At 51.5% G+C, this 57,671-nt stretch carries 52 protein-coding genes and 1 other annotated feature (2 of these 53 only partly in view); of the genes, 32 read left to right on the forward strand and 20 right to left on the reverse strand.

All coding sequences use genetic code 11. The features are described 5' to 3' along the window. Together upp and DW817_RS00600 are read left to right on the forward strand one after the other, a co-directional pair. Positions 1 to 346: the 3' portion of a uracil phosphoribosyltransferase gene (gene upp, locus DW817_RS00595; protein ID WP_009015482.1), read on the forward strand. Its footprint begins 281 nt before the window's first position; only the last 346 of its 627 coding nucleotides appear in the window; the start codon falls outside the window, past its left edge; it ends in the stop codon at positions 344 to 346. Between the two features lie 3 nt (positions 347 to 349). Continuing rightward, positions 350 to 811: a cytidine/deoxycytidylate deaminase family protein gene (locus tag DW817_RS00600; RefSeq protein ID WP_009015481.1), complete on the forward strand. Its 462-nt coding sequence runs from the start codon at positions 350 to 352 to the stop codon at positions 809 to 811. 669 nt (positions 812 to 1,480) lie between these two features. On the opposite strand, the gene fliB is transcribed toward DW817_RS00600, so the two are convergent. After that, positions 1,481 to 2,344 carry a flagellin lysine-N-methylase gene (fliB, locus tag DW817_RS00605; RefSeq protein WP_016459703.1) on the reverse strand — a complete coding sequence of 288 codons (864 nt, stop codon included), beginning with the start codon at positions 2,342 to 2,344 and terminating at the stop codon, positions 1,481 to 1,483. A gap of 255 nt (positions 2,345 to 2,599) precedes the next feature. Here fliB and DW817_RS00610 point away from each other — a divergent pair, with 255 nt between their 5' ends. From DW817_RS00610 to DW817_RS00625, 4 genes are all read left to right on the forward strand, one after another. Then, complete coding sequence (locus DW817_RS00610; protein WP_016459702.1) at positions 2,600 to 3,586, forward strand: 4Fe-4S cluster-binding domain-containing protein; 987 nt, start codon at positions 2,600 to 2,602, stop codon at positions 3,584 to 3,586. 20 nt (positions 3,587 to 3,606) lie between these two features. Then, entirely contained in the window at positions 3,607 to 4,683 is a 1,077-nt protein-coding gene (locus DW817_RS00615) for a tartrate dehydrogenase (RefSeq protein WP_035224485.1), read from the forward strand. Between the two features lie 96 nt (positions 4,684 to 4,779). Next, positions 4,780 to 5,367 (forward strand): chorismate mutase, encoded by a 588-nt coding sequence (locus DW817_RS00620; protein ID WP_016459701.1) that lies wholly within the window; start codon positions 4,780 to 4,782, stop codon positions 5,365 to 5,367. Then, on the forward strand, positions 5,364 to 6,821 hold the full coding sequence (locus DW817_RS00625) for a membrane protein (RefSeq protein WP_021737023.1): 1,458 nt from the start codon (positions 5,364 to 5,366) through the stop codon (positions 6,819 to 6,821). The genes DW817_RS00620 and DW817_RS00625 overlap by 4 nt, the downstream gene beginning before the upstream one ends. 63 nt (positions 6,822 to 6,884) lie before the next feature. Here the strand turns inward: DW817_RS00625 and DW817_RS00630 are convergent, their stop codons facing one another. Next, positions 6,885 to 7,268, reverse strand: a complete 384-nt coding sequence (locus DW817_RS00630; protein ID WP_021737033.1) for a hypothetical protein — start codon at positions 7,266 to 7,268, stop codon at positions 6,885 to 6,887. 329 nt (positions 7,269 to 7,597) lie between these two features. Here DW817_RS00630 and DW817_RS00635 point away from each other — a divergent pair, with 329 nt between their 5' ends. The 7 genes from DW817_RS00635 to DW817_RS00665 all read left to right on the forward strand — a co-directional run bounded on the left by DW817_RS00635 (position 7,598) and on the right by DW817_RS00665 (position 15,097). Continuing rightward, a complete protein-coding gene (locus tag DW817_RS00635) occupies positions 7,598 to 8,035 on the forward strand; it encodes a universal stress protein (protein ID WP_014128211.1) in 438 nt (145 codons plus the stop codon). A gap of 37 nt (positions 8,036 to 8,072) precedes the next feature. Further along, complete coding sequence (locus DW817_RS00640; protein ID WP_120110356.1) at positions 8,073 to 8,501, forward strand: universal stress protein; 429 nt, start codon at positions 8,073 to 8,075, stop codon at positions 8,499 to 8,501. Between the two features lie 61 nt (positions 8,502 to 8,562). Next, positions 8,563 to 9,000, forward strand: coding sequence for a universal stress protein (locus tag DW817_RS00645; protein ID WP_021737028.1), 438 nt, complete (start codon positions 8,563 to 8,565; stop codon positions 8,998 to 9,000). Positions 9,001 to 9,040: 40 nt separating this feature from the next. Next, complete coding sequence (locus tag DW817_RS00650) at positions 9,041 to 9,472, forward strand: universal stress protein (RefSeq protein ID WP_014128212.1); 432 nt, start codon at positions 9,041 to 9,043, stop codon at positions 9,470 to 9,472. A gap of 97 nt (positions 9,473 to 9,569) precedes the next feature. Then, positions 9,570 to 9,774: a binding site (T-box leader), on the forward strand. 48 nt (positions 9,775 to 9,822) lie between these two features. After that, on the forward strand, positions 9,823 to 12,480 hold the full coding sequence (locus DW817_RS00655) for a valine--tRNA ligase (RefSeq protein WP_120110360.1): 2,658 nt from the start codon (positions 9,823 to 9,825) through the stop codon (positions 12,478 to 12,480). Positions 12,481 to 12,560: 80 nt separating this feature from the next. Continuing rightward, positions 12,561 to 13,850 carry a folylpolyglutamate synthase/dihydrofolate synthase family protein gene (locus DW817_RS00660; RefSeq protein WP_009015472.1) on the forward strand — a complete coding sequence of 430 codons (1,290 nt, stop codon included), beginning with the start codon at positions 12,561 to 12,563 and terminating at the stop codon, positions 13,848 to 13,850. Then, positions 13,847 to 15,097 (forward strand): O-antigen ligase, encoded by a 1,251-nt coding sequence (locus DW817_RS00665; RefSeq protein ID WP_009015471.1) that lies wholly within the window; start codon positions 13,847 to 13,849, stop codon positions 15,095 to 15,097. The genes DW817_RS00660 and DW817_RS00665 overlap by 4 nt, the downstream gene beginning before the upstream one ends. Positions 15,098 to 15,304: 207 nt before the next feature. Here DW817_RS00665 and citF read toward each other — a convergent pair whose 3' ends face one another. From citF to citD, 3 genes are read right to left on the reverse strand one after another with little or no spacing between them, the layout of a single operon-like run. Beyond that, entirely contained in the window at positions 15,305 to 16,870 is a 1,566-nt protein-coding gene (gene citF, locus DW817_RS00670; RefSeq protein ID WP_009015470.1) for a citrate lyase subunit alpha, read from the reverse strand. 1 nt (position 16,871) lies between these two features. Next, entirely contained in the window at positions 16,872 to 17,786 is a 915-nt protein-coding gene (locus DW817_RS00675) for an aldolase/citrate lyase family protein (RefSeq protein WP_120110364.1), read from the reverse strand. 1 nt (position 17,787) lies between these two features. Continuing rightward, positions 17,788 to 18,087: a citrate lyase acyl carrier protein gene (gene citD, locus DW817_RS00680; RefSeq protein ID WP_009015468.1), complete on the reverse strand. Its 300-nt coding sequence runs from the start codon at positions 18,085 to 18,087 to the stop codon at positions 17,788 to 17,790. 333 nt (positions 18,088 to 18,420) lie between these two features. Between citD and DW817_RS00685 the strand changes: the two genes are divergently transcribed. From DW817_RS00685 to DW817_RS00695, 4 genes are all read left to right on the forward strand, one after another. Then, entirely contained in the window at positions 18,421 to 19,356 is a 936-nt protein-coding gene (locus DW817_RS00685; RefSeq protein ID WP_009015467.1) for a LysR family transcriptional regulator, read from the forward strand. Further along, positions 19,346 to 20,737, forward strand: a complete 1,392-nt coding sequence (citG, locus tag DW817_RS00690) for a triphosphoribosyl-dephospho-CoA synthase CitG (protein WP_120110368.1) — start codon at positions 19,346 to 19,348, stop codon at positions 20,735 to 20,737. The genes DW817_RS00685 and citG overlap by 11 nt, the downstream gene beginning before the upstream one ends. A gap of 109 nt (positions 20,738 to 20,846) precedes the next feature. Further along, positions 20,847 to 20,999, forward strand: a complete 153-nt coding sequence (locus DW817_RS10570; protein ID WP_021737052.1) for a hypothetical protein — start codon at positions 20,847 to 20,849, stop codon at positions 20,997 to 20,999. Between the two features lie 279 nt (positions 21,000 to 21,278). Beyond that, positions 21,279 to 22,610: a CitMHS family transporter gene (locus DW817_RS00695; protein ID WP_009015465.1), complete on the forward strand. Its 1,332-nt coding sequence runs from the start codon at positions 21,279 to 21,281 to the stop codon at positions 22,608 to 22,610. Between the two features lie 627 nt (positions 22,611 to 23,237). Here DW817_RS00695 and cytX read toward each other — a convergent pair. From cytX to DW817_RS00725, 6 genes are all read right to left on the reverse strand, one after another. After that, positions 23,238 to 24,422 (reverse strand): putative hydroxymethylpyrimidine transporter CytX, encoded by a 1,185-nt coding sequence (gene cytX / locus DW817_RS00700; RefSeq protein WP_120110372.1) that lies wholly within the window; start codon positions 24,420 to 24,422, stop codon positions 23,238 to 23,240. 127 nt (positions 24,423 to 24,549) lie between these two features. Then, positions 24,550 to 24,786: a hypothetical protein gene (locus tag DW817_RS00705; RefSeq protein WP_016459697.1), complete on the reverse strand. Its 237-nt coding sequence runs from the start codon at positions 24,784 to 24,786 to the stop codon at positions 24,550 to 24,552. Positions 24,787 to 24,961: 175 nt separating this feature from the next. Beyond that, a complete protein-coding gene (locus DW817_RS00710; protein WP_009016248.1) occupies positions 24,962 to 26,023 on the reverse strand; it encodes a spermidine/putrescine ABC transporter substrate-binding protein in 1,062 nt (353 codons plus the stop codon). 3 nt (positions 26,024 to 26,026) lie between these two features. Further along, on the reverse strand, positions 26,027 to 26,824 hold the full coding sequence (locus DW817_RS00715) for an ABC transporter permease (protein WP_014128219.1): 798 nt from the start codon (positions 26,822 to 26,824) through the stop codon (positions 26,027 to 26,029). Continuing rightward, the gene (locus tag DW817_RS00720; RefSeq protein ID WP_120110376.1) at positions 26,805 to 27,665 is read right to left on the reverse strand and encodes an ABC transporter permease; all 861 of its coding nucleotides are present in this window, start codon (positions 27,663 to 27,665) and stop codon (positions 26,805 to 26,807) included. Before DW817_RS00720 ends, DW817_RS00715 begins: the two co-directional genes overlap by 20 nt. Further along, positions 27,662 to 28,669 (reverse strand): ABC transporter ATP-binding protein, encoded by a 1,008-nt coding sequence (locus DW817_RS00725; protein WP_014128220.1) that lies wholly within the window; start codon positions 28,667 to 28,669, stop codon positions 27,662 to 27,664. Before DW817_RS00725 ends, DW817_RS00720 begins: the two co-directional genes overlap by 4 nt. 317 nt (positions 28,670 to 28,986) lie before the next feature. Between DW817_RS00725 and DW817_RS00735 the strand changes: the two genes are divergently transcribed. Next, positions 28,987 to 30,210: an HD domain-containing protein gene (locus DW817_RS00735; RefSeq protein ID WP_016459695.1), complete on the forward strand. Its 1,224-nt coding sequence runs from the start codon at positions 28,987 to 28,989 to the stop codon at positions 30,208 to 30,210. Positions 30,211 to 30,343: 133 nt separating this feature from the next. After that, positions 30,344 to 31,582 carry a Glu/Leu/Phe/Val dehydrogenase gene (locus tag DW817_RS00740; RefSeq protein WP_009016244.1) on the forward strand — a complete coding sequence of 413 codons (1,239 nt, stop codon included), beginning with the start codon at positions 30,344 to 30,346 and terminating at the stop codon, positions 31,580 to 31,582. Positions 31,583 to 31,781: 199 nt separating this feature from the next. Here the strand turns inward: DW817_RS00740 and DW817_RS00745 are convergent, their stop codons facing one another. Together DW817_RS00745 and pepD are read right to left on the reverse strand one after the other, a co-directional pair. Then, positions 31,782 to 32,117, reverse strand: coding sequence for a helix-turn-helix domain-containing protein (locus DW817_RS00745; RefSeq protein WP_009016243.1), 336 nt, complete (start codon positions 32,115 to 32,117; stop codon positions 31,782 to 31,784). A gap of 1,621 nt (positions 32,118 to 33,738) precedes the next feature. Further along, positions 33,739 to 35,220, reverse strand: coding sequence for a beta-Ala-His dipeptidase (pepD, locus tag DW817_RS00755; protein WP_021736874.1), 1,482 nt, complete (start codon positions 35,218 to 35,220; stop codon positions 33,739 to 33,741). Between the two features lie 338 nt (positions 35,221 to 35,558). On the opposite strand from pepD, the gene DW817_RS00760 reads away from it, so the two are divergent. Next, a complete protein-coding gene (locus tag DW817_RS00760; protein ID WP_227077601.1) occupies positions 35,559 to 36,266 on the forward strand; it encodes a TetR/AcrR family transcriptional regulator in 708 nt (235 codons plus the stop codon). Between the two features lie 1,152 nt (positions 36,267 to 37,418). Here the strand turns inward: DW817_RS00760 and DW817_RS00765 are convergent. Beyond that, entirely contained in the window at positions 37,419 to 38,351 is a 933-nt protein-coding gene (locus DW817_RS00765; protein ID WP_243634025.1) for a LysR family transcriptional regulator, read from the reverse strand. A 129-nt stretch (positions 38,352 to 38,480) separates the two neighbouring features. Here DW817_RS00765 and DW817_RS00770 point away from each other — a divergent pair, with 129 nt between their 5' ends. From DW817_RS00770 to DW817_RS00780, 3 genes are read left to right on the forward strand one after another with little or no spacing between them, the layout of a single operon-like run. Further along, on the forward strand, positions 38,481 to 40,427 hold the full coding sequence (locus DW817_RS00770; protein WP_120110653.1) for an aconitate hydratase: 1,947 nt from the start codon (positions 38,481 to 38,483) through the stop codon (positions 40,425 to 40,427). Between the two features lie 16 nt (positions 40,428 to 40,443). After that, the gene (locus tag DW817_RS00775) at positions 40,444 to 41,484 is read left to right on the forward strand and encodes a lactonase family protein (RefSeq protein WP_014128228.1); all 1,041 of its coding nucleotides are present in this window, start codon (positions 40,444 to 40,446) and stop codon (positions 41,482 to 41,484) included. Positions 41,485 to 41,495: 11 nt separating this feature from the next. Further along, positions 41,496 to 42,755 (forward strand): SLC13 family permease, encoded by a 1,260-nt coding sequence (locus DW817_RS00780; protein WP_009016432.1) that lies wholly within the window; start codon positions 41,496 to 41,498, stop codon positions 42,753 to 42,755. A 398-nt stretch (positions 42,756 to 43,153) separates the two neighbouring features. On the opposite strand, the gene DW817_RS00785 is transcribed toward DW817_RS00780, so the two are convergent. The 3 genes from DW817_RS00785 to DW817_RS00795 form a co-directional block, all read right to left on the reverse strand. Further along, on the reverse strand, positions 43,154 to 44,128 hold the full coding sequence (locus tag DW817_RS00785; protein ID WP_009016236.1) for a LysR family transcriptional regulator: 975 nt from the start codon (positions 44,126 to 44,128) through the stop codon (positions 43,154 to 43,156). A gap of 250 nt (positions 44,129 to 44,378) precedes the next feature. After that, positions 44,379 to 45,404 carry a low specificity L-threonine aldolase gene (locus DW817_RS00790; protein ID WP_120110380.1) on the reverse strand — a complete coding sequence of 342 codons (1,026 nt, stop codon included), beginning with the start codon at positions 45,402 to 45,404 and terminating at the stop codon, positions 44,379 to 44,381. Continuing rightward, positions 45,404 to 45,940 (reverse strand): nitroreductase, encoded by a 537-nt coding sequence (locus DW817_RS00795; RefSeq protein WP_120110384.1) that lies wholly within the window; start codon positions 45,938 to 45,940, stop codon positions 45,404 to 45,406. Before DW817_RS00795 ends, DW817_RS00790 begins: the two co-directional genes overlap by 1 nt. A gap of 249 nt (positions 45,941 to 46,189) precedes the next feature. Between DW817_RS00795 and DW817_RS00800 the strand changes: the two genes are divergently transcribed. Then, the gene (locus DW817_RS00800) at positions 46,190 to 47,200 is read left to right on the forward strand and encodes a hypothetical protein (protein WP_120110388.1); all 1,011 of its coding nucleotides are present in this window, start codon (positions 46,190 to 46,192) and stop codon (positions 47,198 to 47,200) included. Positions 47,201 to 47,380: 180 nt separating this feature from the next. Here DW817_RS00800 and DW817_RS00805 read toward each other — a convergent pair whose 3' ends face one another. Next, positions 47,381 to 48,196 (reverse strand): 4Fe-4S binding protein, encoded by an 816-nt coding sequence (locus DW817_RS00805; protein WP_120110391.1) that lies wholly within the window; start codon positions 48,194 to 48,196, stop codon positions 47,381 to 47,383. Positions 48,197 to 48,472: 276 nt separating this feature from the next. On the opposite strand from DW817_RS00805, the gene DW817_RS00810 reads away from it, so the two are divergent. The 3 genes from DW817_RS00810 (at position 48,473) to crcB (ending at position 50,360) form a co-directional block, all read left to right on the forward strand. Next, positions 48,473 to 49,363, forward strand: coding sequence for a LysR family transcriptional regulator (locus tag DW817_RS00810; protein WP_243634027.1), 891 nt, complete (start codon positions 48,473 to 48,475; stop codon positions 49,361 to 49,363). 21 nt (positions 49,364 to 49,384) lie between these two features. Further along, positions 49,385 to 49,930: an NADPH-dependent FMN reductase gene (locus DW817_RS00815; RefSeq protein WP_021737347.1), complete on the forward strand. Its 546-nt coding sequence runs from the start codon at positions 49,385 to 49,387 to the stop codon at positions 49,928 to 49,930. 64 nt (positions 49,931 to 49,994) lie between these two features. Next, on the forward strand, positions 49,995 to 50,360 hold the full coding sequence (crcB, locus tag DW817_RS00820; protein WP_009016229.1) for a fluoride efflux transporter CrcB: 366 nt from the start codon (positions 49,995 to 49,997) through the stop codon (positions 50,358 to 50,360). A 77-nt stretch (positions 50,361 to 50,437) separates the two neighbouring features. Here crcB and DW817_RS00825 read toward each other — a convergent pair whose 3' ends face one another. Then, positions 50,438 to 50,893 carry a MarR family winged helix-turn-helix transcriptional regulator gene (locus DW817_RS00825; RefSeq protein WP_120110398.1) on the reverse strand — a complete coding sequence of 152 codons (456 nt, stop codon included), beginning with the start codon at positions 50,891 to 50,893 and terminating at the stop codon, positions 50,438 to 50,440. A 169-nt stretch (positions 50,894 to 51,062) separates the two neighbouring features. Here DW817_RS00825 and DW817_RS00830 point away from each other — a divergent pair, with 169 nt between their 5' ends. Continuing rightward, positions 51,063 to 51,608, forward strand: coding sequence for a rubredoxin-like domain-containing protein (locus DW817_RS00830; RefSeq protein WP_009016227.1), 546 nt, complete (start codon positions 51,063 to 51,065; stop codon positions 51,606 to 51,608). Between the two features lie 202 nt (positions 51,609 to 51,810). Here DW817_RS00830 and murI read toward each other — a convergent pair whose 3' ends face one another. Further along, positions 51,811 to 52,635 (reverse strand): glutamate racemase, encoded by an 825-nt coding sequence (gene murI, locus DW817_RS00835; protein WP_009016226.1) that lies wholly within the window; start codon positions 52,633 to 52,635, stop codon positions 51,811 to 51,813. A gap of 278 nt (positions 52,636 to 52,913) precedes the next feature. Between murI and DW817_RS00840 the strand changes: the two genes are divergently transcribed. From DW817_RS00840 to DW817_RS00855, 4 genes are all read left to right on the forward strand, one after another. Then, positions 52,914 to 53,243 (forward strand): DUF3870 domain-containing protein, encoded by a 330-nt coding sequence (locus DW817_RS00840; RefSeq protein ID WP_009016225.1) that lies wholly within the window; start codon positions 52,914 to 52,916, stop codon positions 53,241 to 53,243. Between the two features lie 187 nt (positions 53,244 to 53,430). Then, on the forward strand, positions 53,431 to 54,987 hold the full coding sequence (locus DW817_RS00845; RefSeq protein ID WP_009016224.1) for an AbgT family transporter: 1,557 nt from the start codon (positions 53,431 to 53,433) through the stop codon (positions 54,985 to 54,987). Between the two features lie 98 nt (positions 54,988 to 55,085). Beyond that, positions 55,086 to 56,345: a peptidase T gene (gene pepT, locus DW817_RS00850; protein ID WP_120110401.1), complete on the forward strand. Its 1,260-nt coding sequence runs from the start codon at positions 55,086 to 55,088 to the stop codon at positions 56,343 to 56,345. 264 nt (positions 56,346 to 56,609) lie between these two features. Further along, a protein-coding gene (locus DW817_RS00855) for a lactate oxidase (protein ID WP_021736451.1) crosses the window boundary here: on the forward strand, positions 56,610 to 57,671 show its 5' portion. Its footprint extends 45 nt past the window's final position; 1,062 of the gene's 1,107 nt are visible here — the first part of the coding sequence; its start codon is at positions 56,610 to 56,612; its stop codon lies off the right edge, out of view.

Here is a 57,671-nt window from a genome sequence, read left to right on the forward strand (position 1 = left end):
CAAAGTGGGCCATATTGGCCTTACCCGCGACGAGGAAACGCTGCAGCCCATCAAATATTACTGCAAGATGCCTAAAGACAAGGATGCGGAAATCATCCTCATCGACCCCATGCTCGCTACGGGCGGCAGTGCCGAAGCTGCCATTACCATGCTCAAGCAGGATGGCTACAAACATTTTCGCTTTATGTGCCTTGTGGCCGCGCCGGAAGGGGTTGCCCTTGTCAACCGCAGCCATCCGGAAGTGCCCATTTATACGGCAGCCCTTGATGACCATCTGAATGAAAATGGCTATATCGTTCCCGGTCTTGGTGATGCCGGCGACCGCGTCTTTGGTACGCTGGAGTAACCTATGAAAAGACCGGACTGGGACAGTTATTTTATGGAAATCGCTGAGGTGGTTGCCAAGCGCTCCACCTGTCTGCGCCGACAAGTAGGTGCCGTTTTGGTCAAGGACCGGCAGATCCTTGCCACGGGCTACAATGGAACGCCAAAGGGCATCGCCCATTGTGAGGAAGTGGGATGCCTTCGGGAGCAGCTCCATGTCCCCAGCGGTCAGAACCACGAACTTTGCCGCGGTATCCACGCCGAACAAAATGCCGTCATCCAGGCGGCTGTAAACGGCGTGTCCACCAAAGGCGCGACGCTGTACTGCACGCATCAGCCCTGTGTTGTCTGCTCCAAGATCCTCATCAATGCCGGGATTGAGCGCATCGTCTATGCCCATCCGTATCCTGACCGGTTGGCACAGGAGATGCTGGCAAGCGATAAGCAACTGACCTTGGAAGAATTCAAACCGAAAAAAGACGAGTAAAAGCAAAAAGCCTCCACCAAAAGGTGGAGGCTTTTTCTTTGTCAGAGGGCATCAAAAAATTTCCTCCCAAGGGCTGTCTCATTGATCCTGATTTCAAAAAGAGCAGAGGCTCACTAGATCCAACTAATCCCTAAGAACCCTAACCTGAACCAGCGCTTACGTTCGGTTTAGGGGTTAGTTTATCATCTTTTGCCTTCCGTTCTTTCTTCCATTTGCCTTTTATCAATTCGGGTCAGATGGCTCCTTTTGTGAGGAACCCCGCTTCCAACGACGGCAGCGGACCTGAGCGCCAGCAATCCCACTGGTATAGCGCCGTGGGAGTTGATGCGCGAAGGTTCTTTGAAGCGGCGCTCCCAAAAGTAAATGAGCGACGCGTGAGTTTCCTTACGGCCAGAGGCCGGTACGTTGAGGAGATTGAGGCCCGTGGGAGACAAAGTAGATGGGCCCTATGGAATGAAGATCGCAAAAAGCTTCCGCTTTGATAAGCTGGGCGCTGGAGGGGATGACACAAGGTTGGGAAAGGAAGCGCCCAGGCGTATGCTATCCCCAAACGTGGGAAGGTTCATCGTACAATAGGCTATGAGGAGGCCATTGTTTCCATAAAATCTTTTTTAAGCAATGGACTCGCGTACTTCATCAAATGAGCCCGATTTTTGGACTGAGTAAAAATTAAAGCCGTTCCAATAGCCAATCCACATTATCTGTATCATATTCAATCTGTTCGGACCAGCGGCGCAGGGCTTCTTCAAGGTTGCCGTGAAGGGCTGTTTCCATGAAGATGAAGTCCGTGCTGCGCCGGGCATAGGCGCGGACCGCATCAAGGCCGTAGGCTTCGACTTTATCAAGCTGACGGTAAAAAATAAATTGATAGATCCGGTCAAAGGAAATGGGGTCATAGGTCTTTTCATAGGAAGCCACTTTTTCCAGTAAGGCGGGGATCATGCCCTGCAGGCTGCGGATCTCTTCCGTCCATGCTTCATCAATGGGTTCGGTAATCATGAGGTCAGCCAAGATGCTTTGACAGGATTTGCTGCTGAAAAGCGGGGCATAGTGGGTCAGGCTTTCCGGCAGGGAAAAGCCCATGAAGTCCAAAAGTTCCTTGAAGGTATAGATAAAAGCTGTGTCTTCTTCCGTAAAGGTAAGCGGTTCGTGAGGGGCCAAAAGAAGCTCGCATGAGGCTTCGCAGCAAAGGCCCGTGCCGCAGAGAATAAATTCATCGACATAGGTGAAAAAGCGGGGATGGACTGTGCAGATGTCACAGAGCTTATCTTCCCCCAGCGCTGTAATTACTTCACAAAGTCCGTCCGTCCGCAGAAGGGCGCAGAAGCCCTTATCGGTTAATTTGAAATGCCAGCCGTCAGGACCTTTTTCCATATGGTCTTGGATTTTTTTGCCCAGGGGCGTCTTAAGGCCGCGGTAGTAGTCTGCTGTATCGTCATCAATATCGATTTCCCATTTTTGGCAGCATGTATGGCGGCAGGCACCAGCCTTGCAATGGAAATCATTGAAACCTTGGGGCAGGATGGAAATCATGGAATTCGCCTCGAATGCGTAGGATCCTTCTATTATACATCGCTGCCTCCCTTTGGCGGAGAAAAAACTCTTTTTTCCTGTAAAAATGGGCGCAGCTGCCAGAGAAAGAAACAAAAAATTGAAATCTACCAATTTTTTATGGTAGAATAAACAATAGTGAGATTTTGGGGGGAAAGTGCGCCATCCTGTGTTTTCCCCTTGTCCACAGGGCGCCGCTTTTGGCGCCTGAAGCTAAAAAAGGTTGAGGGGATTTTGATGATAACAAGAACACTTGATGCCAAACTGGCCGCAGCGGCAAAGTCCTTCCCGTATAAGACGAGAGAAGGCGGTGCGACGGTCACGGTCTTTGTACCTTATGACTGCAAGAACAACTGCCCGTTCTGCGTCAATAAGGAAGAATATGCAGACTGCACGGGCTTTTCCCTGGAAGCCATCAAAAAAAGCATGGAAACGATGGACCGTCTGACGCCGTATTGTGATTTTGTCTTTACAGGCGGTGAACCGTTGGCCAATCTCGAAAGTCTGCAGCAGATGCTCGATAAGGTCTCATTGACGCACAAGGTCTATATCAATACGACCCTGCCCGTGTCCCAGACCCAGACCGAGGAAGAAATCCTGGCTTTTTTGGAGCGGAACAAGCAGAAGATTACCTGTCTTAACATTTCGCGCCATATGCAGCATTTCGTCCAGGAATCCAATGATTCCCTTCTGGAAAAGCTGCCTGTCCGTTTCCGGATCAACTGCGTCCTTTATAAGAACTATCCGAAGGAGCAGCTTGTACCCTTTATGGAACGCTTCCGTAAGGTCCATGCGCCGAGCATCCAGTTCCGTTTCGACTATACGGAAACAACGCCGGAAAACCTCTATGACAGGCAGGGGGACAAGATTCTCCAGGATCTTAGGAAAGTGGCTCGGTATACTGGCCTTGACGGCTGCCGCATGCGCTGCGGGTTCCACTTTACGTACAAGGACCTGGAACTTGTCTACCATAAGACGCTGCCCTACAGCACGATCTTTGAAAAAGACAGCGATGGTCGGGACTGCGCCATTTTGTACGACATCCTCATCAAACAGACGGGACGGATCGATTCGGACTGGGATGGAACCGTCCTTGACGTGGAAAAATACAGCCGCGTGACATTTGAACCTTATGACCTCAAATGGCTGGAAAAGGTCGCTGAACCAGGAGCCAAGGCGGCTGCGGCCCTGAATTTTTCTCCTGTGACGTGTTCCCTTTCGTAAGGGATAAAGGAGGTGGAATGATGTCAACAAAAACCGTGTATCGTGTGGCTGTCATCGGCGGCGATGGGATTGGACCGGAGGTCCTGCGGGAAGGGCAAAAGGCCCTTGCTGCCGTGGCTCAAAAAGACGGTCGTTTTTCCTTCGAATTTACGGAATTTCCCTGGGGCTGTGAATACTACCTAAAGACGGGAAAGATGATGCCTGAGGACGGCATCGAGACGCTGAGCCATTTTGATGCCATCTATTTGGGCGCGGTGGGCTATCCCGGTGTTCCGGACCATATTTCCCTCCGTGACCTGCTTCTGCGCATCCGTCACGATTTTGATCAGTATGTCAACCTGCGCCCTGTCAAGCTTCTTAAAGGTGCACCCTGCCCGCTAGTGGGGATTACGGAAAACGATATCGACATGGTCTTTATCCGGGAAAACAGCGAAGGAGAGTACGCTGGTTCCGGAGCTTGGCTCTATCCGGGCACGCCGCGGGAAACAGTCATCCAGAACGGGGTCTTCTCCCGCTTTGGGACAGAGCGCATCATGCGCTATGCCTATGAACTGGCTAAAAAGGAACACCGCAGCCTCACCAGCATCAGTAAGGGCAATGCCCTCAATTATTCCATGGTTTTCTGGGACCAGATCTTTGCGGAACTGGGAAAGGAATATCCCGAAGTGGAAACCCATTCCTATCTGGTCGATGCAGCGAGCATGTTCATGGTCAAAGATCCCAAACGGTACCAAGTGGTGGTCTGCTCCAATCTGTTTGGGGACATCCTGACTGACCTTGGCGCCGCCATTTCAGGCGGCATGGGCCTTGCTGCCGGGGCAAACCTCAATCCTGAAAGAACCTATCCATCCATGTTTGAGCCCATCCACGGAAGCGCACCGGATATTGCCGGTACGGGAAAGGCCAATCCCTTGGCTTCCATTTGGTCTGCCAGCCAGATGCTTGATTTCTTCGGCCACCCTGAATGGGGTCGCCGGCTTCTTGCAATCATCGAAGCCATGCTCGTAGAAAAAACAATTCTCACGCCTGACATGGGCGGTACGGCCACGACAAGTGAAGTGGGTGACGAGGTCGTCAAAAGAATTGAAGAAGCGTAATTGACTCCTTCAGCAAAAGTGTTCCTGGAATCCCTTTTCAGGCACTTTTGCTTTTTTGTAGGAATCCAGCAGGAAAGTAGAAAGGAAGGCAAGAATATGAAATTAGAAGATGTGAGAAAAGAAATCGATGCCCTTGATCCCCAGATCAAGACACTCATCCTGCGCCGTATGGACTGCTCTTTGGAAGTGGCCAAGGCAAAGCAGGCGGCAGGGGAGACCACAATCTATCGGAGGGACCGGGAAAAGGCCATCTTGGACCGTTTGGGGGCGGATGTTCCAGCTGACCGTCTGCCGGAATACCTTGCCGTGGTGCGGAAAATCATGGAAACAAGCCGCATGTTTCAATATGGCCTGCTCTTTGATTGGAATCCGGATCTTTTCAAGGAACTTTCTGCCGGCATTGACACGACTCCCGGCGGCTGGCGCGTCAAGATTCGTCTGACCCGTCCGGACGAGCCCAACGCCATGAGCAGCATCCTCAGCATGGTAGGTGATTATGGCTTCAACATGCAGTATATGGAACTCATGTCCTTCAACGAAGGGACCCACTCCGTGACCTTTGACCTCACCATCTTGGGAGACTTGTCCGATACGGCCATGCAGAAGCTCCTTTTCCAGCTTTCCAAGGAAAGTGAAGGGTTTGTCATTCTCCAGAATGACCGGAAGGACGGTGCCGCCAAATGACGAAACAGACGAAGGACCTCGTTTGGATGATCGTGTCGCTGGCCGCTGGCTTTGCGGTCTCGCGCCTTACCCCGACGCCGCCCCTTACGCAGGAAGGACTCGCTGTTTTGGGCGTCTTTTTGTCATCGCTCATGATGTGGATCACCATTTCCATTGATTGGCCGAGCCTCATTACCCTGTTTCTTTTGGGCCTGTTGCCTCATTTTGGATTTCCCGCTGTTTTTCGGGGCGCCTTTGGAAATGTGACGGTTGCGTTCCTGCTCTTTACTTTTGTTCTCGTTTATCCGCTGTCAAAGACGTTTTTTGTCCGGCGCTGCGCTGTGGCTTTTGTCACGAACCGCTTTGCCCGGAAAGGCCCTTGGTGCTTTGTCTCTTTCCTCTTATTTTCCGTGACCTTCATGGGACTTTTCATCAGCCCATCTGTCCTTTTTGTGGCCTTTATGCCATTTTTGGAGGATATCTATGAAGTGCTTCAAATAAAGAAAAAGAGCCAGACTGGCAATATGCTCATGCTGGGGACGGCTTTCTGCATCAGCCTTTCGTCGGGCATGACTGCCATTGGACATGTCTGGCCAACCCTTGCCATTGGCTATTACAAAGCGGCTGCGGGGATTGAGGTGAACCAGTTTCAGTATATGGCTGTCGGCATCCCGACGGGGCTGGTCCTTGTCCTTTCCCTCATTGCCGTTTTCCGCTATATCTATCGCCCCAGTGATCTTGCGCAGATGGACCTAAGAAAAGCGATGGAACTGAAAACCCTCGTTCCCAAGACAAGCCGCAGGGAAGTCATGATCCTTGCCGTCATGGCGCTGACCGTCATCCTGTGGGTGGGACCGAGCCTATTGCGTGGCGTGAGCCCTTGGCTTTATAAGAGCCTCAGCCGCTATACGACGGCCATGCCGCCCCTTTTGGGCTGCATCCTCCTTTTTATCCTCCGGGAAAACGGGGAGCCGCTCCTAAGCTTCAAGGAAGCTGTTTCCAACGGGATCCTTTGGGCGGCTATCCTCATGACCGGGGCTGCCACTATGCTGGGGTCGGCCCTGACCAACCAGGAGATGGGCATCAAGGAATGGCTGAGCACTATGTTGGGCCCTGTAGCCGCTTCACTTCCTGCAGAAGGCATCATTCTCTTCTTCTTTGCTTGGTGCATCCTTGAAACGAATTTTTCATCGAATATCGTTACGACGACTGTGGTCAGTGCCGTGGCCCTTTCGGTCCTGCAGGCCCTGCCGCAGGGAACGGTGGCCGTTGGTGCCGTCGTCTGCCTCATTGGGTTTGGAGCTGGGATCTGCAACATGACGCCTGCCGGTCAGTCGACCATCAATACCGTGGCCATCAGCTCGGGCTGGACAACGGCTCGGGATATGTTTATTTGGGGCGGTATCTTTTCCCTTCTGGCCCTTCTGGCGATGGCCTTTGTTGGTTATCCCTTGGGCGTCCTCATCATTGGCTAGTAAAAAAGCTGTGAAACAAGCGTGTTCTTGCTTCACAGCTTTTCCTTTTTACAGGGCTGCCCCTTATTTGTTCTTTTCCCGCCGCGCCCGCTTTGCTTCTTCCCGTTTGCGGATTTTTTCCTTGTGCTTCAAGGACTTGGCACTGGTCCGTTTCTCAATGAACTCGTGCGGTTCCGGTGCGTCGTCTTGGCCATGCTTTACTTTGTAGTAGATGACAAAGGCTGCAAGGGCGACCATGGGGAGGGCGCCCAAGATGGCGCGGGAAATGTCATTGCGCGTAATGACGAGGAGGTTCCATAAGATGACCACAAGGGGCGTCAGCGTCCATTGGGCAATCTTTGACTTAGTCCCTGAAGCCCCGAAAAAACGGAGGCAGAATCCGTAGACCAAAAAGGCGACGGAAAAGGACATAAGGGAAAGGAGAAGAATAAAAATAAAAAGTTCCACAGTGACACCTCAATCAATCAGTTTTCAGCCATCATTATACACGATGGTCGGAGAAAAGAAAATTTTTCCTTTTTTAGAAAAAAAGCTTGGAATTTTGATGATAATCAAATAAGAAGATCATGAGATGGGAAAGAAGGGACTAATGAGAAACAAATTGAGCATAATATAAGGTTAATAGAGACAGTTTACCTCTATTGTGTAACTTTTGTCATATATTTTCTTATAGGAAAAATTTTTCTCACAATACGGTAAAAATAAAAGGGTTCCCAAAACGAAGGGCGAATAAGGACAATAAGGATAAGAATAGCAGATCACTTGGAGGTGGTTATATGTTTGAGAAGATCCTGGTCCCTGTTGATGGGTCTGAAACGAGTTGGAAAGCCATGGAAGAAGCAAAGAAACTGGCCGAAGCATTCCGTGGGGAAATGGTTGTTGTCAATGTCATTCAACCCTATAACAATGCTGCACTCTTGGTTGTGCCCTTAGATCAGGCCACCATCAGCCAAGGTAATGAAGAACTGACAAAGATCGGCAACAGCGTCCTTGAAACGGCCAAGGAAAAAATGCAGGACTTCAAGGGCAAAAAAGAATTCCTTCTTGAAGTCGGTCATCCGTCCGAGAGGATCATTGCTGTCAGCAAGGAAAAGGCCTGCACGTCCATTGTCATCGGCAGCCGCGGCCTGTCCGGCATTGCCGAATTCTTCCTGGGCAGCGTCAGTTCCAAGGTTTCCCAGTATGCTTCGGTGCCGGTCCTCATCGTAAAATAAGGACTGCGGCCCGCGTATTTATGGAGGTGAGTTTCCTATGATGAAAAAGATCCTGGTTCCCATTGATGGGTCCGATATTTCCCTGCGTGCCATGAATTTTGCCATTGAGTTGGGGAAACATTTTGCAAGTGAGATTGTTGTCCTCAATGTGGATATTCCCTACGACCTGAGCCGTATCAAACCGGCTGTGAAGGATAAGGACGGCAACGAGATTGAATCGGCCCGCCTGACCCCGCTTGAACTGGCACAGCGGGAGGCAGGAAAATCAGGCTATGACAGGATCACCTTCAAGAAATATGTCGATATCGATCCGGCGGAAAAAATCTGCGAAGTGGCAGAGACCCTTGACACGGACCTCATCGTCATGGGCAATCGCGGAATGGGCGTCCTTGCCGGATTCTTCCTGGGCAGTGTCAGCACAAAGGTTTCCCAAAGTGCCCATTGTCCGGTGACCATCGTCAAATAGCAGGTATGGTACCTGACGCTAGGAATAGGGAGGTTCCCCTAAGGTAAGGAGGTAGAGGTGTATGTTCAAGAAGATCTTAGTTCCTGTTGATGGTTCCTCGACGAGCTGGAGAGCCCTTGAAACGGCAAAGGATCTGGCTGCGAAGTATGACGGTGAGCTCATTGTAGCTCATATCGTCCAGACTTACAGCAGTGCCGATCTTTATATCAACAGCTTGGACCAGACGGCTGTTGCTGCAGAAAATGACCAGTTGACCCGTATTGGCAGCAGTGTTCTTGACACGGCAAGAACCAAGATGGAAGGCTTTACGGGCAAGGTCGACTATCTCATGGATGTGGGCCATGCCTCGGACCGGATTATTGAACTCAGCAAGGACAAACATGCAGATGCCATCGTCATCGGAAGCCGTGGCCTGTCCGGCATCGCTGAATTTTTCTTGGGCAGCGTCAGCTCCCGCGTGGCGCAGTACGCCGCTGTCCCTGTCCTTATCGTGAAATAGGCAGAGGAAAGAAAAGACGCCGTAACTAGGGGGTGGTCTTATGTTCAAGAAATTCCTCGTTCCGATTGATGGTTCCCAAACCAGTTTCCGTGCTCTTGAAACGGCGGCGGATATGGCAAAGGCTGTGGGCGGTGAACTCATTGTCATCCATGTGGTGCCGAGCAATAAAGTCAACCAGCTCATTGTCGTTGGCAATAAGCCCGTCAAGGATACGAGCGTGAAACCAACCCAGATTGGTAAGATGGTCCTTGATACGGCAAAGGACAAACTGAAGGATTTTGCTGGTGCAGCCGAGTTCGACATGGAATTTGGCGACGCCGCTGAAATGGCCGTTACCGTGGCTAGGGAAAAAGGTGCCGATGCCATTGTCATCGGTAAACGCGGTCTGTCAGGCGTGGAGGAATTCCTCCTGGGCAGCGTGAGCAGCAAGGTGGCCCAGCTGTCGCCCGTACCGGTGATCATCGTCAAATAGCACAAGGGAACCTGTGGCAGCAGCTGCAGGTTCCTTTTTTGGAACCTGCGGGAAGATTGACATTCCCCGCGCTCCTTGGTAAAATAAACTATATATGTAAAAAGCGTTGAACGGGAGGAGTAGGGGGCCCTTTCCTTTTAAGAGAAGATGCGGCCGGTGCAAGCATCTAGGAAAATCCCTTGAAGTCGCCCGGGAGCTGGCGTGCTGAACCAAAGTAAGCCCGCCCGTTTGGCTCGTTACGTCCTCAAGTTGCCCAAGCAATTGGGAAAATAGGTGGTACCGCGACCGAACTCGTCCTATCTGATGGGACGGGTTTATTTTTTTTACAGGCTAAGGAGGCTTTTGGAAGTATGGCAGAAGAAAACAACATCCCCAAGGTCTATGACCCGGCGGCAGTGGAAAAGAAATGGTATACATATTGGGTGGAACATGGCTTTTTCCATCAACCCGTCGATAAGAGCCGGAAACCCTTCAGTGTGGTCATTCCGCCGCCCAACATCACCGGTAAGCTCCACATGGGGCATGCCCTTGATAATACCCTGCAGGACATCCTCGTGCGCTGGCATCGTATGATGGGGGACAATACCTGCTGGCTTCCCGGGTATGACCACGCGGGACTTGCCACGCAGATCAAAGTGGAAGAGGAACTGAAAAAGAAGGAAAACCTCACTCGCTATGACCTGGGCCGTGAAAAATTCCTGGAACGGGTCTGGCAGTGGAAGGAAGAATATGGCGACCGCATCGTGACTCAGCTCAAGAGCCTGGGCATTTCCTGCGACTGGGACCGTCAGCGCTTTACCATGGATGAAGGACTTTCCCGTGCTGTCCGTGAGGCCTTTGTCAGCCTCTATGAAAAAGGCCTCATCTATAAGGGAACGCGCATCATCAATTGGTGCGTCAACTGCCGTACGGCCCTGTCTGACGTTGAAGTGGAACACCAGGATGACGAGGGCCATCTGTGGTATGTGAATTATCCCATCGAAGGGGAAGCCGGGCGCTATCTCCAAATTGCCACGAGCCGTCCGGAAACCATTCCCGGCGATACGGCCGTTGCCGTAAACCCCAAGGATGAACGCTATAAGGACCTTGTGGGAAAACAGGTTCGCCTTCCCATCATGGACCGCCTTATCCCCATTGTGGCCGACGAATACGTTGACCTTGAATTTGGTACGGGCGCCGTAAAGATTACGCCGGCCCATGACCCCAACGACTATGAAGTGGGGCAGCGCCAGAAGCTGCCCAGTCTGACGGTCATCGGTCTTGACGGCAAGATGACGGCGGACGCCGGCAAATACGAAGGGGAAGACCGTTACGAATGCCGCAAGCATATCGTCCAGGACCTGAAGGACTTGGGTCTTCTCGTCAAGATCGAAGACGCGCCCCATGCTGTCGGTCACTGCCAGCGCTGCCACCACGTCGTGGAACCCCTCATTTCCACGCAGTGGTTTGTCAAAATGAAACCCCTCGTGAAGGCCGCCGTGGAATGCGTTGAAGACGGGCGCATCCAGTTTGTGCCGAACCGTTTCACGAAGACCTATACGAACTGGATGGACAACATCCATGACTGGTGCATTTCCCGCCAGATCTGGTGGGGTCACCGTATCCCTGTGTGGTACTGTGACGACTGCGGAAAGCAGATGGCGTCCCGGACGGATTTGACGGAATGCCCGCACTGCCACAGCCACAACATCCATCAGGATGAAGATGCCCTTGATACCTGGTTCAGTTCCGGTCTATGGCCTTTTTCCACCTTTGGCTGGCCGGACAAGACGGACGAACTGCAGCAGTTTTATCCGACGAGCGTCCTGGTGACGGGCTATGACATCATTTTCTTCTGGGTTGCCCGCATGATCACCATGGGCATGGAATTTATGAAGGAAATTCCCTTTAAGCATGTCTTCATCCATGGTCTTGTCCGCGATGAACAGGGCCGGAAGATGAGTAAATCCCTGGGTAACGGCATTGACCCCTTGGAAGTTGTTGACAAATATGGAGCCGATACGCTGCGCTTCATGCTCATTACAGGCAATACGCCGGGCAACGATATGCGTTTTTATTGGAACCGCATCGAAGCAACGCGAAACTTTGCCAATAAGATCTGGAACGCGTCGCGCTTTGCCCTCATGAACCTCGATGGGTATGATGCTTCGGCTAAACGGGCGCCTCTGACCCTTGCTGACCGCTGGATCCTGTCCCGCCTGCAGCACACCATCAAGGACGTTTCAAGCTTCCTCGAAAAATTTGAACTCGGAGAAGCCGGCCGCCTCATCTACGATTTCATTTGGGGTGAAGTCTGTGACTGGTACATCGAACTTATCAAACCCCGCCTTTATGATAAGGAGCATCCGGAAGAACGGTCAACGGCCCAATTCGTCCTCTGCCGCGTCCTGGGCGATGCCATGAAGCTGCTGCATCCTTATATGCCGTTCATTACGGAAGAAATCTGGCAGCATCTGCCCCATGAAGGGGAGAGCATCATGATTGCGCCGTGGCCTGTGGCGGATGAATCCCTCATGGATGAAAGCGTGGAAAGCGGAATGACGGTCATGATGGATGCCATCAAAGCCATCCGCAACATGCGGGCCGAAGTAAACGCTGCCCCTGGGAAGAAAGCGCCGGCCACGATCTTGGTGGAACCTGCTTTCCGCAGCGTCTTTGAAGGCCATCCGGAATACGTCGAACGCTTGGGCACGGTGGACACGCTGACATTGGGCGATATCAATGACGAAGCGCCGGAAAACGCCATGACAGCCGTTGTGACAGGCGCCAAGGTCTATCTGCCCCTTAAGGGTCTCATTGACGTGGAAAAGGAAATGAAGCGGCTGACGAAGGAACTTGACGGGGCCAAAAAGGAACTGTCCCGCATTGAGGGCAAGCTTTCCAATGAAGGGTTTCTCGCCAAAGCTCCGGAAGCGGTCGTGGAAAAGGAAAAAGCGAAGAAAGAAGACGTCAAGGCGCGTCTTACCGCCCTTGAAGACCAACTGAAGGAACTTCAGAAACTCCAGTAACCTCAATCTGGGTCCGGGCAGGAAAAGCCTGCTCTGGCCTTCTGGCGCGGTCCTTGCCTTAATGGGACCGGAGGAGAATCATGAACTACAACGAAGCGATGCAGTATATCGAAAGTCTTGGTAAATTTGGCATCCATCTCGGTATGGAACGCATCACGGGCCTTGTGGAACTCTTGGATCACCCGGAACGCAAGATCCGGACCATCCATATAACGGGAACCAACGGGAAGGGGAGCGTGGCTTCCTACCTGTCCCATATCCTCACGGCTTCGGGGAAAAAGACGGCGTGCTATACGTCGCCCCACTTTGTTAAATATAATGAGCGTATGTCCATCGACGGCGTTGATATTTCCGATGAGGATTTTGCTGCCGTGACGGAAGAAACCAAGGCTGCTGTCGATACATTCCTCAAAAATGGTGGCGAACAGCCGACCCAGTTTGAAGTCATTACCGCCATGGCCTTCCTTTATTTTGCCAAGGAAAAGGTGGATTATGCCGTCATCGAAGTCGGCATGGGCGGCCTTTGGGATTCGACGAACGTCATTGTGCCAGAGCTTTCCGTCATTACGAACGTTACCTTGGAGCATACGGACCGGCTGGGAAAGACCATTGAAGCCATTGCGGAACAAAAGGCCGGCATCATCAAGGATCACGTTCCTGTTGTGACCGCCGCTGACGGCAGTGCCCTTGAAGTCATTCGGGTCACAAGTGAAGAAAAATCGGCACCTCTTTATGTCTATGGTGAGGATTTTTCCGCAACCCTGCTTGCTGGATCCATGCAGGAACAGCTCTTCCTCTATCCGTTTCATTCCGGTGAGCGGGAAGTTACCATCCATCTTGCCGGCGCCCATCAGATCGTGAATGCTGCCGTGGCCCTTAAAGCCGCGGAAGTGCTGGCAAAAAAGGACCCTGCCATTACAGAAAAGAAGATTCTCAAGGGCATGGATCTCACGACCTGGCCAGGCCGCATGGAACTTATCCATGAACGGCCCGACGTGATCCTGGACGGGGCCCATAATCCTTCCGGCGTGACGGTTCTGCGGCGGGCCCTTGATACCTATTATCCCCATGGCCATCGTTATTTCATCTTTGGCATGATGGGGGATAAGGATGTAAGCGAAGTGGCCCAGATCCTCTTCCGGGATACGGATACGATCTATACCGTTCTTGCTGATAACGGCACGCGGGCCGAAAAGCCCGATGTCCTTGCCCGTCGCCTACATAAAAAGGCCATTCCTATGGATGATCTCAAGACTGCTTTCGAAACGGCGGTCCATGAGGCCGGACCGGATGATGTGGTCCTTGTCTGCGGCTCCCTTTATCTTGTGGGCACCTTCAAGGCAAAGGGCCTCTCAGAGGATTTCCTATGACACATAAACAAATCTTTCCCGAATCTTGGAACCTGAACCAGATCCTTTACGGACTCCTTGTGGCGTATGTTTTCCTTCTGCCGATCCATCTGAATCTTGCCATTGGCCTGTTTCTCGTCATGGTGGTGCTCAATTTTGCGAATATCCTAAAGACGGGACAGTTCTGGCCCAAGGTGACGGTTCCCAAAAAGATCAGCCGCCCCTTATGGGCGCTCTTTCTCCTATCTGCTGTGAGTGTTTGTTGGTCCCAGGAGCCTTTTTTAAGCGCCTATAACTGGATTGTTGTGGTAGGACTCAAGGCCGGTTCATTCTATTTTGTCCTGCGTTACGGCAGTACGGGCCGGCGGTCCCTGTTTCTTGTCAAGGTCTTTATGGTCTCGGCCGGTCTGGTGGCGCTTTACGGCATCTATCAGTACTTTTTTGGTGTCATTGCCATCCAGGATGCGGAATGGATCGATCACGCCGCGTTCCCGCTCATGACCAAACGGGCTGTCTCAACGTTGGAAAACCCCAATATCCTCGCCAGTTTCCTTGTCATGACCGCGGCCTACAGTGAAGGCCTCTTTGCTCCCTTGAAAGGCGGCAAGAGAAGGGCCTCCCTTGCAGTGATCTTTCTTCTTGCCATTACTTGTCTGATCCTCACGTTCTCCCGCGGCAATTGGATTGCCCTATTCTTTGTCCTCTTTGTCTTTGCCGGCGCTTTTTACCACAAAGCGTTCCTGCCTTTCATCGGTGGGGGACTAGGGGTCCTGTGGATTGGCTGGGACCGTTTGTCGGCCCGCATCATGTCCATCTTTTCCATCAAGGATACATCGGCAGAGCTGCGTCTGATGTACATGGACAGTGCGACCTCCATGATTGAGGAGCATCCTTTTGGCGTGGGCTGGTACGGCTATCAATTTGCCTTCCCTGACTATAATTTCGGTTATGTGGATCCCAGCGTCATCATGTACCATAGCCACAATCTTTTGACCAACATTGCGGCCGAGCTGGGCATTCCGGGCCTTGCCCTTTTCCTGTACATCATGTATCAGTTGGCGGTCCTTGCCCGCAGCATCCGGCATCGTGAGGCAGAGCCCTGGATCCGCGGCCTTGCCTGCGGTTATATTGCGTCCCTTGTAGGCATCTTTGTCGCAGGGATGACGGATTATACCTTGTTTAATCTGCAGCTGGGCATATATTTCTGGATCTTCAATGCGATGATCATTGCCCTTGGATTTTTGACCAAGGATGAAGCCAAAGTGTAACAAATAAAAAGAAGAACCTGTAAGAACGCTGACATTTCGTTTTTACAGGTTCTTTTTATGTTCAGGGAAATGAATAATCGAAAAGGCTGAAACGAGGGGATAAGGCAAGGGACCCTTTTATACTGAAAAGAAAAGAGGCTGCAAACTTAGGTCCTAATGTCTTATAAAAAAAGCCGCCCCTAAGGGAGCGGCTTTTCAGCATACAGATTATTTAAATTCGTAAGGTTTTACTTTGCGGACAACATCCATGATGGAGCCGTCACGGGCTTCGATGATACCGACAACGCGGTCATCAAACTGGACGGGGTCGGGTTCGCCAACCATGGCGTAAGCTTTGTCGCGAAGCTCTTCAATGGTGCAGATCGGCAGATCGCAGTCTTTGGCAGCTTCAATGATGTCCGTACGTTTCGGGTTGATGGCAATGCCGTAATCGGTGACAACAACGTCAACGGTCTCACCCGGCGTCGTGATGGTCGTGCATTCCGTGCAGATTGCAGGGCTGCGGCCTTGAAGCAGAGGCGCAATGACGATGGTGCATTTAGCACCGGCAGCCGTATCCGGATGACCGCCCTGTGCCCCGGTGATGACACCGTCGGAGCCGACAACAACGTTGACATTGAATTTCGTATCAACTTCAAGGGCACCGAGGATGACAAAGTCCAGTTTATTGACGTAAGCGCCCTTGTTGAAGGGGTCAGCATACTGGCTCGTCGTGATTTCATAATGGTTCGGGTTCGTCTTGATGTCTTCAATGGCAGCCGTATCAAAATCCTGCGTATCAGCAATCTTGTCGATGAGGCCTTCATGCTGCAGTTCGCAGATCGGCTGAGCGATACCGCCCATGGCTACGCCAATCTTGATGCCATCTTTTCTCAGATGGTCAGCCAGGTATTTGGTGGAAGCAATGGAAGCCCCGCCAACACCGGTCTGGTAGATGAAACCATCTTTGTACCAAGGCATATAGGTCATAAAATCAGCCGCGTATTTGGCCATGAGGAGCTTTCTTTGGTCCGTTGTCGGTTTGGCAGCCCCCGTAGCAATCTTGCTGGGATCGCCAATGGCGTCAACTTTGACAACGTAGTCAACGTTCGTCATGTCAATGGAAGCAGGAACGTTGGGGAAGGGAACGAGCGTATCGGTGACAACGACAACTTTGTCAGCATACTGGGCATCTACGGCTGCATAGCCGAGAACACCGCAGTCACTGCCGTTAGCGCTGCCGAAAGCCCGGCAGTTGCCCATATCATCGGCACAAGGAGCACCAATGAAGGCAATGTCAACATGGACTTCACCAGATTCGATGGCACGGACACGGCCGCCGTGACCGCGCATGATGGCAAGGCCTTTCAGTTTGCCGTTGGAAATGGCTTCACCAATCTTGCCGCGCACGCCGGAAGCCTGGATGTTCGTGATGGTGCCATCTTCGATCATCGGGACAATCGGGGTCTGGGCCTTACCCAGGGAAGTCGCGCAAATGGTCAGGTCTTTGATGCCCATCTTGTGGACGGCTTCCATGACCATGTTGACAACATAGTCCCCTTCACGGAAATGATGATGGAAGGAGAGGGTCATGCCATCTTTGATGCCGCATTTTTTCAGGACATCTTCAATGGAATCGACAACTTTGCTGTAACTCGGGTCAATTACAGGTGCAACCGTATGGGTGGCAGCCTGATAAGCAACGAGGTGTTTGGAGAAGCTTCCCTGGAACGGTTCCTTACCGGTTGCTTTCAGGATTTCCTCTGGAATTTCTCTACCTACTGCATTCTTCATATTATAAATCCCCCTTATAAACACCGGCAGCTTTTGCCAGGGCGATCGTTCTTTTTGCGCCATCATAGAAAGCTACGTCAAGCATCTTGCCGTTCAGGGTGAATACGCCAATCCCCATCGCCTTCTTGGTGTCGATTTCGCGGACAACGGCTTCAGCCCAACGAATCTGTTTTTCGTTCGGCGTGAAGACTTCGTGGCAGACCGGAATCTGACGCGGGTTGATGATGGATTTGCCGTCAAAGCCCATGGTCTTGATCATTTCGACATCCTTGCGGAAGCCTTCCATGTCATCCAGGTCGGTATAGACCGTATCAAAGCACATACGGCCCGTAGCGCGTGCAGCAATGACCATCTGCTGACGGGCGCCCATGAGTTCGACACCGGTCTTGGAAATGGAGGTCTGCAGGTCACGGGTGTAGTCGCCGCCGGAAAGGGCTACACCAAAAAGACGGTCAGAAGCCTGGCAGATATCGTAGACGTTGAGGATCCCCTTCGTCGATTCGATAGCGGCCATGATGAGGGTAGAACCCACTTTCTTATGGAATTCCTTTTCAGCAGCCGTGATGGCTTCTTCTACGAGTTTAACATCTTGAGCGGATTCCGTTTTGGAAATACGAATTGTATCGGCCCCGCCAGCTACGCAGACGCGGATATCTTCCTTCCAGTGCGGAGTTTCCAGGCCGTTGATACGGACAACGCGTTCGCAGCCATGATAATCGATTTCCTTCAGGGCATGGAACAGGGAATAGCGGGCGGCATCCTTTTGGTTTTCAGCCACGGCGTCTTCCAGGTCAAGCATGATGGAATCGGGTTTATATACATACGGGTCTTTGATGAGGCTCGGTTTTTGAGCGTTCAAGAACATCATGGATCTTCTGAGACGCTTGAAGTTGGGGTTCGTATTGATCACTGCCATATTATAAGACCTCCCAAGGATTCGGCGTATCCGGATCATCATTGATGGAGCGGAAAACGGCGCCTTCTACACGTGCTTTCAGCGTGCAGTCGAGTGCACCTTTGTCAACTACGGAAACCTTAGCGTTTTTAACATCGAGTTTCTTCAGGGTTTCCAAGACAACAGCCTTGATCTGTCTGCCATACTGTTGGATGACACTGCTTTCAATATTGAGTTCGATGCCATTCGTACCGGGTTCAACGGTGATTTGGGCATCGGAGGACTCAACGGTGCCAGCCATGGCTGCCTTCTTTAATTCCATGAAAATTCCTCCTTCATTTCTAGAAAAGAACTGTTTACAGTCTTACACCTTGATAGTAGCACAGGAAAAATTGGAAAACTAATATAAATAATGGTATAATGACCATAAGTCGAATCTTATTATATTGTCAAACCCCGCATCCCTTGTGGGTTGGCCCGATTGACATTGTTTTCTTAATTGACGTGAAATTAAGAAACATTCTGAATACGGGACCAAATGATGTTAAATGAGATGCATTTCTCCTGCCGGAACCAAGCAAAAGCAAAGCCCTAAGAGGGCTTTTTTAGAGCACGGAGAAATGATCCATCCTAACCTGTACAGGAGAAGCAAAGAATGGGACTTAACTTGAAGCACGCGCAGTATATCATGGAAATCATCAAGGAAGGCAGCATCACCAATGCCTCCAAGACCATGCATGTTTCACAGCCGGCCCTGAGCCAGACCATCAAGGCTGTGGAAAAATATCTTGGTGCACCGATCTTTCTTCGCAATACTAAACCCATCGTGCTTACAGAAGCGGGGAAAAAGTATATTGCGGCCGTAAAAAAGATCATTACCATCAGTACGAACCTGCTTCATGAAGTCTCGGACATCCAATATGAAGGGTACGGCACCCTGCGTCTGGGAATCCCTATTCAGCGGGCAATGCAGATGCTGCCCCGGGTCATGCCCGTATTCCGCCAGCGCTATCCCCACATCAAACTGGAAATCAAGGAAGCAGGGAGCAACATTACGGAAAAATCCGTCCTCAACGGCGATGTCGATATTGCCATCATGACGACGTCACCGGGAAACGACGAACTCATTTACGAACTTGTCGAGACCGAAGACGTCGTACTGGTCGCCAACAAGCTGACCATGCTGGCCCAGCGCATCGATCCCGGTGTGCCCATCCATATTACGGAAGCAAAGAATGAAGACTTTATTTCCATCACAGAAGGGCATAACGTCCGTAAGGTCCAGGATACCCTTTTTGACGTATACGACATCAAACCTCATTTGGTCCTTGAAACCAGCAGCATCGAAGTGGGGAAGCGGCTTGTCAGCACCATGGATGCTGTCTTTATCTGTCCGGATGTCTATTTGGACCATTATTTTATGGAGCAGGGTGACTGTGTCCTTTATCCGCTCCTGGGCGTTGCCAATAAGCGCTACTGCTATGTCTGCACGAGAAAAGACGCGTACCTGAGCCCCTATGCCCGGGCCTTTATCGAACTCATCAGGACCCTTGGGAAAAAAGAAAGGATCAATCCGACGAATGAAAAATAAACTCACTGTACCTCCGGAACTTCGCGTGGAAGTCCCCGATATGCTGCGGGCTCGGGACGGTCGGGCCTTGGCTCAGCGGAAGCTCCTCGAGCGGTTCCACAAACCGCTGCTGTTTTTTACGATGAACATCCCTGGACCGCAGAAGGTGTCGCCCCTTATCCGTATAGGGTTTGAAGAAGGCGTACGCCGTCTGGAAAAGGCCCTTGTAGGAGCAGGGATTCCCATCCTTTTTCATAAAGTCATCGATTATAAGACCGGCTATGAAAAATACTATGTCCTCGACGGGGCCGCTGGGACCGTGAAAGACATTGCGGCACGCCTTGAAAATGAGGACCGTTTGGGCCGTCTTTTTGATATGGATGTCCTTGATACCAACGGACGGAAGCTGTCGCGGGAGGAACTTGGCCTTCCTGAGCGGCGCTGCTTTGTCTGCAGTGAGCCCGCCAAAGGCTGTGCCCGGAGCCGCAAACACAGCCTGCCCGTCCTGATCCGTAATGTGGAGCGGATCCTAACCGATTTCGTCCTTTCCCATACCCGGGATTCCATGAAAGAAGCCCTTTTGGGAGAAGTGGCAGCAACCCCCAAACCGGGTCTGGTGGACCTTGACAATCCTGGTGCTCATGATGATATGGACCAGGAAACCTTCAAAAAAAGCACGGAAGCAATCCTGCCCCATCTCCTCAGCATGGCCGAAACGGGATGGAACTTTGCGGGAAGTGGTGAGGCGCTCTTTCGTACCCTGCGCCCCATGGGGGCTGCCGCGGAAAAGGCCATGTTCCGGGCTACGGGAAACGTCAATACCCATAAAGGCATCATCTTTTCTTTAGGAACGGTCTCTGCCTTTACGCTGCGGGCCCTGAAGCGGGACCATAGGGTCAAAGGCGAAACCATCCTTAAGGAAGTAGGGGAGACCGTGACGCCCATCCTTGAAGAAGACTTCCGCAAGATCGATCCCTATCATCCCCACACCCATGGGGAAGTCCTTTACATAAAGGAAGGCTGCCGCGGGATCCGCGGGGAAGCGATGGATGGGTTCCCCGCTGTTTCATCCATTGGCCTGCCGGCTTTACGGGAACTCTTTACTGAAAAAAAGGGGACCAATGAGATTTATATTGAAACCCTCCTGCGCCTCATGGCTGGCGTGGAAGACACGAATATCCTCAGTCGGAGCGACCGGCAAACCCTATACTATGCTCAACAGGCAGCCCAGGACATTCTACAAAAGGGCGGGGCCTTTACGGAAGAAGGACTTGCTGCCGTATGGAAGCTCAACGATGATTTTGTGGCCCGTCACATCAGTCCTGGCGGCTGTGCGGACCTGCTCATCCTATCCATCTTCCTTTACCGTATGGAGTCTCTTTTTCAAGGGCTGTCGACCTAACCGGCAAACTTCAACCATATGAGCTGATCCCCAAAGAAGGGGGTCAGCTTTTTTTGGAAGAACGCTTAGATAGGGCGCTTATCCATGCCGCTTTTGACAGCGGCGTGTTATGGAAAAACAGCTAAAACATGAGGACCCCCTTGACGCTCTTATTCTTGATTTCTTGGATGCCAAAAAAGGGGACGGGAAAATGAAGAAAAAAAAGAAAATGACTGAAAATAAAAGGTTAGATATCCCTAATTTTAAAATTTTCTTAAAATAACTTAAATTCGATAAATAAGAGCGAAACCCGAAACACCTGATTCTTCCTAGGGAAATAGACATAACATAAGGATAAGCTTATAGAAAATATTTCAAATCTTATATTAGTTTTCAAGTTTGTCATATGCTATTCTCTTCTCAGAGGAAAGATGAAGGGCGTACTGTTTCAAACGATACTTTCCGATCGCTTGACAGTAAGAAATTATCCTACAATTCATAAAACGGCCCCCGAGACATCGCCCGGTTTCTAGGACCTAAAGAATCTTAAGGAGGTTGTATCATGTTTTTGGGTGTTGTTGGCTTTGCGATGATTGTCATCATCGTCGCGGCACTGATTCGTTCCAAATCGAACCCTGTGCCTCTGTTTGTTATTGTACCGGTCATTGCCGCATTGATCTGCGGGTTCACGCCGGCACAGATCTTTGAATTCGTCAAGGCTGGTGTTGGTAAGACCTGGTCCACGGCAGTTCTGTTCATTTTCTCCATCGTTTACTTCTCCATGATGGGGGATATGGGTCTTTTCGATCCGATGGTTAACTGGCTCGTCAAGAAAGCGGGCTCCAACATCGTCATGGTTACGGTTGCAACGAGCCTCATCGCTGTTATCTCCCACCTTGACGGCGCCCTTGCTTCCACGCTGCTCATCACCATCCCGGCTATGCTGCCGATCTACAAGAAACTTCACATGCGCCCCGTTGTGCTCGTCTGCATTATCGGTGCTGCCATGTCTATCATGAACCTGCTTCCTTGGGGCGGTCCTGTCGCTCGTACGGGCGTTGTCCTCAATGCTGACGTCAACGTTCTGTGGCAGGAACTCATTCCTCTTCAGGGCGTAGGCCTTGTTATCCTCGTTGCCTTTGCCGCCTACATGGGCGTCATGGAAAAACGCCGCGGTGCTGGCCTTGTTCCGACGGGCAAAGCCGCTGAACTTTCTGAAGAAAACTCCAACAGCAGCGATGACTCTTTGAGTGATGCGGATAAGGAATTCATGGCTCGTCCAAAGATGATTTGGTTCAACGGACTGTTGACCCTCTTTGTTATCGGCCTGCTCTGCTTCACTAAGATTCCGATGTATGCCGCCTTCATGTTTGGCCTTGCCATTGCGCTGATTGCCAACTTCCATTCTGCAGCCGATCAGGCTCGTGCCATTAAAATGCACGCTGCCACGGCACTGACCATGCCGATGATCCTTCTTGCTTCCGGTGTCTTCCTGGGCGTTCTGTCCAAGACCGGTATGATGAAGGAAATGGCCAAAATGCTCATTGTTCTCGTTCCGACGGCACTGGGCGGTCACCTGCAGGATATCTTCGGTATCTTTGCTGTGCCTATCGGCATGATGCTCGGTACGGACTCCTACTTCTTTGGTCTGCTGCCGCTGGCTATCGGCGTTGGTCAGCAGTTCGGTGTTGATCCCCATGATATGGCTATGGCCATGCTCATTGGTAAGAACTACGGCGTTCTCGTTACCCCGCATGCTGCAACGACCTTCCTCGCCTGCGGTCTTGCTGGGATCGAAATCAAGGAACTCCTGAAGTTCTGTGCTCCGAGACTGTGGGTCCTGTCCTGGATTTCCCTTCTTTGCGGTGCCCTTCTCGGCCTGTTCCACATCTAACCTAACAGTAAAAAACTCCTCTTCCTGCGGGAAGGGGAGTTTTTTTGTTGGCTGCAGCCATGGCTGCGCTGCTGTCAAGCTTTGATTTTGAGTCAGAGCAAGCATCGTGCCGCTGGAGGGCAGTGTTGTGTTGTAAAAGTAACCCCGCTAAGGAAAAAAGAACCAAACATGCGGCACCAAACCGCCCTCAGGGAGGGCACCGAATTGATTTTTTGGTCACACGGTCCTACTGCCAAATCGCTTCGCGGTGTCTTGCGATTCACGGCTTTGAACCATCGAAAAATGTGCCTTGCTCCTGCTCGTAAGGCAAAAGACCCAAAAACATAAGCCTGCAAGTAAGCCCTACCCCGAACATCAGCGCAGATTCGGGGTAGGGCTCTTACATTTTACCTATTTTTTGCAAGTGGTTGATGGCAGAAAAGGCAGAAAGATAGCGATACCTTCCGGAACGACACGCCTTCGTGTTCTGCCTTAGTTACTCGGTGCGCAGCATCGATCTGCCTTTGCCAAGGCGGGAAGCGAAGGCTGCATGTTGCCATATAAAATGAGGCAAGCATGCCTTATTGGTGGTGGATGAGAAGCCGCGCCGTTTCCCTTTCATCTATTCTAAAGTTAGGGTCTCACGTTCTACTTCAAATCAGCCCGATTTTTGGACTGACCTACTATTTTACTCACAACCACATCCATCACTATGACGGCCACAATGACGGGGAAGGTTACGCCGAGCGGCGTATCGGCATTGAGAAGATAGCGATAAAGGCCAAAGCCGATGGCCCAAATCAGGAGTTTCAGGACGCTTACACGTTCTTTTTGGTGGTTTTCATGGATAAAAAAGTAATCCGCCAGCATGATGGCCGTCATAGGAGCAAAGACGGAACCGATGAAATAGAGAAAGTCTTCAAAGCGGCTGGCGTCAACGGTGATGGCAAGGAGTGTGCCAAGGGCCGTTGCGATGAGGGCCTGTCCTTTTTCCGAAAGGCATGTTGTCAGGGCCCGGCCGGATACGCCCGCTGAATAAGCGTCAAGGAAGGTTGTCGTGACCGTCGACAAGAGGATAATGACGATGGCCGATACGCCAAGGCCGGCACCGAGCATAATCTTTGCAATGTCACTTTCACCCGTAAAAAGGGCCGCGCCCATACCGATGACAAACATCCAGGAGCTGGCGGCAAAGTAGGTCAGGCAGCTGACGACGGTTGCTTTCACCGGTTTTTCCGCTTCTCGTGTATAGTCCGAAATGACCGGGAGCCAGGAAAGCGGCATGGCGACAGCTAGTTCCACGGCGCCTCCAAAGGTGATGGTGCCGCTTGGCGCCGCGGCAGTGTCAGCGCCAAAGATGGTGCCTGAAAGGACGGCAGTCAAAAGAAAGAGGGCAGTCATGACAAGGACGTTGACCCGTCCAAGGGTTGTCATTCCCATGATAATCCATAGGGCAATGAGGGCGCCAATGATGAGGTCCCAGAGCGCCATTCCCAAAGGCACAATGATTTCGGCGGCTGCTGCCGCACTGACAATCATGACAGCCGTCCAGCCGATGAGCTGAATGACGTTGATGCCGGCAAAGAACCTGGCGCCTTCCTTACCAAAGGAAAAGCTGACCGTTTCCATGGCGCTGCACCGGCTCCGGGCTCCCATGATGCCCGCTCCGAGCATGACGGCACCGCCAATGATATGGCCGATGAAGATGGCCCAGAGGCCCTTTTCCCATCCCAAAGGGGAGAGGAGCATGCCTGTAAGGATTTCCGCAATGGAAATACCGGCACCAAACCAGAGGAGTCCATTTGAAAAAACAGAAGTTTGCTGAGAATCCATGCTTGTATCACGCTGCTTTCTTCATGAAATGATTTCTTATATCTTCAGTATACTATGGGACCTTGTCCCAGACAAGAAAAAGGGCGTGCGAAGAAATCTGCATTCCTTCGCACGCCCTTTGACTTTCTTAGCGTGCTTCCTGCGTCAGTGCTCCCATGATATCGTATGTTTCATGGATATCGGCGCGGCGGACCGTTCCTTTTCCCGCAAGGATGAAGAGCGGATAGCCGGAAAGGACACTTGAAGTCCCTTGGGCATCAAATACGTGGTAGCCTTTATAGGTAAGGTCCAATTTCTCTGCCTTGTCGTAGCAGGCGCTTTGCGCAATCTCCTGGACCTTGGTTTCATAATCTTTTTCTGTCATGGTCATTACCCCCTCGCAAAATCAGCGGCAGGGGAATCACCCTGCCGCGTTTAATATTGTAGTCCTTTTCCTAAAAATTACAAGGCATTTAGCCATCGATATTCTAGATACCCCGTAAGGAGCGTCTTTCTTGCCGTAAAAAAAGACCGCCCTCACAAGAGCGGTCCCAGTTTATTTATTTGATGGTCTTCAGTTCCGTCCAATCCTTGTCATAAAGGGTAATCGCATCGCCGATATCGGTGAGCCATTCGCCCTTATCGATTTCGTCAACAGCCATCTTCAGCATGGGATCGTTGATGAAGTCTTTTTTATGAAGGGAAGTGGCCTTCGTGTTCGGGTCATTGTAGCCAATGTATTCATAGTTTTTGACGCTGACTTCCGGATCGTAGAGGAAGTTGATGAAGGCTTCTGCCAGCTCTTTGTGCTTGGCGCCTTTGGGAATGGCCAGTGTATCGGCCCAAACGGTGGTTCCTTCCTTAGGAATGACAAAGCCGACATCGGGATTGTCATTATGGACAAAGTGGGCATCGCCGGACCACATCATCCCGATCCACGCTTCTTCAGCAATGAATTTCTGCTTGATGGAATCCGTATCGTAAGCAAGGACGTTCGGCGCCAGGGTCTTGAGGTCCTTGAAGGCAATGTCAATCTGGCCCGGATCCGTTGCGTTGTTGGAAAAACCATGTTTCTTGAGGGCCATGCCAATGACTTCACGGCTGTCGTTGAGGAGGATGACGCGTCCCTTGTATACAGGGTTCCACAGATCCTGCCAGCTGGTCGGAGCCGTTTTGACGTATTTCTTGTTGTAGATGATGCCTGTCATACCCCAGGTGTAGACGACGGAATATTCACCATTGGGGTCAAAGGTATTCTTTTTGAGCTTATCCATGACGAATTCCGTATTGGGCATCTTACTCTTGTCGAGTTTTTCCAAAAGGCCCAGTTTTTTCATGGTCGTGACCATGTAGTCCGAAGGCTGGATAACATCATATTGGGCGCCGCCAGCCTGCAGTTTGGCAAGGAGTTCTTCATTATTGGCAAAGACGTCATAGTTGACCTTGCAGTCATATTTTTTCTCGAATTCCTTGATGACTTCAGGATTGAAGTTATCAGCCCAGCTAAAAATGTTGAGGACACGGCCTTCTTCTTTTTTTGTTTCCTTTCCGCCGCCGCAGCCGGCAGCAGCAAGGAGGAAAAGGGCCAAGATGAGGGTAAAAAGGGTGCGGAATTTTTTCATAGCTTACTCCTTTCGGGTATCATGGAGGCTCTTCATCTGCAAAAGCTGGCTTACGACCACAAGGGAAACCGTGACCAGCATCATACAGGTGGAAAGGGCGTTGATCTGCGGGGAAATGCCCCGTTTAACCATGGCATAGATGTAAAGGGGCAGGGTCGTCGAATCAGGGCCCGCCACAAAGAAGCTGATGACAAAGTCATCGATGGAAAGGGTAAAGGCCATGAGGGCCCCGGCGATGATGCCTGGCGCAATCATGGGAAGCGTTACATAGCGGAAGGTCTGCAGCGGCGTCGCGTAAAGGTCGCTGGCGGCCTCTTCGATATCCTGCCGGCTTCCTTCCAGACGGGCTCCGACGGTGATGATGACAAAGGACAGGCAGAACGTGATGTGCGCCACAATCAGGGTCGGTTTCCCAAGGGAAAGACCGAGCTGGGAAAAAAGAATCAAAAGCGACAGCCCCATGACGATTTCCGGGATGAGGATCGGAAGGTAGAGCAGACTGTTGAGAACGGTTTTCGAACGGTATTGGTAGCGATGGAGGGCAATGGCAGCGAAGGTTCCCATGATCGTTGTCACGACCGTTGTAATGGAAGCGATGAGCAGGGAATTGGTCAGGGCCTCAAGGACACGGTCATTGCTGAGCAGGGACGCATACCATTTGAGCGTAAAGCCGGCCCAGACGGCATTGATGCGGGAATCGTTGAAGGAATAGAGGGTAAGGATAAATAGCGGCAGGTACAAAAAGGCCAGGATGGCCAAGGTGTAGGCCACAAGGAGCGTACTACGCCAGGTTTTTTGCATGCTGGGCGCCTCCTTTCTGGGCCTGAAGGGCCTTGTAGTACAAAAGGATCATCAACAGGGCCAAAAATGCCAGGATGATTGAAAGGGCACTGCCAAAGGGCCAATCGCGTGCAGCAAGGAACTGGTTCTGGATGATGTTGCCCATGAGCGCGCTTTTGGCGCCGCCCATGATATCCGGAACGACGAACATCCCCAACGAAGAAATGAAGACGAGGATGGAACCTGCGGCTACACCGGGCATGGTAAGGGGCAGGGTCACCTTGCGGAAGGCCACGCTGGGCGGGGCACCAAGATCGCTGGCTGCTTCCAGGAGCCTTTTATCCATCTGTTCCAGGGAAACATAGATGGGAAGCACCATAAAAGGAAGCAAGGCGTAGACCATGCCCAGAAGGACGGCTGCGTCATTATAGAGCAGGTTGAGCGGCTTTTCAATGAATCCCATGTAGAGGAGGAACGTATTGACAAGTCCTTGGGAACGCAGGATGATGACCCACGCAAAGGAGCGGATCAGGAAGTTGATCCAAAAAGGAATCATGACGAGGATGATGCCCGCCTGCTGCCACTTTTTGGGCAGGATCATAGCAATGGTGTAGGCTACGGGGTAGCCCATGGCAAAAGTAAGGAGCGTTGTCACGAAGGCCGTGACGAGGGTCGATGCAAAAATCGTCAGGTACAGAGGCTCGAAAAAGCGAGTGTAGTTTGCGAGCGTCCAGCTAAAGACGACTTGCCCGTAGGCGGTACGGGACGCAAAGGACACGACCACGACGATAAGGAGGGGCAGGGCAAAAAAGAGGGTCAGCCATCCCATGGCCGGGACGACAAGGAGCTTTCCCCGCTTCATTTTATCACCTTCACGGCTTCTTCGGCGTTCCATCTGATGCCAACGCGGTCGTCCGCCTTCCACCGTTTCTTGTCATCATAATATTGGTAGGCTGTCACCATTTGGTTGGTGTTGTCCAGCCGGATAAAGACCTTATCAAAAGTCCCCGTAAACAGCAGTTCCACAACGGATCCATAATAGAAAGGTTCCTTGGGCGTTCCTTCAAGGTCCTCGCTTTCCTTGGAGACCTCGATGAACTGGGGCCTTACGGCAAGGACGTGGTCCTCATCGCCTTCAATGTCAAAGAAGTTGTTTTCACCAATAAAGCCTGCGGCAAACTGGCTCTTGGGATATTGGTAGATGGCCGCAGGCGGGTCGTCCTGCTCAATGCGGCCGTCCTTTACGATGATGACCCGATCACTCATGGTGAGGGCTTCTTCCTGATCGTGCGTAACATAGATGAAAGTGATGCCAAGCCCGCGCTGGAGATTCTTCAGTTCAAGCTGCATCTTTTTGCGCAGTTTATAGTCAAGGGCACCCAGCGGTTCGTCAAGAAGCAGCACCTTAGGGTTATTGACGACGGCTCTGGCAATGGCTACGCGCTGCTGCTGGCCGCCGCTCATCTGCTGCGGTTTGCGGTAGCGGAGGTTTTCCAGCTGCGTGAGGTAGAGCACTTGATCGATGCGCTTATCCTGTTCCTCCTTGGGCACCTTTTTCATCATGAGGCCAAAGCGAATATTGTCTTCAACCGTCATATGCGGGAAGAGGGCATAGTGCTGGAACACCATGTTGACATTCCTTTTATAGGGCGCAAGGGAGGTCACGTCCTCGTCATCCAAATAAATATGACCAGTCGTCGGATGCTCAAGGCCGGCAATCATGCGGAGGATGGTCGTCTTGCCGCAGCCCGAAGGGCCGAGGAGGGTGACAAATTCTCCGTCGCCAATGGTAAGGTCCAAGGTAGGGATGATGGTATTTTGTTCAAATTCCTTGGTAATGCCTACCAGTCGGATCATCTCTTTCATCTTTGTTGTGTCACAACCTTTCTCTATCAGTGGATTTTCGCAAGAAAAGCGCTGATTTGGCTAAAAATCAGCGGTCATGCAAATTTTTAAGGATGTCTTACCATTATATAGCATAGGCGGGATTTGTACAAAGATTTTTGCGGAAAAAGGCCGTGATTTTTGAAAAAGAGGGAAAAAAGCACGAATTTTTTGTGAAACAGTCGATGGAGCCCCGAAAAATGCCCCCAGAGACCATGAGAAAAGGGTATAATAAGAGCATCAAAAGAATGATTCCATAAAGAAGGGCACCTGCCGGAAAGCAGGGGAAAGGAGCTGCCATGACCGCACTTGAAACCTTGGGACTTCCCCGGGATCTTATTGAATTTATCTTTGAAGCTGCCCATATTCAGCGCTGGAACGATCATATCCGGCCCCAGGGCTTTACGGAACTGGATAAGCAGGCCCATAAAATGATGATCATGTACGTTCTTGCCCGCTGTGAAGAACAGGATCATGGAGCGCGTCTTGATTGGGAAGTCCTTGTTGAAGGCGGCATCTTTGAATTTTTGCACCGCGTCGTCCTGACGGACATCAAGCCGCCCATCTACCATGAACTCATGCGTGAAAAGGGCCCTCTTCTCAATAAGTGGGTCTACCGGGAACTGGAGCAGCGCATTCCTTCCTTAAAAGGCAGTCACTTCATGAAAAAAATGCGCCATTATTATGATGAAAAGGATCATAGCCTTGAAAAGCAGATCCTCCGCGCTGCCCACTATCTTGCCACGGAATGGGAGTTCCGCATCATCTACCATATGAATGAAGGCATCTTTGGCGTTGAAGAGATCAAAAGCACCATTCGGGATGAACTGGAAGAGCATTATAACCTTGCCGGCGTCCAGAAGATTGCCATGGAAGGAAAGACCCGCAAATTCGTCGACCTCATTGGCAAACTGCGGTTCCAAAAGCGCTGGAGCCAGTCGCCCCGCGTACCTGAGACTTCCGTCATGGGGCATGTGTTGGTGGTGGCCATCATGGGTTATTTCTGTGCCCGCAAGCTGGGGGCCTGCCGCAGCCGTGTCGTCAATGACTTTTTGGGTGGACTTTGGCATGACCTGCCCGAAGTCCTTACGCGGGATATCATTTCGCCCATCAAACGGTCCATCGAAGGCCTTGATGACCTGATCAAGGAAATCGAGAACCGGCAGATGAAGGAAATCCTCCTGCCCCTCCTGCCTGACAGCTGGCATGGCGACATCATGAACTTCACCATGCATGAATTCCAGAACCGGATCCGCAAAGAGGGGCGTGTGGTGCTCCTTACGGGGGACATTCCCGAGGCCTACAACCAAGACCGCTATGAACCCATTGACGGAGCCATGCTCAAGGGCTGCGACCACTTGGCGGCCTTTATGGAAGCGTTTTTGAGCATCCAGTGCGGCATCACCTCGAGTCATTTAGCCGGCGTCATCAAGGCCCTGCCCAAGCAATATGAGGGAAAAATTATTGCTGGCATTCCTTTTGACAAGGTCTACGAACAATTTACAAATACAATGAAAAGCTAGGCTGTGCCTAGCTTTTTCGATGTAGAAAAACAAATTGTATACAAAATACAAAAAAATACTCTGTCAACTCTGAATTGTGCTATAATGTGCTCGTAAGGGTTCATTAGATACTATTTTTTAGGAGGCGCTACAAATGAGTTTATTTGAAATGGCACAAATCCCTATGGCTGAAGCTTCCAAGCTGATCAACTTGGATCCCAACATCGAAAAGATCATCTCCAACCCGGAACGCACGGTTGAAGTCAGCATCCCTGTAAAGATGGATGATGGTCACGTTGAAGTATTCACTGGCTATCGTTCCTGCAACAGCACGGTGCTTGGCCCGGGCAAAGGCGGCGTTCGTTTCCATCAGAACGTTTCCATGGATGAAGTAAAGACGCTGGGCTTCTGGATGACCACGAAATGCGCAATTGCTGGTCTGCCTTACGGCGGCGGCAAAGGCGGCGTCATCGTTGATCCTCGCAAGCTCTCCAAAGGCGAACTCGAAAGACTGACCCGTGGCTACATCGACAAGATTGCTCCGGTTATCGGCGAAAAGATGGATATTCCTGCTCCTGACGTTAACACCAACGCTCAGATCATGGCTTGGATGACCGATGAATTCTCCATCATCAAAGGCCAGTTCGAACCGGGTGTTATCACTGGTAAAGCTGTTTGCATGGGCGGCTCCCTTGGCCGTACCTCCGCTACCGGCCGTGGCGTTATCACCGCTACGCTGGAACTGCTGAAACGCCACAACATCAAACCGGAAGATGCAACCATCGCTATCCAGGGCTTCGGCAACGTTGGTTCCTGGACTGCTAAATGCGCAGCCGATAAAGGCCTGAAGATTGTTGCCCTGTCCGATATCTCCGGCGGTATCTATGATGCCAACGGCCTGGATCCGTACAAAGTTGAAGAATATGCCAAAGCTCATGACGGCCTGATCAAAGGCTATCCTGGTGCTACCGCTATCAGCGGCGACGAAGTTCTTCTCCAGGATGTTGATGTTCTGATTCCGGCTGCTCTGGAACTCCAGATCACTGAAAAGAACGCTGACAAGATCAAAGCTAAGATGATCGTCGAAGCTGCTAACGGCCCGACCGATGATAAAGCTGATGTCATCCTCCATAAGAGAGGCATCGAAGTTGTTCCTGACGTTCTCGCTAACGGCGGCGGCGTAACTGTTTCCTACTTCGAATGGGTACAGAACCTCTACAGATACTTCTGGACCGAAGAAGAAGTTGTTGACAGACAGGAACAGATGATGGTCAAAGCTTTCGCAAACGTTTACGATGCTGCTAAGAAGTACAACACCACCATGCGTGTAGGTGCTTACATCGTAGCTATCGGCACGATTGCTGAAGCCCTCAAACTGAGAAAAGGCCTTTAATCTAAGAACCCACAACGGTTCGTGTTTGTGAAACACGATAACAAAAGAGGCGCCACTTCGGTGGCGCCTCTTTTATTTTGTGTGGCGGCAGAAGATTCCTTCCCCTTAGAGGGGAGGGGTCACGGAAATTTCTCCCCTCATCGAGAGATGACAAAAATCCCCAGTAAGGAATGATGAGAGATTCATTACTGGGGATTTTTTATTTTTCCTCTGAAAGCAGGGCTTGGTATTTCTTACCCCATGTTTCCATGGCTAGAATAATCGGCTCCATGGACTTCCCAATGGGACTTAGGGCATATTCTACACGGGGCGGGATCTCGGGATAGACCGTGCGGGTGATGATGCCGTCTTTTTCCAGGCTGCGGAGGGAATCGGTCAGGACTTTCTGGCTGATTCCGTCAAGGTCTTGTTTGAGCTCGTTGAATCGCCAGGAACGGATTCGTAGGTTGCGGAGGATGAGCAGTTTCCATTTACTGCCAATGAGAGATACGGTCGTTGCAACGGGGCAGGCTGGCAATTCTTCTTTGGTCCGCATGGCAAGGGCTCCTTCCTTATGCTTTATTGATGCTTACTTTTTCATTACAAGCGGAGACGCAAGAGAGTACAAGACAGTCACCAAAAGGTGACCTAGGTTATAAAAAGGTGCGTACTTGTTGGAAAAAAGCCCTCTTTATTATGCAGAACGGCATTCGTCGTCTCTAAGGCGAAACACGAAGGCAAAAGACTGTACACTAAAAGTACAAAATCCTTGGCAGCAAAAAATAGTTTTGTCCTTAAAAGCCGAAACGAGCAATCTGCGAGGAGAGGCACCCTGTCGGGTCTTTCGCCTCTGAGCTCGATTTCTCCGAAATCGATCCGCCCCGCCTTGGCAAGGCGGAACGGCATTCGCCGTCTCTAAGGCAAAACACGAAGGCAAAAGGCTGTACACCAAAAGTACAAAATCCTTGGCAGCAAAAAATAGTTTTGTCCTTAAAAGCCGAAACGGGCAATCTGCGAGGAGAGGCGACGCGTCCGGTCTTTTACCTTAGAGATCGATTTCTCCGAAATCGATCCGCCCCACCAGGGCGGGGGACCGAAAGCCGCATGTTGCCTCATTCCAATGAGGCAAGCGTGCCCTTTCGGTGGTGGATGAGGACGCGAAGCAGACGTTTCCTTGCGAGCGGCTAGCGAGGCATATCCGCCCGGAGTTTCGAAGGACGCTTTTGGAGCGAAGCGGAAGTCCGAGAAACATGTTTGAGGGCGGATTAAGTTCGGACCCGTTCCCCCGCAGGGGGCGGTTGGGGTCCGGCGTTACAGGTACCTATGTAGGCCTAAAAGGCCCGAGGGAACCCCCCTTAACGCGCGGCGCCAAACCGCCCTTTGGGAGGGCGCCGAATTGATTTTTCGATAACACGGTTCTGCGGTCTGCCTAGCGCAGAAAACTGCGCTTACGGACAGCCTTGAACCATCGAAAAATGTTCCTCGCTACCGCTCGTAGGGAGACGTCGGGCACAAACCGCCCTCCTCATCCACCACCCACCAAGCCTGCTTGGTGGATACCCCCGCCCTGGTGGGGCGGAACGGCTTTCGCCGTCTCTAAGGCGAAACACGAAGGCAAAAGACTGTACACCTGAAGCACAAAATCCTTGGCAGCAGAAAATAGTTTTGTCCTTAAAAGTCGAAACGAGCAATCTGCGAGGAGAGGCACCCTGTCGGGTCTTTTGCCTCTGAGCTCGATTTCTCCGAAATCGATCCGCCCCGCCTTGGTAAGGCGGAACGACATTCGCCGTCTCTAAGGCAAAAGATAAAACCAGATAGTGCTAACAAGAAGAAACCGTTTCCTGCTTTCGTGCTGCGAAAAATCGTTAGGCTAAATCAAATCAAAAATATTGCCATCCCCAAAAAAAGCCGTAAACCGAATTCGTGTCTTGATTCGGTTTGCGGTTCTCTTTTTATGTTGAGTCTTTTGCCTTAGTACTCGATGCGAAGCATCATTCCTAAAGAAACAGCGCCAAACCGAACCTTTGATACGCGTTCGGTTTGGCGCTGTTTGGTTTATTCTTTATAGCCTGACAGCCAGAGCCGAAGGCTCGAGACAGCATTCGTCCGTGAGGACGAATAGACAGCTTGACAGCCTTCATAGCATCACAGCTTCACAGCTCCCTTACATCAGCTGTTTACTCAATCACCTTTCTCACAATCTCCTTAATAAACTCAAACATGCGCATAGTGGAGGGAATGCTGAGCCACTCTTCCGGCGAATGGAGGTTGCCGGCGTCAGGACCGATGGAGATGCAGTCAAGATCCGGGCGCTTTTGAAGGAAGAAGCCGCATTCAAGACCGACATGGACAGGCGTTGCGGCAAGTTCCCTATGAAAGACTTCTGCGTACGTCTTTGTTACAAGGTCCTTGATCTTGGAATCCGGGTGATTGGGCCAGCCGGGATAGACGGCGTAGACGGCAAGTTTACCGCCAAGAAGTTCAATCAAGGTATCGAACCGGTATTTGACAACGTCGCGCTGGGAATCAAAGGAGGAGCGGACTTCCGATTCTGTTGTAAAAAGACCTTTCTTGAGGTCCAGATCTGCTTTCCCCGTATTGATGGAGGTCTGTACGACACCAGGAACCTCCCCGTTCATTTCCATGACCCCTTGGGGCATGAGAATCAGGAACTGGATGAGGGCCTTGGTCTCCTTGACGGAAAGGACCGCTTCGATTTCATCCGCAGCGACTGGGGTCTTGGTGAAAAAGAGCCGAGGATTGGCGCCCTTATATTCTGCCGTAAGGGCCTTTTCCATGGTTTCCATAAGGGCCAGGAACCCATCCGTAACATGGGCCGGAACCCCGATGACGGCACTTGCTTCGCGGGCAATGGCCAGACGGAAGACCCCGCCAGTCAAGCCTGCAAGCTGGATAGGAATGGCTCGGCGGGCTGCAAAAAGCATCCGGGAAAGGAGGCGAATAGCGCTTCCCCGTCCGCGGTGGATATCTTCCCCAGAGTGGCCGCCCATCATGCCGCCAACTCCAATCTTGAAATAGGTCAGGTTCTTACCAGGTTTTTCCGGTATGACGGGCCTTTCGTAGTGGATCCCGTAGCCGCCGGCGCTTCCCGTAGTGGCATGGTTTTCCCGGGCATTATCGATATTGATGAGTTGGTGGGCATGGAACCAATCAATATCTGCTGCCGCGGCCCCGCTGAAATCCTCTTCTTCTGCTGTCGTGAAAAGAACTTCGATTTCCGGATGGGCCTGGGTTTCATCGTCTAGGAGAGCCATGGCAAGGGCCACGCCAATGCCGTCATCAGCACCCAAGGTCGTCCGGCCGCCCGTTGTGAGGCGGTCCCCCTCAAGGGCAAGGGTGAGCGGATCTTTATCGAAGTTATGGATAACGCCCGGTGCGGCCACGCAGACCATGTCCAGATGGGCTTGAAAGAGCAGGGCCGGTTTTGCTTCATAGCCCGGTGTGGCTGGTTTCCGAATATATAGATTATGATGGGTATCCTGCCAGCTCATCCATTTCTCGTGTCGTTTGGCCCACGTGTAGATTGCGTTGCTCAGGGCTTTTTCCTTAAAGGTAGCATGGGGAATTTCACAAAGCCAAAGAAAATAGGAAAAAACAGGATGCTGGTTCAATTCTTCAAGTGTTCTTGGTACTGCCATGGCAAAGACCCTCCTCTTTGGTATCATTGTTCTCATTGTAGCATATCCCTTTGAGGTTGTCACAAGGACTTCTCCATAATCGTGATTTGTAAAGAGCTGACCTTATTTTTTGCGAATCATTAGACAGTTTTGCTCCGGTAGTGTCCACTGGGTAACAACCATTATTCAAGCAATGATAAACATGATTAGATTTCTCCAATTTGGCTTAACACATACATGATTTGTAGTATAATAGCAACATGCATTGAAATACATCTGCTTCAGGTCGTATTGGGAGTTATGGTGGGGAGGCCTAGCGGATGATAGGGAATCTTAAGTTAAGGAGTTGCATGATTAATATGGATACTGAAAAAGATTATGGGGAGGCTCATCTGAACCCCTTGCAGCGCCAGAACATGAGAATCTTTATCGAAGCTACGAAAAGTCTCATGGATTCGGTCGGAGAAGAAGGGCTTTCCATCCGTAAGATTGCCGCAAAGGCTGGTTACAACAGTGCGACAATCTACAACTACTTCCAAGACTTGGATGAGCTGATGCTCTTTGGTTCCGTGAGCTTTTTTCGCGATGTTTTCCAAAAGGTCCTGGAAGGACGTACGGACGACATGACGTGGAAGGACCGCTATATTTATTTTTTCCGCAGCCTTGCCAGTGTGAGCTTTAGAAAGCCAAAGGCCTTCTATAATATGTTCTATGGTCCCCACAGTGAAGAGCTGGGACGTATTATGCGGGTCTATTTTAACCAGCTCTATCCCGAAGAGCTCAATGGCATTGATGCCGGTTTTGCCCAGGTGATGCGCGAGGGAATCCTCGTGAATAAGTACCGTCTGCTTTTTACCAATCTGCTGCGGGAAGAAAACTATACGGAAGAAGTTGAAGAAATTACACCCGTGCTCTTAAATTCTCTCTATCATACATTCCTTCACGAAGCCATCAAGCGGGGGAAGGATTTTGATGTGGAACAAAAGGCCGCGTATTTCGTGAACCTGGTAAAGACTATCCTTGATGGGTCCGTTATTATTTCCAATTATCAAAAGGAGCATGACTGACCTGGCTGTACTGCAAGATGGTTCTTGCAGTACTTTTTTGATGGACAAAATCAATCTGAAATACAGTGGATGATGAGCCTTTCAGTGCACGGCCGATGAAGGCAAGGCTGCCTCCAGTCAATCAATCAGCGTAAATAGGCCCATCCGGTTCAAGAAAACCGGATGGGCCTATTTGTTTGAATCGATGATTTCACGGCGCCCTTTATCAGATGAGTGCCCGGCGCCACGTACCCTGATGCCAGCGCCCGAAGAAAACGAGACCGTGGCTGCATTCATCAAGGGCCATGGCGACCCAGATGCCGACAAGTCCCCGGAGAAGATGGACACCGAAGGACCAGCCGCCCAAAACGGATACGGATCAGATAGAAAGGATGTTCGTATCCTATCGCGATAGAAGGCAGGATTCAAGGGATGAAGGAAGGATGCGAATACGGAAAATATTCGGATGGTTTTTACAGGCAATCGCGACCTTGGGTTAAAATGCCTTTCGTGGGATTATTCCTTGATTTTAGCATGCTGACCTTTGCCCAAGGTTTCTAAAAGAAGGCTTAACTTTCTTCATCCTATAGGCGCATACAAAGTCTCCCTCCTCGTTTCTTACCCCAATCGGGCCAAAGAGTTTATTTGGAGCCTGCAGAAACTGATTTTTTATATAGATATTACGACACCATCTGGAGCACCACGCCTTCGTATTTTCCAATGCATCGATTCGCATGTATAAGGGTGAATGAAGTTCAACGCCAAGTACCGTAGGGACATGGTTGGGTGTTGACCCTTTGGCTTTTTTTATTTCCATTTGCTTTTTGCGAATTTTGGTCAGATGGGTCCAATTGTGAGGAGACTCTGCTTCCACTGACAAAATCCCACAGTCACAGTTTTCTGCGCGTCCATGATTCCACTAATAAAACGATAAAATCCTAGGAGAGACGTATGTCGGCATTCTTTTGGCATCTTAAAAATGAGATTGTGATACGTACTATTTTATGATGCACCATGCCTTCATTGCCACCTCATGAATCGTAAAAAGGCAATGCAGGCAACTCATGATGATAATCGGCACGATTTTTGCGCCGGGTAATAAGAAACCTATCGCACGGTCCTACGCACCGCCCTAAGCCCCTGCATAACATATCGTAACAGGGCACTGGGCCATCAACTTGGCAAAATTTGCGCGCCAAGTAACCGGTTTCTGATCTCCTTCGCCAGGGCCTGCATCTTCTTTTCCTTGAATCTTGTCCCGAGGTAGGCAATGCCGATGCGGCGCTGGGCGTTTTTTGAGGCGAGGGGGTAGAAGCGGACGTTGCTGTCTTTTTTTGTCAGTACAGGCAGCAGGGTAGAGGGCAGGAAGGCGACGCCGTAGTTATGGCTTACGAGGGAGTAGACAGTATCAAGGTTGTCCGATTCATAGATGGCTTTGGGGAAAAAGTCATATTCTCGGCAGAGGCGCTGCGTCAGGTCGTGGAACTTGAGGCCTTTGCGGAGCATGATAAAGGGAAGGTCCCGAAAGGGGGCAAGGTTGAGGCTCTTCCCGTCCCATGCGTGCTTAATGAGGGCAGCCGCGTCCTTATTTTCTGCTGCATGGGCAAAATAGACTTCTTCCTCATAGATTGGAATGAAGTTGATGTCCTCATGATGAATGGGTTCTGGGAAAAAGCCCATGTCAAGGTGCCCTTTGAGGATCTCTTCTTCAAGATGGTCACTGGACCCTTCGATGATTTCCACATGGTGGTCCGAGGCCGTACTGCGCAGGACGTCGAGCATGGGCACAAGGAGGTATTTACCATAAAACTGGGAGGCTCCGACGGTGATGCCTTCTTTTTTACCCCAGCGGTAAGCTACCATCTCCTTTTCAAGGTCGCTGATGGCAGCAAGGACGGCACGGCCTTTTGTTACGAAGGTAACGCCAGCTGGCGTGAGTTTCAGGCCCTGCGAGCCGCGCAGAAAAAGGGCGCAGCCCAAGCGGTCCTCGACGCGCCGTACGTACTGGCTAAGGGCAGGCTGGCTGACGGAAAGGTATTTGGCTGCTTCGGAAAAGCTGCCCTTTTCACTGATGACAATGACATACTGCAGTTCCCGGCTGTCCATGAAGTCACCTCTTCTATAATATCATATTATAGATATATCATAAGCAAATATTATACGAAAGGCAAGCACTATGATAGGATATTTTCAGAATCCTTTGATATTGATTGCTTAAGAAAGGGGAGCTTCATGATGAAAGAAAATGTAGCGCGTAAATTGATCCGCCGCCATTTGGCTGCACCCAGTGACATGATCCCAGGCAGTGAAATCAGCCTGATCGTTGACCATACCCTCACCCATGACATCAATGCCGTCATGGCTTATCTGGCCTTTGAGGCCCTTGATGTGCCCCGCGTCAAGACGAAACTATCCGTAAGCTACATTGACCATAACCTGCTGCAGATCGATAACAAGACGCCGGACGACCATATTTATCTCCAGACCCTTGCTAAAAAATACGGCCTTGTCCTTTCCAAAGCGGGCAATGGCATCTGCCACACCCTGCACTGCAGCCGTTTTGCCAAACCGGGCCTGCTTCTTTTGGGCGGCGACAGCCATACGCCAAGCTGCGGTGCCGTGGGCATGCTTTCCATCGGTGTAGGTGGGATGGATATTGCCACCGCTCTTGCCGGCTTTCCTTATGTCCTGAAGATGCCTCAAATTGTCAAGGTGAACCTGACGGGCCATCTGCGTGCCGGAGTAGCGGCAAAGGATATCGTCCTTGAAATGCTGCGCCGCGTTTCCGTCAAGGGCGGCACGGGAAAGCTCTTCGAATATGTAGGTGACGGGGCAAAAACCCTTTCCGTACCGGAACGCATGACCATCACCAATATGGGCGCTGAAATGAATGCCACGACGTCCCTTTTCCCAGCTGATGACGTGGTCCGTGACTATCTGAGGGCCCAAGGAAGGGAAGGGGACTTTGAAGAAATCCTGCCTGATGAAGGCTGCTCGTATGATGAGGAAATCGATATTGACCTGTCGGCCTTGGAGCCGCTCATTGCCCTGCCGCATCTGCCCGATCACGTCGTACCCGTTAAAGAGGCACCGAAAGTGCCCGTCAACCAGGTCTTTATTGGCAGCTGCACCAATGGTTCTTACAGCGACTTCAAAAAAGCCGCGGCTGTTCTTAAGGGACACCAGGTGGCAGAAAGCGTGAGCCTTGTCTGCGGCATCAGCTCCCGCCAGATTTACCTCAAACTCATGGAAGACGGCGTGATCGGAGACCTCCTGAATGCCGGCGCCCGTGTCTTGGAGCTTGCCTGCGGTCCCTGCTGCGGCATTGGCTGCGCCCCCAATTCCAAGGGGGTTTCTGTTCGTACGTCCAACCGCAACTTCAAAGGCCGCAGTTCCACACCTGACGCATCCCTTTATCTTGTAAGCCCTGAAACGGCGGCTGCGACGGCCATCAAAAGGGTCTTTGCGACAGCTGACGAAGTCATGGACGATGTGTCCGTTCTTGCTTCCATCAAGGAGCCTGATGCGTATCCTGTAAACGACAGCCTGTTCCTCCAGCCGGCGCCGGAAGGAAATGACGTGACAATCGTCCGTGGCCCCAACATCAAGCCGCTTCCCGTGGCCGATCCCCCGGAAGATACGCTCACGGCCCGCGTCAGTCTGAAAGCCCGCGACAACGTATCGACCGACGATATTACGCCGGCAAGTGCCGAGTTTTCCTCCATGCGCTCCAACATGCCCGCCATGGCCCAGTACGCCTACTGCCGGTATGATCCGGACTTTGCCAAACGGGCCCAGACCATGAAAAAGAGCTTCATCATTGGCGGCAGCAACTATGGACAGGGCTCGAGCCGCGAACACGCGGCCATTACGCCCATGTACCTTGGCGTCAAGATGATCATTACGAAGGGCTTTGCCCGCATCCATAAGAACAACCTCATCAATCATGGTGTCATTCCTGCTGTCTTTGCCGATTCGTCCGACTATGACAAGATTGACCAGGAAGACGAACTTTCCATCGAAAACCTGCGGGAATCCTTGAAAAACCGTGAATTTATCGTGACGGACGAAACGAAGGGCTTTACCTTCAAGGCAAGACTCGAAGTGAGCGACCTTGAAGCTGATATCCTTCTTGCCGGCGGGAAACTGCGCTATACGAAAAAACGATTGGCTGAAGCGTAGGAAAGGGGGACACACCATGTTTGCTTATGTAGGTTGCAGAACGACGAAAAAACGCAATGCCCGGGGAAAAGGCATTTCCTGCTACGAGATCAATGATAAGGGCGATTGGACGCTCAAAAGCATTACGAAGATCCTGGAAAATCCGTCCTTTCTCGCTTTTGACCGGACAACATCCTTTCTCTATACGGTGCATGGCGATGATAACGATGTGAGTGCTTTCAAGGTTGAAAATGACGGCAGCCTGACCTTCCTCAATACGGTCCGCGCCGAAGGCCGGAACCCTGTCTATATTACGCCAAGCCTCAACAACAAGTTCCTTTTTGTGGCGACCCTCCAAGGCGGAGCCGTGGCAAGCCTGCCCATCCTGCCTGATGGGAAACTGGGCGCTGCCGTTTATGTAGAGCATCTTGAAGGCCTTGACGAAAACGGCGTGTCCCATGCCCATGAATGCCTCCTTGACCATACGGGGAAGTTCCTCCTTGTTCCTACGCAGGGACGCAAGATTGGCTATGAACGGGTATGGGTCCTGCGCGTCAACGACGAAACGGGCAAGCTGACCCGCGTTCATATCGAAGATGCCCGCACCTATGACGAGCCGCGCCACATTGACCTGACGCCGGACAATAAACGGGCCTATTTGGTGAACGAAAAAGGCAACAGCATGCGCTACTTTACCTTTGACGATACAACGGGCGTCCTTACGCCCCATCAGGTGACGCCGACCCTGCCCGAAGACTATGTGGGCCAGGGCCAGGCAAGCGCCAGTCTCGTTCACCCAAGTGGCCGCTTTGTCTACGCTTCTAACCGGATCCATGAGAGCATCGCTGTCTATGGCATCGAAGAACCGAGCGGCTTTTTGCGCAGCCGCCAGTTCATTTCCTGCGAAGGCAAGACGCCGCGCTTTATGACCTTCAGTCCTGACGCGACAGAACTTGTTGTGGCAAACGAAGACAGCGACACGCTGAAGTTCTTTGCCATCGATCCCGTAACGGGCCGTCTCACCTATACTGGCAAAACGGTTCATACGGAAAGCCCGACGAGCATCGTCTTTAAGTGAGGTGAAGGCATATGGATCTAGGTGTCATTTCCCTTGTACTGCTTCTTTTGGCGATCATCCTCGGTTTTTTCCGCAAGACCAATGTCGGTCTCGTATCCCTCCTTTTTGCCCTCATCCTGGGGCGCCTTGCGGGCATGAACGATGCGTCCATCCTGAAAGGCTTCAATCCGAACCTTTTCATCAAGCTCATGGGCGTCACCTTTCTTTTCAGCGTTCTTACTGTGAACGGGACGATTACCCTGCTTGCAAAGAAAATCGTCTCCCTGGCAGGAAGAAACAATTTCCTTATTCCCATCCTGATCTACCTCATGGGGGCGGGGCTTACCATGTGCGGCCCTGGATCCATCCCGGTCCTTGCCATCATGCCGGCTTTTGCCATTCCCATTGCGAAAGCCCATGGCTATAACCCCCTTATGCTTTCCATCATCGGCTGCTGCGGCTGCTTTTCAGGCCGCATGACCACCCTTACGCCTGAAGGGATCCTCACCTATGAGCTCCTTACAAAAGCGGGCGTCGACGTGGCCCAAGCTGTCCGTCCCGTTTTTGTGAACCAGGTGATTTCGGGCCTTCTTCTTGCGGTGATCTGCTTTGTATACTATAAAGGCTGGCGCGTCACGGTGCCGGAGGAAGCAGAAGATGGGGAGCAGGAATCCTTTAGCAAAAAGCAGCTCCTGTCCCTTTCGGGCCTTGTCGTCATGAGCATCCTGGTTGTCCTTTTTAAGTTCAATATCGGTCTGGTCTCCTTTGCCGTGGCGGCGGTCCTTCTTATGTTTCATTGCGCTAGCGAAAGTAAGAGCTTTAAAGGCGTGCCCTGGGGCGTTCTTATCATGGTTTCCGGCGTCAGTACCCTTATGAGCATCGTCATCAAGACCGGCGGAATCAAACTGCTGACCCTTGCCCTGTCGTCTCTCATGACGCCCTTTACAGGAAGCGCCATCATGGGAGCTACGGCTGGTATTATGAGCCTCTTTTCGTCCGGCCTCGGCGTTGTCTTCCCGACCCTGCTTCCCACCGTCTCGAGCGTGGCGGAAACCGTGGGCGGCCTGAACCCGATTGAACTGGGATCCCTTGTTGTCATTGGCGGCACCATTACAGGCCTTTCTCCGGTCTCTACAACAGGGGGCATGATCATGGCCCTGCTCATGGCTGACGAACAGGACAATCAGGAAAAGGAACAAAAAATCTTCCTTTCCCTCGTCTTCTGGGGCCTTGCGGCGTTGGTGCTGGTTTTTGTGTTGGCCCTTGTTGGTGTGTATCGGGTGGCGTTGTAGTTTTGGTCGGAGCAAGGATCGCTCCGACTTGATGTAGGTACGTGTCATCATTGGCTTTTAAAAGATTGCTCTGATGCCAATGATGGCATGCCCTGCCGCAAGAAGATACGCACCACAATTGCATCGTTAAGACGCCCGAAATATGCCTTCGTTCCTTTTGGGCTGAGTAAAAAATAAATAAAAGAGCCATAGTTTTACTCTATATCATGTTCATAATTATCTATTATACAAAATGCCTGCCCTGTGGTAGAATTTGAAACGTAGCGATCCTCAATCACAGGAAACCAAAGGGTTTGCAGATTGAAATCCTAATAACAACCTCTAACACCCATACAATAAGAAGCCTGGAAACTGACAGGGACAGTTTCCAGGCTTCTTATTGTTATGTGATTGGAGCGTTACCCGCGTCCCAGGACATGTTCCCGGTCCCGTTCAATGAAGGCTTTCATTTGCTGATGGTTTGCTTCAATCTTGATCCGCATGGCCTTCGCCACTTTCTGGATAAAGGAATCGTTTTCCTGATCCCTGCTGCAGTAAAAGCCAAATGTCCGCGTTGCGGACGGTGTCAGGAGCGGAAAGAAAAGAACCCGGTTTTCTTTTTCGGACAGATTCGTGAGGGGTGTCAGGGAAAGGATGGCCACTCCATAATTGTGATTCACTAAGGAATAGAGCGTATCCAGGGTCTCTGATTCGCAGATGGGGCGGGGGAGGAACCCAAAACTTTGACAGATGTGGAACGTCAGGTCCCTCAATTTGGCCCCTTTTGTATGAAGGACGAAAGGAAAGTCCCGAAAAGCGGCTAAGTCAAGGAATTTGCCGCTCCAAGCGGATTTTAGGATTTCGACCGCTTTTTTGTTGTCCCGCGATACGGCAAAGTAGAGCGGATCCTGGCAGAGGGGAACGAAAGCCACATCACTGCGCGCCGGCGGTCCCGGAAAGATTCCGAAGGAAATGCGCCCTTCAAGGATTTCCTTTTCAAGGAGCGTGGAAATCCCGTCGACAAACGCCACGTCGGAATCAGGCCGCAGCTTATGGACAATCTTGATGATGGCCGGCACAAAGGATTTTGAATAGGACTGGGAAATGCCGACACGGATCATGGAGCGGTTCCGTTCTTTGGCAAGGTGCAGCGTTTCTTCCATTTGATGGATGCAGTCAAGCAGTTTTTCCGCTTCCCGCGCGTACACTTCTCCAAAGGGCGTCAGCATGACCTGGGCCTTATCCCGAAAGAAAATCGGCTCACCCAAGCGCTGTTCCAAACGGCGGATGTATTGGCTCAGTGAAGGCTGGCTGATAAAAAGACGCTGTGCGGCTTTGGAAAAATTCTGCGTGTCCCGCACGGTCAGTACATACGTTAAATCACGGCTGTCCATAATCATGTCCTTTTCTGTAAAAGAAAGAGTTAATAGCTTTCACCTATCATATCATAATAGAGATGTATTATACAATGGGTAAGCAAGGTGTTATCATCAGGGTAACAGCTTGAATGGCTGCATGCGATGATGATTCTGAGTCCCCCTCAGGATCTGGACTCCGGAGCGTAAGCTCCCGTTCATTTTTCTGGCCTTACGGTGCCCCTCACCGGAAGGCCTTTTTTCTTTGGCTTTTACACGGTACAAAAACTTACAGGAGGGAAAGCAGTTTTTCCACATCCTCTTTTTTCGTGGACCAGCTGGTTACAAAGCGCACGACGAGGGTGTCCTCATCCTTGCGTTCCCAGACCTCAAAATCGACGTTTTCCCTGAGGGCTTGGACCACTTTTTCCGGAAGGATGACAAACTGCTGGTTCGTATAGGAGTCGATGTGGAGGGCGTAGCCTTTTTCCAGCAGGCCCTTTTTCAGTTCCATGGCCATGTCGATGCCGTGGCGGCCCAGCCGTTCATACAGATGGTCCGTAAAGAGCTCCGAAAACTGGATGGCCGGCACAAATCCCTTGGCGAGCATGGCACCCTGACGCTTGGCGTGGGTCGGAAAGAGCTTATCCATCCCTTTAGGAAAGACGATGGCTTCCCCTAAAAGGGCACCGACCTTGGTCCCGCCGATATAAAACGCATCGCTGAGGCGCGCAAGGTCCTGCAGGGTCAGTTCGTTTTCCTTTGCGGCAAGGGCATAGCCCAGACGGGCCCCGTCGATATAAAGGGGAAGGCCATAGGTGTTGCAGACGGTACGGATGGCTTCCACTTCACTGAGCGTATAGAGGCTGCCGTATTCCGTAGGATGGGAAATGTAGACCATGCCGGGCTGGACCATGGCTGTGTAGGATTCATCTTCATAAAAGGCCTTGAGGTAGGTTTCAAGGGATGCTGCGGAGACCTTGTCTTTTTCCGGCAGGGTGAGGACCTTGTGTCCCATCGCTTCAATGGCGCCTGCTTCGTGGCAGTTGATGTGACCTGTTTGGGCGCAGATGACGCCTTGGTAGGTCTTAAGGAAATGGGAGATGACGATGCTGTTTGCCTGCGTGCCGCCGGCCGCAAAGTAAACGCCGCCTTCCGGAACGCCGGCTGCATCAAGGATCTTTTGGGCCGCTTCCTTTGTGATTTCATCGCTGCCGTAGCCTACGTGGGGCGTCAGATTTTCCTTTGTGAGACGGGCAAGGATTTCCGGCGCGCAGCCGCAGTTATAGTCGTTCATGAAAAATAATCTAGCCATTATCTTTTTTCCTTTCCTACATAAAAGATGCGTCCGCTCCTGCGGGGGGACGCTTCCGGATGTTCGTCCGGATAGCCAATGACGCAGTGTCCGATGCCGATATAGTCGCCTTTAAGGCCCAGCTGGCGGAGAAATTCCTGCCACACAGGCTGCTTAAATTCCTCATAGGCCCGGTGAATCCAGCAGGAACCAAGACCCAAGGCGTGGGCGGCGGTCATGAGGTTTCCTAAGACAAGGGACCCATCATAAAGGGCCGTCGGGACCTCTTTGGGTGAAAGGACCACAAGGACAGCCGGGGCCCCATAAAAAGGATCCGTCCCTTCTTTATAGCCTGCAATCTGGGCATTGGCACGGGAAAGTCTGGCGATGACGTCAGGATCCGTGAGGCAGAGGATGATCGTTTTTTGACGATCCATACCGTTTGCCGCATAAAGGCCCGCTTCCATGATTTCATCAAGGAGTGCCTGGGGGACAGGGTCAGGCCTGAATTTCCGAATGCTGCGCCGCGTTTTGAGGGCAGTCAAGACTTCGTTCATAGGATTCAGCTCCTTTTGTCTGTTTTATGGGAACGCTTGTATCCTTCCCATGAGATGATAGGATAACTATAACGCAAAAAAATCATTTCGACAATAAGATGGATGGACTGGCCCCTTGATGGCTGGCTTTTTTCATGAAGGATCAAAGAACGGGGCCAGCGGCGGACGCAAAAAGTTTTCGATTTCCGCCTTGACAATCGGCAGAAACAAACTGACAATAGAGAAAAGAGATTGGAAAGGAGCATCATCATGAATTTTTCCCATAAAGCCCTGGGGCTGACCTTGACCGCCCTTTTGCTGGTTTCCTTCTTCAGCCAGGTCGGTGCGGCCCAGACCCCGAAAAAAGCGGCTCCTAGCGCCGTAAAAGTGGGCACTGCCAAAAAGGACCCCTCTATGACCCTTGATTTTACGAAGGAAGACGCGGCAAAAAAAATCATCCTTTCGGCAGAAACGCTCAATGATTATTTTAAAACGCATACAGATCAGAACCTTACGTATCGAGTCAAGGGAAAAGTGGTGAGTTTCCTTCTTTCAGCCGATTTGGATGTAACCGGCAAGATCCATATGGAGCCTTATTCCGTCAGCCATTCCGTAGGGACCGTGAGGACCGAGGGACTTGGCGGGAAAGCGGCAGCCAGCGTGCCCATTGAAATCTATACGGAAGAGACCCAGGACGCGTATGTGACCTACGCAAAGGAAAAGAACCTGTGGGTCAAGGAAACGGTTCCGAAAGAAGCCGACGCGGCGCCCCTTGATATGGTGGCCGTCAAGGACCTTATGACCCGTTCCATCCGCTCGGCCCATGTACTTTCGCAAGATGGCGGTAAGGAAGTCATCCTCTTTCGGATGGATGCCCTTGAGCCCCTTTGGGGAAAGGCTGCCAGCAAAGGCATCCTCAAATATATTGGTGGATCGGAAGACCCCCTGCCTGACAAGTATCAAAAACGCTTCCTTGACGCCTTGGCGCAGCAAAATTACCTCGTTACGATCGATGAAAAGACCCATCTTCCTCTAAGTTATGATGCCGATCTGACAGAACTCGTGCGAACCACGGTCTTGATCCAAAAAGAGGCGGAAGAAGCAAAGCGCGGAAAGAAATTATCGACAACGCAGCAAGCCATGGCCACGGCTTTCCTGGATTCCCTGTCCCTTAAATTCCATATGGATCTGGCCCCTGAAGAGGGGAAAACCATCGTCATTCCTAAGGACGTAAGGAACGCAAGAGAAGAAAATAAGGCGGAAGCCGCCCGTCCCGCCTAAGGAAAAAACGCAGCTAGCTCCTCGCGCAAGGCGTCTTAATGGACTTTTGTCAATAAAAAAATAAAAAATCCCAACGACAGGACCCTTCCAGATCGTTGGGATTTTTTGCTGGCCTTGTGAGCCGAAAAAAGACGCACAGACAGGCCTCAGCGGGCCCCTCGGCAGGAAATGATTTGCGCGTCAGCGATAAAAGATCTCGGACTGCGCCGTCCTCACATAGTTTTTCTCCAGCATGGCCTTATGGGACAGGAACCGGTCATCGTGGAAGAATTTCGCGTGTGTATGGCAGTAGACGATGCAGGCCTGGCATTTGATGCACGTTCCCGGTACCTCGTCCGTATTGTTCTTATTGATGGCTCCCATGGGGCATACGGCGGCGCATTTGCCGCAGTGGTCGCATTTTTCAAAATCGGTGAGCGGTTTTGCCTTGAGGAATTTTGCCGGCTCACCGTCTTCGCCCAAAGGAATGTAGTAGGGGCCTACAGGAGCGCCGTCCTTGATGGTGATGGATCCAAAATCTTCTTGCCCGATCTTGACTTCCGCAACGCCAAGGAGCGTTTCCAGTAAGTTGTTATCTTCCTTGGTCGGATGCTCATGGCCAATATTGGCAAAGGCGTGGGGCCGCGCAAAGGCACCGGCTGCAAAGACACGGAATCCAGCAGCTGTCAGTTCTTCATTAAGTTCCGTGAGCGAGGAATCATAGCTGCGGTTCCCAAAGGTCACAAGGGCCACAGCGGGCGCGCCGCCGCCGACAAAGAGGGTCTTTAAAAAGGGCAGGGCCTTATTGGGCACGCGGCCAGCATAGGTGGGCATGCCGAAAACCACGAGGGTTTCTTCCGTAAATCGGCGGACCTTCTTTTGATCTTTAGGCAGGGTAAAGCTGTCATAGGAAAGGGGCAGTTTAAGCCGCCCGGCCAGCGTTTCCGCCGCTTTGTCGACAAGGTCACGCGTACTGCCCGTGGGGCTGAATGAAATTGCGGCAATCTTTTTGATCATCGGTTTTCCTCCTGTACCTGATCGGATCATTGATTCCTTTATTCTACCGTTATTCTACTTGAAAAAAAGGAAAAAGACAAAAGAACTTTGCAAAGGCCTGCAAATTTGTTTGCACTTTGTGAATATTTCAAAATTATTTGTGAAAAATCATCGTCTTTCTTCATTCCCTAGTGGTGAGAGATTCATTTTTATGCTACAATGTGAGTATTCAAACGGAAAAAGAACTCCGTTATTGTTAGGTTGTGGACGTATTCTGTTGATGGAGGTGATGTGCTCATGGAACTCAGGGTCCTGCGCTATTTTCTTGCCATTGCCCGTGAGGAGAACATGACAAAAGCCGCTTCTGTACTGCATTTGACGCAGCCTACCCTTTCGCGGCAGATTCACCAACTCGAACAGGAACTGGGAACGACATTGTTTATCCGCAATGGACATCATATTTTCCTGACCGCATCGGGTATGCGCCTTAAACAGCGAGCCCAGGACCTGGTGGAACTGGCTGACCGAACGGAAGCGGAAATGAAGCAGAAAGATGAAATCATTGCTGGGGAAATTTCCCTCGGGATTGGTGAGACCGTGAACATGGTCTTCCTGTCCCGTGTCATGAGATCCCTGCAGGCCCGTTATCCAGATGTCGTCTTTTCCGTTTATACGGCCATTGCTGACGATGTCATCTGCCGTTTGGACCAGGGCCTCCTTGACTTTGGCGTCCTTATTGAACCGGTGGACATTACACGCTACCAGTTTCTTGAACTGCCCAAAAAGGACCGCTGGACAGCGCTGCTTCCTAAAGCCCATCCCCTTGCCCAAAAAGAGGCCCTTACCCCCAAGGACCTTTCCCAGGAACGACTGATCACGGCGGAACGAAAATCGGTGCAAAACCTGATCGACAATTGGCTGGGTGCCTATGGGAACCGATGTACCTCGATGAACCGTATGAACCTGTCCCTTTTCAATAAATGCGTGATGGTGGAGCAGGGCCTCGGCATTGCCCTGGGATTAGACTTTCCCTATGTGCCGGAAGGCCTCTTGATGAAACCCCTTGACCCACCGATCGAGAACCGTTCGTATCTCGTGTGGAAAAAGGGTCCGCTCTTGTCGCCCGTCCTAGGGCGCTTTACTGATGAAGTTCGCCGCTTCCTTTCCCAAGAAGCGGAGGATGAGTGATATCGAAAGGAGTCGATAAGCATGAAGAAAGTACTGCTCATTGTAGGATCCATGAGGGAAAAAGCCTTTAATCGACAAGCAGCCCTGATGGCCCAGAAAATGCTTGAAAAAAAGGCGGATGTCTCCATCCTTTCCTATGAGGATCTGCCCCAGATGAACCAGGATATTGAGTTCCCGGCTCCTGAAGCAGTGGCACGTGTCCGTAAAGAAGTGGCCGAAGCCGATGGCCTCTGGTTCTTTACGCCTGAATATAATCACAGCTATCCCGGCGTCCTCAAAAACCTGCTGGACTGGCTGAGCCGTCCCACGCAGCCGGGCGTTCGTGAATCGTCCGTCATTTGGGGCAAAAAAGCGGCCATAACTGGAGCTTCCGGCCGTTCCGCCGCTAGCTTTGCCCGGGCAAAACTGACAGAACTCCTTGACTTCATCGGTGTCGACATGATTTCCACCCAAGTCGGGATGGCCATCACACCGGAAGAATTTGAAACGGACGAACTCGTCCTTTCTGACAGCACAAAGTCGGAACTAAAGAACCAGGTCCAGACATTCTTGACCTATTTGGACTGATTACTCGCTTTTTGGGGGCGCGCACAGGGCACGCCCCTTTCTTTATCTATAGAGGGGGATTGCCGTGAGCGTGCTTTACGTTTTCTTGGGCGGCGGCCTTGGTGCCGCCTGCCGCTATGGACTGAGCCTGATGCCCGTGGGTATGGACTTTCCGGCCATGACGCTCTTGACGAACTTGGTCGGTGCCCTTGTCATTGGGGCCATCACGGAACTTGCCGCAATCCACGGCACGAGCGGGGCCTTTTTGCTCTTTTGGAAAACGGGATTTTGCGGCGGCTTTACGACCTTTTCAACCTTTTCCCTGGAGACCGTGACCCTTTTTTACCGGGGGGATCTCGCCAAAGGGTTCCTTTATATTTTCCTTAGTGTGGGCCTGTGTCTTTTAGGCGTCCTCCTTGGTATGGGGGCCGTGAGAGGCGTGCTCAAATAGGCGTGAAAAGCGATATGAAAGTAGATATGAAAAACGGGAAGACAGGCGGCCTTAGCGGGCCGCTGTCTTCCCGTTTTTTAGGAAGAGAGACAAGCAAGGATTTCATAAAGCTTTTTCTTGAGGGCTTCTGCTTCTTCCAGCGTCATCGAAAGCCCTCGCTGCATGAGCTGGCAGCTCATCTGTTCCGGCACGGAAAGGGCCTTTTCCTTGAGGTGGGCGCCTTTTTCCGTCAACAAAACAACAACGACCCGTTCATCCAGCTTGCTGCGCGTACGAGCAACATAGCCCTGGCGTTCCAAGGTCTTAAGAACGGGCGTGAGGGTTCCTGAATCAAGATAAAGCCGGGTTCCCAGGTCTTTTACGGATATTTCTCGCTCTTGCCAGAGAACCATCATGGTAATGTACTGCGTATAGGTCAGGCCAATCTTTTTCAAATAAGGATGGTAGGCTGCTACAATCTTACGCGCACAGGCGTAGAGCGGGAAACAAAGCTGACGATCGAGCAGCAGCCACTGGTCCTGGTCATTTTTCATGGAACTTCTCCTTTGGCTGAATCTGAGGTCCCAGAAGGGGACGACTCTATTCTAACAGACTCTAGGTAAAAAGAAAAATTAAATTTTATAAAATTTAATTTGACAAAATTAAATTAGGACGATATACTGTGACCATCAAAAGAAAAAGAGTCCAAGGGAGGAAATCAAAATGAGTTTGCATGGAATCGTAAAAGGCCGCCCTTTTGAGGCGTTTGTTGAAAAAATGATGCAGGGGGAAGCAACCGGTGTCATGATGTACTATGCACTGGCTCGGCTTGCAAAAGAACAGGGACTTGACGAAGTAAGCAAGGAATTTATGGCCATCGGAAACGAAGAAGCCTTCCATTCTGGATTCTACGCCGTCTTGAAAGGGGCTTATCCCCAGGATTTCTGGAACCTTGTAAGAAGCCTGCAGAAAGTCGAAGCCGCCGGTGAAGAAAAGATCAAAGCCATCTCTGATGAATTTCGGGCTGCCGGTTTATCGGAAGCCGCTGATGAAATGGCTGTTTTTGCCCGTCAGGAAGGGGGGCATGGGTTCCGCCTAGAGGCGCTTATCAATCGGTTTGCACCGGAAGAAACATCCGTGGAAGGAAGGAAAGTCTACCGCTGCCCCGTGTGCGGTTATGAGTATGTCGGGGACCTTGAAAGCGAACCGGATGACTATGTCTGCCCGCTCTGCGGTCAGCCTAAAAAAGCCTTTGTCCTTAAAAAATAGGCAAAGTCAATCGCGGGAATCTTATAAGAAAAAAAGAGCCTTACGGTTTTTCGCCTCAGGGCGGCGCACGGCTCTTACAGAACCCAAATAAAAACTAAGAGCCCTCAACTGAACTTGCGCTTACGTTCGGTTGAGGGCTTGCTTGTTGTCTTATGCCTTTGGGTCTTTTTGCCTTAGCGGTTTTAACGTGTAACCGCCTCAATCAGCCTACCTTTTGGGCCGGATCCTGCCGCTCAAGCCCCACGACATGTGCCCGGCACGCGCTCAAATCAACCATGAGGGAAGCTAGACGCAGGCCTCTTTCCAGGTCGGTCGTAAAGCAGATTTCCGTAGTTCCCGTGCCGGTTTTGCACAAAAGATCCCGCTCGCAAAGGTCATAGCGGCATTTTTTGGCGGTGACTTCCGCCGGATCAAGGACGGTGACGGCTGGTCCCATGGCGGCTTCAATTTCTTTTTTGAGGAAGGGGTAATGGGTGCAGCTCAGCATTACCGTATCGACGTCATGGCTCTTCAAGATATCCGTATATTCCTTGATGGCGTCCTTTAGTTCAGCCGTCCCAAACTGTTCGTGCTCGATGAGGGGAACAAGACGTGGACAGCCGACACCAAAGACTTGATACTCCGGATGGGCGGCTTGGATTTCCTTTTTGTGGGCTCCCGTACTGATCGTAAAATCCGTTGCCATGATGCCGATGCGCCCTGTTTTGGTGACGCGCGGGATCATCTTGCTGCCCTTGGCCATGCCGATGACTTCAAAATCATGGCCGTTGCGGATGGTTTCTTCTCCCAGGACCGTAATCGTATTGCACGCCGCAACCAGAGCCTTGATGTTGCGGTACGAGAGGTAGTCGGTCATTTGGTTCACGAGACGGATGATATCCTCACGGGACCGGTTGCCATAGGGCGTATTGAGCGTATCGCCCAAAAAGATGAAATGTTCATGGGGCATGAGCTCCTGCAGGCGGCGCAGGACTGTCAGTCCGCCAACTCCGGAATCAATGACGCCAATCGGTTGCTGTTTATTCATGATGTTTCCTCCTCGGCAATTGCACAAAAAAAGGCCTGAAAGGGCGGGACGCCGCGATTCAGGCCTTACTTACGGACGGATGGCAGGGTAACTGCTTCCACATAACTAAGGAATGATGAAGTTATTCATTACTGATGTAACTGTACCATAGATTTTTCAGAAAAGCAAGATATTTGTTTGACACGCCTTTTTCTCGGGTGTAGGATGAAGGTATACAGCCGCGTAGTCCTATTTTTGCACCAATAATCAGAAAATAACGGCCTTGAAAGGAATCCATCATGAAAACCTATCCACCAGATTCTGTCTTTGTGACCGGCGTCGCTCGGGTTTCCAAGGAAGATGCCATCAACGCCATGTACGGCACCTTTACCTTGAGCCTCGTCGTGGATGTAAAAACGGGAACCATCATCAACTGCAGCGCCAATATGATCATGAGTGATACCATTGATTTCCTGCGCCAGATCATAGAAGGCAAGAACCTCGTGACCGATACGGACCTCATTACGGATCTGCTCAAAAAGCGTTTTCTGGCCCTATCCCAAAAAGCCGTTGTGGCAGCCTTGAAGGACGCGCAGAATCGCTTCCTTATGGCCTATCCCAGGAGCTGACCTTGCCCGCGGCCCATGGGGGGCGGCGCGGGATAGGCTTTCCCTTTTGCCCCCTTGCTGGGAGGCTGTCTTTTTCCCGTCTGGCGCCGTGGTCCCGCCACTACAGAAAGGAGGTCCATCAAAGTTCGTTTACTGCCTGTCCCTATATCCTTTTGACCCATCTGCACCAAGAAAAGGAGGAGTCCTCATGAGTCAGCCTCAACAGCCCGCTCAGGAACAAGTCGGCGGCTTCCTCGGTTTCATCGAGCGCGCCGGCAACCGCATCCCCGACATTACCATGCTCTTTATCGCGGCATTTTTTATTACGTGCATCTTATCCGCGTTCTTGTCCCAGTTCCATTTTGGTTATATCCATCCTACGACAGGGAAAGAAATCATGGTCACAAACATGCTTGCCCCAAAGAGCCTTGTTACCCTGATGACCAAGATGGTTTCAAACTTTGCCGGTTTTCCGCCCCTTGGCATGGTCATCGTTGCCACGCTTGGCATCGGCATTGCCCAGGGCTCGGGGTATATCAATACAGGCCTTAAAAAGATCCTTTCCGTGACGCCGCGTTTTCTCATGACGCCCATCGTGATCGTTGTCGGTATGCTGAGCCATTTGGCGCCGGACAGCGGGTATATGATTATCATCCCGATTGCGGCCTACCTTTTCTACGCTTCGGGAAAACACCCCCTTGCCGGCGTAGCCGCTTCCTTTGCCGGGATTGCCGGCGCGTTTGCGGCAAACTACACGCCTTCTGCCATTGATCCCGTCATTCAGGGCTTCACCCAGATGGCGGCTCAGCTCATTGACCCTTCTTATGAAGTGAACGTCCTGTGCAATTATTTCTTTGCCTTTGCCGCCACCTTCCCCATCATCCTTGTTTGCTGGTGGGTGACGGAACATGTCACCGAACCGTGGTGCCGCAAGGCCTGCCCCCTTGACGCGGATATCGATGCTTCCGAAGACGCCATGAAGCCCATCACGCCCCAGGAAAACCGTTCCTTTGCCGTGGCTTCTTGCGTGCTCATCTTCCTGCTGGTGGGTCTTTTTGCTGCCCTGATCCCGGAAAATTCCCTCTTCCGTGACCCTGCTGGCAACATTGCCAGCTTCAAGGCCCCTGTGATGCAGTCCATCGTGGCTATCATCTTCCTCTTGTGTGCCATCCCGGGCATTGTCTATGGCATCATGAGCGGGACCTTCCGGTCCAGTAAGGATTTTACCCACTCCATGGAAGAAATCACGCATACCCTCGTCCAGCTCATCGTCTTTTATTTCTTTGCCGCCCAGTTCATGTATGCCTTTGGGGCTTCAAACCTGGGGGCCCTCATTGCCATTGCGGGAGCGGAATTCCTGAAATCCTTGGCCCTGCCGCCGCAGATCACCGTCTTTGGCATCATCGTCTTTGTTGCCATCTTGAACCTGCTCATTACGTCGGCATCGGCCAAATGGTCCATCCTGGCCCCGATTTTTGTCCCCATGCTCATGAGCGTCGGCATCGCGCCGGAACTGACGCAGGTCGCCTTCCGGATTTCGGACTCGGCCGTCAACGTCTGCACGCCTATGTTTGCCTTTTATCCGCTGATCATCATCTACTGCCAAAAATACTATAAGAAGACCGGGGTAGGGACCTTGTCAAGCCTTATGCTGCCCTATACCATCGCCCTTCTTGTCACGCTCACCGTCCTGCTTTATGTCTTCTGGTTCCTCGGTATTCCGCTTGGGTTCCAAGGGGCTTACATTTACCCGAGACCCATGTAACGGTTAGTTTACTCGGCGCACAAATCGCGCCGATTGGGGGGCGGTTATGAAAATATAATGATTCCTATCACTCTATCGACCTAAGGAGGCAATCATAGATGGAAATTCGTGAAACACTTGTCAATCGCTTTTATGACTATGTCGCCATCCCTTCCCAAAGCTGCGCCAATGGGGGCACGAAGGTCCCCAGCACGGAGGGACAGTGGGACATGGCGCGGGCCGTCCAAAAGGACCTGGAAAGCCTGGGCCTTGAGGACATCCACCTGAGTGAATACGGCGTCCTTACAGCTCGCCTGCCGGCCCATCTGCCTGCAGGGTTCACCAAAAAGGTCCCTGCCGTGGGCTTTTGCACGCACCTTGATACGGTGGACGTCAACCTTTCGCCTGTGGTCCATCCCCACATGGTCAAAAACTACGACGGGAAAGACCTCGTCCTGAACGCAGATCAACAGATCGTCATGACCACCAAGGACCATCCAGAACTCCTGCGCTATCAGGGGGATGACCTCATTGTGACCGATGGCACGAGCGTCCTTGGCAGTGACAACAAAGCCGCCGTCACAAACGTAGTCACCGCCCTTGAGACCTTGACCAGTGATCCATCCCTTTATCACGGCGATATCTATGTCGCCTTTGTACCTGATGAGGAAGTGGGCCTATTTGGGTCAAAGCATATCGACTTCAGCCGTTTTCCTGTCGACTTTGCCTATACCATCGACTGCTGCGAACTCGGGGAAGTCGTCTACGAGACCTTTAACGCCGGCAGCGGCAAAGTAACCATTCACGGCGTCAGCGCCCATCCCATGAGTGCCAAAGGCGTCCTCGTCAACCCGACCCTATTGGCCGTCGACTTCATTAACCTCTTTGACCGTAAGGAAACTCCGGAATGCACGGAAGGCAAGGAAGGCTATATCTGGTGTCAGGCCGTCCAGTCCAACCAGTCCACCGCCGTTGTGACCCTCAATATCCGCGACCATGACAAGACCCGCTATGAAGCGCGCAAGGCCCTTATCCGGGAAAATGTCGAGCGCCTTAAGAAAATGGAACCGCGGGCCCGGGTCGAACTGGAACTAGTCGACGTCTACGGCAATATCGCCGACGCTGTTACGGACGAGAACCATAAAGCCATCGATTATATCTACGACGCCATGAAGGAACTGGGGATAACGCCAAAGACCATCGCCATGCGCGGCGGGACCGATGGATCCTACATTTCAACGCAAAAAATCATGACTCCGAACTACTTTACGGGCGGCATGAACTTCCATTCCCGTTTTGAGTTCCTGCCCGTCAGCTCCTTTGTAAAAAGCTATGAAATGACCATGAAACTCCTGGAACTCATTGTGAAAAACGCCTGATAACGCAAAGGACCGTGAGGAAATGCCTTTTTCCCCGCGGTTCTTTTTTTATAGATAAAAGGGAATCCTTAAGGGCAGCCCGTTCCAGCATAGCATGAATCCATGCACCTTCTTGTTAAAAAAACATACAAAATAGGGAAAAACCTGTGAAGAATTTGCAAACAGAGAGATCCCTTATTGACTCATATACCTAATAGGGGTATTATAACGAAGGATTTTCCTAGGAATTCTATTATATGCTTACAAGCAAGGAGGCACGCCATCATGACGTATTATACAAGTATGGAAGAACACCCGATTGACATCCTGAACCTACCTTCCTTGGAAGAACGGGTCAAAGCGAACATGGAACGGGGCGCCTTTGGGTATATCCGCGGCGGATCCGAGGATGAATGGACGCTGCGCGAAAATACGAGGGCCTTTGATGACCTGCAGATCATCCCTCGGGTCCTCCAGGGACTGAGTGGGGCTGACCTTAGTACTTCGATTTTTGGGATTTCCCTCAAGACCCCTGTGATCGAGGCCCCATCGGCCGCCCACGGTCTGGCTCATGTCAAAGGGGAAATCGATACGGCCATCGGAACGGCCGCGGCAGGGTCCCTGTTTTCCTTAAGCACCTACGGCAGCACGGACCTAAGGGATGTCGCTGCCGCCGCGCCCGGCGCCCCGCAGTTTTTCCAGCTCTATATGAGTAAGGACGATGGGTTTAACGCTTATCTCGTCAAAAAAGCCGTCAAGGCAGGCGTCAAAGCCATCATCCTCACTGTGGATTCGACCCTGGGCGGCTACCGTGAAGAGGACGTGCGCAATCACTTCCAGTTCCCGCTGCCCATGCCAAACCTTGCCGCCTATTCTTCCCAAGACGGGGTCGGCAAAGGCATTGCCGAGATTTACGCCGCGGCAAAAGCGGACTTTGTTCCTTCCGATATTGATAAGATCAAGACCCTCTCTGGGCTGCCCGTCCTCGTCAAAGGCATCCAGTCGCCAGAAGACGCGGAGGCTGCCATCAAGGCCGGTGCTGATGGCATTTGGGTCTCTAACCATGGCGGGCGGCAGCTCAATGGGGGGCCTGCTTCCATTACGGTCCTTCCGAGCATAGCGTCCGTGGTTAGGCGCCGCGTTCCCATCGTCTTTGACAGCGGAGTCCGCCGCGGCAGCCACGTCTTCAAAGCCCTTGCAAGCGGCGCCGATCTCGTGGCTCTGGGACGCCCCCTGATCTACGGATTGAACCTCGGCGGCGCCGAAGGCGTCAAATCCGTCTTTGACCAGATCAATCATGAACTGTCCATTGTCATGCAGCTAGCGGGCACCAAAGACATCGAAGCC

Origin of the sequence: Acidaminococcus sp. AM33-14BH (assembly GCF_003603525.1) — a bacterium.
GTDB lineage: Bacteria > Bacillota > Negativicutes > Acidaminococcales > Acidaminococcaceae > Acidaminococcus > Acidaminococcus intestini.

Bases quoted from the DNA above. Each gene is read 5' to 3' on its own strand.
- DW817_RS00600 (WP_009015481.1), top strand. From the start codon at position 350: ATGAAAAGACCGGACTGGGACAGTTATTTTATGGAAATCGCTGAGGTG.
- fliB (WP_016459703.1), bottom strand. From the start codon at position 2,344: ATGATTTCCATCCTGCCCCAAGGTTTCAATGATTTCCATTGCAAGGCT.
- DW817_RS00610 (WP_016459702.1), top strand. From the start codon at position 2,600: ATGATAACAAGAACACTTGATGCCAAACTGGCCGCAGCGGCAAAGTCC.
- DW817_RS00615 (WP_035224485.1), top strand. From the start codon at position 3,607: ATGTCAACAAAAACCGTGTATCGTGTGGCTGTCATCGGCGGCGATGGG.
- DW817_RS00620 (WP_016459701.1), top strand. From the start codon at position 4,780: ATGAAATTAGAAGATGTGAGAAAAGAAATCGATGCCCTTGATCCCCAG.
- DW817_RS00625 (WP_021737023.1), top strand. From the start codon at position 5,364: ATGACGAAACAGACGAAGGACCTCGTTTGGATGATCGTGTCGCTGGCC.
- DW817_RS00635 (WP_014128211.1), top strand. From the start codon at position 7,598: ATGTTTGAGAAGATCCTGGTCCCTGTTGATGGGTCTGAAACGAGTTGG.
- DW817_RS00640 (WP_120110356.1), top strand. From the start codon at position 8,073: ATGATGAAAAAGATCCTGGTTCCCATTGATGGGTCCGATATTTCCCTG.
- DW817_RS00645 (WP_021737028.1), top strand. From the start codon at position 8,563: ATGTTCAAGAAGATCTTAGTTCCTGTTGATGGTTCCTCGACGAGCTGG.
- DW817_RS00650 (WP_014128212.1), top strand. From the start codon at position 9,041: ATGTTCAAGAAATTCCTCGTTCCGATTGATGGTTCCCAAACCAGTTTC.
- DW817_RS00655 (WP_120110360.1), top strand. From the start codon at position 9,823: ATGGCAGAAGAAAACAACATCCCCAAGGTCTATGACCCGGCGGCAGTG.
- DW817_RS00660 (WP_009015472.1), top strand. From the start codon at position 12,561: ATGAACTACAACGAAGCGATGCAGTATATCGAAAGTCTTGGTAAATTT.
- DW817_RS00665 (WP_009015471.1), top strand. From the start codon at position 13,847: ATGACACATAAACAAATCTTTCCCGAATCTTGGAACCTGAACCAGATC.
- citF (WP_009015470.1), bottom strand. From the start codon at position 16,870: ATGAAGAATGCAGTAGGTAGAGAAATTCCAGAGGAAATCCTGAAAGCA.
- DW817_RS00675 (WP_120110364.1), bottom strand. From the start codon at position 17,786: ATGGCAGTGATCAATACGAACCCCAACTTCAAGCGTCTCAGAAGATCC.
- citD (WP_009015468.1), bottom strand. From the start codon at position 18,087: ATGGAATTAAAGAAGGCAGCCATGGCTGGCACCGTTGAGTCCTCCGAT.
- DW817_RS00685 (WP_009015467.1), top strand. From the start codon at position 18,421: ATGGGACTTAACTTGAAGCACGCGCAGTATATCATGGAAATCATCAAG.
- citG (WP_120110368.1), top strand. From the start codon at position 19,346: ATGAAAAATAAACTCACTGTACCTCCGGAACTTCGCGTGGAAGTCCCC.
- DW817_RS10570 (WP_021737052.1), top strand. From the start codon at position 20,847: ATGGAAAAACAGCTAAAACATGAGGACCCCCTTGACGCTCTTATTCTT.
- DW817_RS00695 (WP_009015465.1), top strand. From the start codon at position 21,279: ATGTTTTTGGGTGTTGTTGGCTTTGCGATGATTGTCATCATCGTCGCG.
- cytX (WP_120110372.1), bottom strand. From the start codon at position 24,422: ATGGATTCTCAGCAAACTTCTGTTTTTTCAAATGGACTCCTCTGGTTT.
- DW817_RS00705 (WP_016459697.1), bottom strand. From the start codon at position 24,786: ATGACAGAAAAAGATTATGAAACCAAGGTCCAGGAGATTGCGCAAAGC.
- DW817_RS00710 (WP_009016248.1), bottom strand. From the start codon at position 26,023: ATGAAAAAATTCCGCACCCTTTTTACCCTCATCTTGGCCCTTTTCCTC.
- DW817_RS00715 (WP_014128219.1), bottom strand. From the start codon at position 26,824: ATGCAAAAAACCTGGCGTAGTACGCTCCTTGTGGCCTACACCTTGGCC.
- DW817_RS00720 (WP_120110376.1), bottom strand. From the start codon at position 27,665: ATGAAGCGGGGAAAGCTCCTTGTCGTCCCGGCCATGGGATGGCTGACC.
- DW817_RS00725 (WP_014128220.1), bottom strand. From the start codon at position 28,669: ATGAAAGAGATGATCCGACTGGTAGGCATTACCAAGGAATTTGAACAA.
- DW817_RS00735 (WP_016459695.1), top strand. From the start codon at position 28,987: ATGACCGCACTTGAAACCTTGGGACTTCCCCGGGATCTTATTGAATTT.
- DW817_RS00740 (WP_009016244.1), top strand. From the start codon at position 30,344: ATGAGTTTATTTGAAATGGCACAAATCCCTATGGCTGAAGCTTCCAAG.
- DW817_RS00745 (WP_009016243.1), bottom strand. From the start codon at position 32,117: ATGCGGACCAAAGAAGAATTGCCAGCCTGCCCCGTTGCAACGACCGTA.
- pepD (WP_021736874.1), bottom strand. From the start codon at position 35,220: ATGGCAGTACCAAGAACACTTGAAGAATTGAACCAGCATCCTGTTTTT.
- DW817_RS00760 (WP_227077601.1), top strand. From the start codon at position 35,559: ATGGATACTGAAAAAGATTATGGGGAGGCTCATCTGAACCCCTTGCAG.
- DW817_RS00765 (WP_243634025.1), bottom strand. From the start codon at position 38,351: ATGGACAGCCGGGAACTGCAGTATGTCATTGTCATCAGTGAAAAGGGC.
- DW817_RS00770 (WP_120110653.1), top strand. From the start codon at position 38,481: ATGAAAGAAAATGTAGCGCGTAAATTGATCCGCCGCCATTTGGCTGCA.
- DW817_RS00775 (WP_014128228.1), top strand. From the start codon at position 40,444: ATGTTTGCTTATGTAGGTTGCAGAACGACGAAAAAACGCAATGCCCGG.
- DW817_RS00780 (WP_009016432.1), top strand. From the start codon at position 41,496: ATGGATCTAGGTGTCATTTCCCTTGTACTGCTTCTTTTGGCGATCATC.
- DW817_RS00785 (WP_009016236.1), bottom strand. From the start codon at position 44,128: ATGGACAGCCGTGATTTAACGTATGTACTGACCGTGCGGGACACGCAG.
- DW817_RS00790 (WP_120110380.1), bottom strand. From the start codon at position 45,404: ATGGCTAGATTATTTTTCATGAACGACTATAACTGCGGCTGCGCGCCG.
- DW817_RS00795 (WP_120110384.1), bottom strand. From the start codon at position 45,940: ATGAACGAAGTCTTGACTGCCCTCAAAACGCGGCGCAGCATTCGGAAA.
- DW817_RS00800 (WP_120110388.1), top strand. From the start codon at position 46,190: ATGAATTTTTCCCATAAAGCCCTGGGGCTGACCTTGACCGCCCTTTTG.
- DW817_RS00805 (WP_120110391.1), bottom strand. From the start codon at position 48,196: ATGATCAAAAAGATTGCCGCAATTTCATTCAGCCCCACGGGCAGTACG.
- DW817_RS00810 (WP_243634027.1), top strand. From the start codon at position 48,473: ATGGAACTCAGGGTCCTGCGCTATTTTCTTGCCATTGCCCGTGAGGAG.
- DW817_RS00815 (WP_021737347.1), top strand. From the start codon at position 49,385: ATGAAGAAAGTACTGCTCATTGTAGGATCCATGAGGGAAAAAGCCTTT.
- DW817_RS00825 (WP_120110398.1), bottom strand. From the start codon at position 50,893: ATGAAAAATGACCAGGACCAGTGGCTGCTGCTCGATCGTCAGCTTTGT.
- DW817_RS00830 (WP_009016227.1), top strand. From the start codon at position 51,063: ATGAGTTTGCATGGAATCGTAAAAGGCCGCCCTTTTGAGGCGTTTGTT.
- murI (WP_009016226.1), bottom strand. From the start codon at position 52,635: ATGAATAAACAGCAACCGATTGGCGTCATTGATTCCGGAGTTGGCGGA.
- DW817_RS00840 (WP_009016225.1), top strand. From the start codon at position 52,914: ATGAAAACCTATCCACCAGATTCTGTCTTTGTGACCGGCGTCGCTCGG.
- DW817_RS00845 (WP_009016224.1), top strand. From the start codon at position 53,431: ATGAGTCAGCCTCAACAGCCCGCTCAGGAACAAGTCGGCGGCTTCCTC.
- pepT (WP_120110401.1), top strand. From the start codon at position 55,086: ATGGAAATTCGTGAAACACTTGTCAATCGCTTTTATGACTATGTCGCC.